Annotated in this window: 40 protein-coding genes (1 of these 40 running past the window's edge); 26 read left to right on the top strand and 14 right to left on the bottom strand. The window is 55.5% G+C overall.

Annotated elements, in window-relative coordinates:
- Nucleotides 1-635 precede the first annotated feature (635 nt).
- Nucleotides 636-1,934, top strand: a complete 1,299-nt coding sequence (locus tag ROR01S_RS03995) for an MFS transporter (RefSeq protein ID WP_004866498.1) — start codon at nucleotides 636-638, stop codon at nucleotides 1,932-1,934.
- 2 nt (nucleotides 1,935-1,936) lie between these two features.
- Here the strand turns inward: ROR01S_RS03995 and ROR01S_RS03990 are convergent, their stop codons facing one another.
- From ROR01S_RS03990 to trxC, 5 genes are all read right to left on the bottom strand, one after another.
- Nucleotides 1,937-2,260, bottom strand: coding sequence for a YfiM family lipoprotein (locus tag ROR01S_RS03990; protein WP_004866495.1), 324 nt, complete (start codon nucleotides 2,258-2,260; stop codon nucleotides 1,937-1,939).
- Nucleotides 2,261-2,301: 41 nt separating this feature from the next.
- Entirely contained in the window at nucleotides 2,302-3,657 is a 1,356-nt protein-coding gene (gene pssA / locus ROR01S_RS03985) for a CDP-diacylglycerol--serine O-phosphatidyltransferase (RefSeq protein ID WP_064359123.1), read from the bottom strand.
- A gap of 114 nt (nucleotides 3,658-3,771) precedes the next feature.
- Nucleotides 3,772-6,429, bottom strand: coding sequence for a bifunctional acetate--CoA ligase family protein/GNAT family N-acetyltransferase (locus ROR01S_RS03980; protein ID WP_015583688.1), 2,658 nt, complete (start codon nucleotides 6,427-6,429; stop codon nucleotides 3,772-3,774).
- Between the two features lie 35 nt (nucleotides 6,430-6,464).
- Complete coding sequence (gene tapT / locus ROR01S_RS03975; RefSeq protein ID WP_004866485.1) at nucleotides 6,465-7,163, bottom strand: tRNA-uridine aminocarboxypropyltransferase; 699 nt, start codon at nucleotides 7,161-7,163, stop codon at nucleotides 6,465-6,467.
- A gap of 70 nt (nucleotides 7,164-7,233) precedes the next feature.
- A complete protein-coding gene (gene trxC, locus ROR01S_RS03970; RefSeq protein WP_004866483.1) occupies nucleotides 7,234-7,659 on the bottom strand; it encodes a thioredoxin TrxC in 426 nt (141 codons plus the stop codon).
- A gap of 203 nt (nucleotides 7,660-7,862) precedes the next feature.
- Between trxC and ROR01S_RS03965 the strand changes: the two genes are divergently transcribed.
- Nucleotides 7,863-8,933, top strand: coding sequence for a tRNA/rRNA methyltransferase (locus ROR01S_RS03965; protein ID WP_004866478.1), 1,071 nt, complete (start codon nucleotides 7,863-7,865; stop codon nucleotides 8,931-8,933).
- 66 nt (nucleotides 8,934-8,999) lie between these two features.
- Here ROR01S_RS03965 and ung read toward each other — a convergent pair whose 3' ends face one another.
- A complete protein-coding gene (ung, locus tag ROR01S_RS03960) occupies nucleotides 9,000-9,689 on the bottom strand; it encodes a uracil-DNA glycosylase (RefSeq protein ID WP_004866475.1) in 690 nt (229 codons plus the stop codon).
- Between the two features lie 316 nt (nucleotides 9,690-10,005).
- On the opposite strand from ung, the gene grcA reads away from it, so the two are divergent.
- Nucleotides 10,006-10,389, top strand: a complete 384-nt coding sequence (grcA, locus tag ROR01S_RS03955; protein ID WP_004866471.1) for an autonomous glycyl radical cofactor GrcA — start codon at nucleotides 10,006-10,008, stop codon at nucleotides 10,387-10,389.
- Between the two features lie 47 nt (nucleotides 10,390-10,436).
- Here the strand turns inward: grcA and srmB are convergent, their stop codons facing one another.
- Complete coding sequence (gene srmB, locus ROR01S_RS03950) at nucleotides 10,437-11,762, bottom strand: ATP-dependent RNA helicase SrmB (RefSeq protein WP_004866469.1); 1,326 nt, start codon at nucleotides 11,760-11,762, stop codon at nucleotides 10,437-10,439.
- Between the two features lie 131 nt (nucleotides 11,763-11,893).
- On the opposite strand from srmB, the gene trmN reads away from it, so the two are divergent.
- Entirely contained in the window at nucleotides 11,894-12,631 is a 738-nt protein-coding gene (gene trmN / locus ROR01S_RS03945; RefSeq protein WP_004866466.1) for a tRNA(1)(Val) (adenine(37)-N(6))-methyltransferase TrmN, read from the top strand.
- Here trmN and nadB read toward each other — a convergent pair.
- Nucleotides 12,616-14,235, bottom strand: a complete 1,620-nt coding sequence (nadB, locus tag ROR01S_RS03940) for an L-aspartate oxidase (protein ID WP_004866464.1) — start codon at nucleotides 14,233-14,235, stop codon at nucleotides 12,616-12,618. The two genes, trmN and nadB, sit on opposite strands and share 16 nt — an antisense overlap.
- 421 nt (nucleotides 14,236-14,656) lie before the next feature.
- On the opposite strand from nadB, the gene rpoE reads away from it, so the two are divergent.
- The 11 genes from rpoE (at nucleotide 14,657) to acpS (ending at nucleotide 24,197) form a co-directional block, all read left to right on the top strand.
- Nucleotides 14,657-15,232 carry an RNA polymerase sigma factor RpoE gene (rpoE, locus tag ROR01S_RS03935; RefSeq protein ID WP_004866461.1) on the top strand — a complete coding sequence of 192 codons (576 nt, stop codon included), beginning with the start codon at nucleotides 14,657-14,659 and terminating at the stop codon, nucleotides 15,230-15,232.
- Between the two features lie 31 nt (nucleotides 15,233-15,263).
- Complete coding sequence (rseA, locus tag ROR01S_RS03930; protein WP_004866460.1) at nucleotides 15,264-15,914, top strand: anti-sigma-E factor RseA; 651 nt, start codon at nucleotides 15,264-15,266, stop codon at nucleotides 15,912-15,914.
- The gene (gene rseB / locus ROR01S_RS03925; RefSeq protein ID WP_004866458.1) at nucleotides 15,914-16,870 is read left to right on the top strand and encodes a sigma-E factor regulatory protein RseB; all 957 of its coding nucleotides are present in this window, start codon (nucleotides 15,914-15,916) and stop codon (nucleotides 16,868-16,870) included. The genes rseA and rseB overlap by 1 nt, the downstream gene beginning before the upstream one ends.
- Entirely contained in the window at nucleotides 16,867-17,346 is a 480-nt protein-coding gene (gene rseC, locus ROR01S_RS03920) for a SoxR-reducing system protein RseC (protein ID WP_004866456.1), read from the top strand. The genes rseB and rseC overlap by 4 nt, the downstream gene beginning before the upstream one ends.
- Nucleotides 17,347-17,533: 187 nt before the next feature.
- The gene (gene lepA / locus ROR01S_RS03915) at nucleotides 17,534-19,333 is read left to right on the top strand and encodes a translation elongation factor 4 (RefSeq protein ID WP_004866454.1); all 1,800 of its coding nucleotides are present in this window, start codon (nucleotides 17,534-17,536) and stop codon (nucleotides 19,331-19,333) included.
- A 16-nt stretch (nucleotides 19,334-19,349) separates the two neighbouring features.
- Entirely contained in the window at nucleotides 19,350-20,324 is a 975-nt protein-coding gene (lepB, locus tag ROR01S_RS03910) for a signal peptidase I (protein ID WP_044351455.1), read from the top strand.
- A gap of 295 nt (nucleotides 20,325-20,619) precedes the next feature.
- The gene (gene rnc, locus ROR01S_RS03905) at nucleotides 20,620-21,300 is read left to right on the top strand and encodes a ribonuclease III (RefSeq protein WP_004866451.1); all 681 of its coding nucleotides are present in this window, start codon (nucleotides 20,620-20,622) and stop codon (nucleotides 21,298-21,300) included.
- Nucleotides 21,297-22,202: a GTPase Era gene (era, locus tag ROR01S_RS03900; protein WP_004866448.1), complete on the top strand. Its 906-nt coding sequence runs from the start codon at nucleotides 21,297-21,299 to the stop codon at nucleotides 22,200-22,202. The genes rnc and era overlap by 4 nt, the downstream gene beginning before the upstream one ends.
- A 131-nt stretch (nucleotides 22,203-22,333) precedes the next feature.
- Complete coding sequence (recO, locus tag ROR01S_RS03895) at nucleotides 22,334-23,077, top strand: DNA repair protein RecO (protein ID WP_032686559.1); 744 nt, start codon at nucleotides 22,334-22,336, stop codon at nucleotides 23,075-23,077.
- 8 nt (nucleotides 23,078-23,085) lie between these two features.
- On the top strand, nucleotides 23,086-23,817 hold the full coding sequence (pdxJ, locus tag ROR01S_RS03890; RefSeq protein WP_004866444.1) for a pyridoxine 5'-phosphate synthase: 732 nt from the start codon (nucleotides 23,086-23,088) through the stop codon (nucleotides 23,815-23,817).
- Nucleotides 23,817-24,197, top strand: coding sequence for a holo-ACP synthase (acpS, locus tag ROR01S_RS03885; protein WP_004866442.1), 381 nt, complete (start codon nucleotides 23,817-23,819; stop codon nucleotides 24,195-24,197). The genes pdxJ and acpS overlap by 1 nt, the downstream gene beginning before the upstream one ends.
- Before the next feature lie 18 nt (nucleotides 24,198-24,215).
- On the opposite strand, the gene ROR01S_RS03880 is transcribed toward acpS, so the two are convergent.
- Nucleotides 24,216-24,476: a YfhL family 4Fe-4S dicluster ferredoxin gene (locus ROR01S_RS03880; protein ID WP_004866440.1), complete on the bottom strand. Its 261-nt coding sequence runs from the start codon at nucleotides 24,474-24,476 to the stop codon at nucleotides 24,216-24,218.
- Between the two features lie 56 nt (nucleotides 24,477-24,532).
- A complete protein-coding gene (locus ROR01S_RS03875; protein WP_004866439.1) occupies nucleotides 24,533-25,381 on the bottom strand; it encodes a MurR/RpiR family transcriptional regulator in 849 nt (282 codons plus the stop codon).
- 218 nt (nucleotides 25,382-25,599) lie between these two features.
- On the opposite strand from ROR01S_RS03875, the gene yfhb reads away from it, so the two are divergent.
- Together yfhb and tadA are read left to right on the top strand one after the other, a co-directional pair.
- Nucleotides 25,600-26,235 (top strand): phosphatidylglycerophosphatase C, encoded by a 636-nt coding sequence (yfhb, locus tag ROR01S_RS03870; protein WP_015583692.1) that lies wholly within the window; start codon nucleotides 25,600-25,602, stop codon nucleotides 26,233-26,235.
- Between the two features lie 59 nt (nucleotides 26,236-26,294).
- Entirely contained in the window at nucleotides 26,295-26,801 is a 507-nt protein-coding gene (tadA, locus tag ROR01S_RS03865) for a tRNA adenosine(34) deaminase TadA (protein ID WP_004866434.1), read from the top strand.
- On the opposite strand, the gene mltF is transcribed toward tadA, so the two are convergent.
- On the bottom strand, nucleotides 26,798-28,366 hold the full coding sequence (gene mltF / locus ROR01S_RS03860; protein ID WP_072071431.1) for a membrane-bound lytic murein transglycosylase MltF: 1,569 nt from the start codon (nucleotides 28,364-28,366) through the stop codon (nucleotides 26,798-26,800). The two genes, tadA and mltF, sit on opposite strands and share 4 nt — an antisense overlap.
- A 220-nt stretch (nucleotides 28,367-28,586) precedes the next feature.
- Here mltF and purL point away from each other — a divergent pair, with 220 nt between their 5' ends.
- The 5 genes from purL (at nucleotide 28,587) to glnB (ending at nucleotide 37,220) form a co-directional block, all read left to right on the top strand.
- Entirely contained in the window at nucleotides 28,587-32,474 is a 3,888-nt protein-coding gene (gene purL / locus ROR01S_RS03855) for a phosphoribosylformylglycinamidine synthase (protein ID WP_048024202.1), read from the top strand.
- A gap of 711 nt (nucleotides 32,475-33,185) precedes the next feature.
- Entirely contained in the window at nucleotides 33,186-34,622 is a 1,437-nt protein-coding gene (locus ROR01S_RS03850; protein ID WP_015583696.1) for a sensor histidine kinase, read from the top strand.
- A gap of 17 nt (nucleotides 34,623-34,639) precedes the next feature.
- On the top strand, nucleotides 34,640-35,344 hold the full coding sequence (gene qseG, locus ROR01S_RS03845; protein ID WP_064359131.1) for a two-component system QseEF-associated lipoprotein QseG: 705 nt from the start codon (nucleotides 34,640-34,642) through the stop codon (nucleotides 35,342-35,344).
- Nucleotides 35,331-36,668: a two-component system response regulator GlrR gene (gene glrR / locus ROR01S_RS03840; protein ID WP_004866424.1), complete on the top strand. Its 1,338-nt coding sequence runs from the start codon at nucleotides 35,331-35,333 to the stop codon at nucleotides 36,666-36,668. Before qseG ends, glrR begins: the two co-directional genes overlap by 14 nt.
- Before the next feature lie 213 nt (nucleotides 36,669-36,881).
- Nucleotides 36,882-37,220, top strand: coding sequence for a nitrogen regulatory protein P-II (gene glnB, locus ROR01S_RS03835; RefSeq protein WP_002914032.1), 339 nt, complete (start codon nucleotides 36,882-36,884; stop codon nucleotides 37,218-37,220).
- Between the two features lie 94 nt (nucleotides 37,221-37,314).
- Here glnB and hmpA read toward each other — a convergent pair whose 3' ends face one another.
- Nucleotides 37,315-38,505 (bottom strand): NO-inducible flavohemoprotein, encoded by a 1,191-nt coding sequence (hmpA, locus tag ROR01S_RS03830; protein WP_004866421.1) that lies wholly within the window; start codon nucleotides 38,503-38,505, stop codon nucleotides 37,315-37,317.
- A gap of 323 nt (nucleotides 38,506-38,828) precedes the next feature.
- On the opposite strand from hmpA, the gene glyA reads away from it, so the two are divergent.
- On the top strand, nucleotides 38,829-40,082 hold the full coding sequence (gene glyA, locus ROR01S_RS03825; RefSeq protein ID WP_004866418.1) for a serine hydroxymethyltransferase: 1,254 nt from the start codon (nucleotides 38,829-38,831) through the stop codon (nucleotides 40,080-40,082).
- A 68-nt stretch (nucleotides 40,083-40,150) separates the two neighbouring features.
- Here the strand turns inward: glyA and ROR01S_RS03820 are convergent, their stop codons facing one another.
- Both ROR01S_RS03820 and ROR01S_RS03815 read right to left on the bottom strand, forming a co-directional pair.
- Entirely contained in the window at nucleotides 40,151-40,573 is a 423-nt protein-coding gene (locus ROR01S_RS03820; RefSeq protein WP_004866416.1) for a DoxX family protein, read from the bottom strand.
- Between the two features lie 73 nt (nucleotides 40,574-40,646).
- Nucleotides 40,647-41,840, bottom strand: a complete 1,194-nt coding sequence (locus tag ROR01S_RS03815) for an ROK family transcriptional regulator (RefSeq protein ID WP_004866415.1) — start codon at nucleotides 41,838-41,840, stop codon at nucleotides 40,647-40,649.
- A gap of 115 nt (nucleotides 41,841-41,955) precedes the next feature.
- Between ROR01S_RS03815 and ROR01S_RS03810 the strand changes: the two genes are divergently transcribed.
- The 3 genes from ROR01S_RS03810 to ROR01S_RS03800 all read left to right on the top strand — a co-directional run.
- Complete coding sequence (locus tag ROR01S_RS03810) at nucleotides 41,956-45,234, top strand: DUF5107 domain-containing protein (protein ID WP_064359122.1); 3,279 nt, start codon at nucleotides 41,956-41,958, stop codon at nucleotides 45,232-45,234.
- 140 nt (nucleotides 45,235-45,374) lie between these two features.
- Nucleotides 45,375-46,358: a substrate-binding domain-containing protein gene (locus ROR01S_RS03805; protein ID WP_015583700.1), complete on the top strand. Its 984-nt coding sequence runs from the start codon at nucleotides 45,375-45,377 to the stop codon at nucleotides 46,356-46,358.
- Nucleotides 46,359-46,390: 32 nt separating this feature from the next.
- Nucleotides 46,391-47,077 carry the 5' end (the start) of a sugar ABC transporter ATP-binding protein gene (locus tag ROR01S_RS03800; protein ID WP_015583701.1) on the top strand. The gene runs 828 nt beyond the window's last position, so the window shows 687 of its 1,515 coding nt (coding positions 1-687); the start codon lies at nucleotides 46,391-46,393; the stop codon falls past the right edge of the window.

The following is a 47,077-nucleotide window of genomic DNA, read 5'->3' as shown; positions in this document are numbered from 1 at the left end:
TAAAACAAAAGGCTCAGTCGAAAGACTGGGCCTTTTGTTTTATCTGTTGTTTGTCGGAGAGTGACTCTTTGAGCAGGACAAATCCGCCGGGAGCGGATTTGAACGTTGCAAAGCAACGGCCCGAAGGGTGGCGGGCAGGAAAGCCCGCCATAAACGGCCAGGCATCAAACACGCGAAGAAACCTCATGCGAAAGCATGGGGTTTTTTTGTTTTTCTGCTGTTTGCCGGGAAACGCTCACCGGGGCAGGACAAAATTGTCGGGAACAATGTTGCACAGCACGGCGTGCTGCCGGGCATACAACGGCCAGGCATCAAATCAGTCAGAAGCCCGTCCTCACGGACGGGCTTTTTGCGTTTTTGTCCCGATACAAAGCGTTCGGACTGCTAAGCAGCAATCTATCTGTTTGTTCAGACAACATAAAAGCCTGCCGTAGCCCCCTCATCACCATATTTCACTTTATCCCCGTTCAGGCTTTAGCGTTAATCCCGAAAACCACGCGACGAAAAAAAAATGTGAGTTTAATCACATATAAATAAATAACAATTATATAACATTTGGTTTACTAATTGATTTGTCTCAGTGACGTGGCACGCCCGATAAGACAGATTGCAGTCTTTGCTGGAGCAGGATGACAATGGCAGAAAGCAGTATTAATGAACGGGGAACGCTGGAGCAAAGCGATACCCGCCGCCGCATATGGGCGATTGTAGGCGCATCTTCGGGGAATCTGGTTGAATGGTTTGATTTTTATGTCTATTCATTCTGCTCTCTCTATTTTGCACATATCTTTTTCCCTTCCGGAAACACCACCACTCAGTTACTACAAACTGCCGGGGTTTTTGCCGCCGGGTTCCTGATGCGCCCGATTGGCGGCTGGCTGTTTGGTCGTATTGCCGATCGCCGCGGACGTAAAGCCTCTATGCTCATTTCCGTATGCATGATGTGCATGGGCTCGCTGGTGATTGCCTGTCTGCCCGGCTATGCAACGATTGGCACATGGGCGCCGGCATTATTACTTCTGGCGCGCCTGTTTCAGGGGATATCCGTCGGGGGGGAGTACGGTACCAGTGCAACCTATATGAGTGAGGTTGCCGTAGAAGGCAAGAAAGGCTTCTACGCATCATTCCAGTACGTGACGCTCATCGGTGGTCAGCTTCTGGCGGTGCTTGTGGTGGTGGCCCTACAGCAAATTCTTAGCGATGAGCAGCTGCACGCCTGGGGATGGCGGATACCGTTTGCGCTTGGGGCGGTACTTGCTGTAGTGGCCCTGTGGCTACGTCGCCAGCTGGATGAAACATCTAAGCAGGAGACGCGGGCATTAAAAGAGGCCGGCTCGTTCAAGGGGTTATGGCGCAATCGTAAAGCATTTCTGATGGTCCTGGGATTCACCGCCGCCGGGTCGTTAAGCTTTTATACCTTCACGACCTATATGCAGAAATACCTGGTCAATACGGCGGGCATGAGCGCCGGTACAGCCAGTGTGATTATGACCGCGGCACTGTTTGTCTATATGCTGGCCCAACCGTTATTTGGCGCGCTATCGGACAAAATAGGTCGCCGGACATCAATGCTCTGTTTTGGCTCATTAGCGACGCTCTTTACCGTGCCGATCCTGAGTGCGCTGCAGGGCGTAACCTCACCCTACGCCGCATTTGGATTGGTTATCTGCGCGTTGATGATCGTGAGTTTCTATACCTCGATCAGCGGTATTCTGAAGGCGGAGATGTTCCCGGCTCAGGTACGCGCCCTGGGCGTTGGCCTGTCGTATGCGGTGGCAAATGCTCTGTTTGGCGGCTCGGCTGAATATGTCGCCCTGTCGCTAAAATCGGTCGGCGTTGAGCATGTCTTTTACTGGTACGTTACCGTGATGAGCGCGATTGCGTTTCTGGTCTCTCTGATGCTGCATCGTAAGGGCAAGGGATTACGACTTTAGGTCTACTGGTGCGCCAGCTGCCACACGGCATAACCCGTCGTGGCGCCGGCCACATCCCACGCGAAATCCTTCCAGCTCCAGCCGCTTCCTGCCGGACGGCTGTCCCAGAGTTCTTTCGAAGCCCCCAGACTGACGGAAAACATCAGGCCAATGGCCGCGCTTCGATCGCGACTGTAGCCCTGATGCTGGGCATATTCGTTACCGGCCGCCGAGAGCATTGCCGAGGCCAGAAAATGCTGGGCCTTATCCTGACCGCTCCATGAATCATGTGCCATATGGCTACAGCCGGTGAGCAGCAACGGGGTCATAATGATAAAAGTGCGCATACACATTCCAGAAAAAAGCCCCGGCGATACGGGGCAGATATTCAGAGAATACGGCTGATCAAGCGGTCGATACGGATGCGCCTCAGGCGGCGAATCAGTTTGCGTACCTTGACCGGGTAATCCGCAATGCTTTGCAGATCGCGATAGTGTTTAACGACCGTCGTGTGCTGACGAATCAGATGCAGCTCTTTTTCACGCATCGTGCCGAGCTGATGCTGCGGATCGTGAATCAGAATCGCATTTTCCAGATCCAGGCGCCAGGCGCGCGGATTGAGGTTATTACCGGTGAGCAGCATCCACTCATCATCAACCCACATTCCCTTAAGGTGATAGCTGTTGTCGTCATCTTTCCACAGACGAACAATCAACTGGTCAGTATTAACATAATACTGCAGTCGGCTGAGGAAGCGGCGGAGGTTGATTTCATACAGATAGGGGAGTGCGCCGATAATCTTAAACGGCTGATCTTCAGGAATATAGAAGTCATTCGCTGTTTTATCGCCAACGATAATCTCTACCTGCTTCCCGCTACGCAGTAGCTGAATGATGTTACGCACCAGAAGAGCCGGAAGGTTGAAATAGGGCGTACAAATCGTCAGCTTACGCTCAGCGCAGGGCATCAGGTGGAAGATGGTTTTATTCAGCAGGCTCGATTTGCCCAGGCCGACCAGCGGCGTGACCGACAGCCGATCGTCATCCGCATTGCCAGAGAAATGATAGCCGCTGTCACGCAGTTCCTGGCGGTACTGGCGGATATCGTTTTTGATTTCCGGGCTTTTCGGGCGATCGGCGCTGTCGAGACGGTTTACGCCGCGGCCTTCAACCAGATTGTGTTCGACCCAATCGAACATCACATCGGCCATTTTGCCATTGCGAATACACTGATAGCGGTCGTAACGATACTTATCATGCTGATGCAGATAGACATCGTTCAGGCTTGCGCCGCTGTACAGGACGCAATCATCGATAATAAAACCTTTGAAGTGCAGCACGCCGAGGGCTTCCCGGGTATTGACCGGCACGCCATAAACCGGGACATCGACGCCGGGGTTTTCCTGCGCCATGCGGCAGTACCAGTCGGCATTCGTGTTCGCTGCCGCTGCGCCAATACGTCCACGCTGGGCGCGATGCCAGTCAACCAGAACGCGAACATCTAGCTCCGGACGCTGACGCTTGGCATCGTAAAGTGCCTGCAGAATTCCTTTGCCGCCATCATCCTGCTCCAGATAGAGCGCAACAATACAAATACGCTGGGTGGCGTGGGCTATCTTTGCCAGTAACGCTTGCCGAAAATCCGCAGGAGCGTAAAAGAACTCGATATCATCAACTGACTGAGAAAGCTTAGGGAGTTGGGCAAGGTGTTGTTGATGTTTATTACGCTTAAATTTTGACAACATCACAGTGCGTTTCTTCTCTGTTTATTGAAGGGTCTTCTGTACCATGCAGACGACGTAAGCGGGCAATAATAACATTACTGTTCGCGAATGTGGTCAACAATTGCGGTCGCCAGTTTATGATTGTTGTGGTGCCAGTTGCAGGGACAAACTCACAATCCCGTCCTCCAGCTGAATATCAACCGCGAACCCCAGCTTCCTGGCAAGGCCGATCATGCCTCTGTTATTGGGCATGGTGATGCCATTTAGTCGCTGCAGACCGTGGCTTTGGGTGTAGGCAATCAGCTTTTCCAGCAGCCGCCGGCCTAAACCTAACCCTTTCAGATCGGAACGAACCAGTACGGCAAATTCCGCATCAATGTTATCAGGATCGGAGATGGCTCGCGTTACGCCCAGGATCTCATTGCCCTCGGCGCTGGTGCGTACGGCAACAAACGCCATTTCTCGATCGTAGTCGATCTGCGTCATATTGGCTAAGTCATCGTGAGTAAATTCATTGATTTCGCTGAAATAACGATAGTACAGATCTTCTTTCGTTACCTGACCGATAAAGGCCAGAAGCAGCGGCTCATCTTCCGGCAGGATCGGGCGAAACAGACAGCGCTCGCCATTTTTCATCACCACCCACTCTTCCTGCTGCTGCGGATAAGGGCGGATGGCCAGCCGGCTTTCGCTGTCGCCGCTAAACGGCGCAAGGGCCAGCGTGACGTCAAGCGCGGTGAACTCGTTACCCGAAGCGAGCAGCGGGTGAATATCCAGCCGCTGGATCTCCGGACAATCGACGATGAGATTCGATACCTGGACCAGAAGTTGGCTCAGGCCAGACACATCCAGCGGGCGCAGCGCGCTGCGGCCACGGATCTTCTTACTTTTGATCGCCTGGATCACCAGGTATCGGGCCAGATTCATATTTAACGGCGGGAGGGCGACGGCGGCCTGATCTTCCGCACGCCATTCGACGCCACCTTCGCCCAGCATAATCAGCGGGCCGAACACCGGATCGTGCTCAACGACGACCCGCAGCTCCTGCGCGCCGGCGCGGTTGGCCATACTTTGTACCAGCAGACCGTGAATACGTGCCTGGGGCCAGGCCATTTTCACGCGGTCGAAAATAGCATCCGCCGCCTGCTGCACTTCCGTGGCGGTACGCAAATAGAGCATCACGCCCTGAACTTCCGATTTGTGCGGAATATCCGGCGAGCGCAGTTTCAGCGCCACCGGGTAGCCAATTTGTTCGGCGATGTGCACCGCTTCGGCGCTGTCGGCGGCAATCCATGTCGGTAAGGTGTGGATCCCGTAAGCGTGCAATACCGGGCTCACTTCATGGGTGTCTAACGAACGGGCGCCTTCGCGAATCGCTTGCTGCAACAACATATGGGCTTCTGCGCTATTGGCGGTCACCGTATCCGACAGAACCGGCGTCTCCCGGAGCTGTTTTTGGTTACGTCGGTACTCCACCATATGCATAAAAGCGGTAATGGTTCCTTCCGGCGTGCGGTAGGTTGGCAAGCCAGCATCGCTGAACAGGCGGCGGGCTTCCTGAGAAGAGTATTCACCACACCAGTTCGTTAGTACCGTGACATATTTACCGCGCGGATGTTGTTTCAGCGCGTCGATCAGGGCGAGGGCGCTTTCGGTTCCCGGGGCGGCGGCGCTGGGGGAATGAATCACCAACAGGGCGTCGTAATCCTGGCTATCCAGCAGAACGTTCAGCGCCTTGAGATAGTGTTCGCTGCTGGCATCGTCACGGAGATCCAGCGGGTTAGCGATGCCGATACCGCCCGGCAGCGCCTGGCGTAGTTTTTCACAGGTCTCTTCGCCGAGAGTGGCAAGCTTGCCGTTTCGTAGCCACAGTTCATCCAGCGCCAGCGCCGCAGGAGCGGCACCGTTGCTGATGATCATCAGTTTCTCACCGCGCAGCGGGCGCATATGGCTGAGGGTTTCAACCGCCGAGAAGAGCTCATGAGTATCCTGCACGCGCAGTAAGCCCGCTCGCTGAATCGCGGCGTCCCAGGCCGGATCCATACCCGAATTGACGTGGAGCAGCTTTTGCGCGGCTGGACTGCGGCCGCTTTTGATCACCAGGATCGGTTTATTACGCGATGCACTGCGCGCCGCGGACACGAAGCGTCGGGCGTCACTCAGGTGTTCAAGGTAGAGCAGAATGGCGCTGGTTTTACTGTCGCGGGCAAGGAAGTCGAGGAGGTCGTCGACATCGATATCCAGGCTATCCCCAAGCGCAATAAAGTAAGAGAAGCCCATTTCGCGCTGCTGCGCCCAGTCAAGAATGGTATTGGAAACCGCTGCGGACTGGGAGATAAACGCCAGCTTGCCGCGATGAATCGGTACCGGCGAAAAGCTGGCATTCAGCCCCTGCCAGGGCGCAAGCAGGCCCAGACTGTTGGGGCCAAGCAGACGCATTTGATAGCGTGCGGCGCATTCGAGCAGCACGGGATATTGTTCCGGCGGAGAGGAGAGAATAATGCAGGTCTTGCACCCCTTTTGCCCCAGCGCGTCCAGCAGCTCGGGGTTTCGCCGGGCGTTGGTACAAAGCACGGCCAGGTCCGGGGTGAATGGCAGGCTGTCGATGGTTGGCCAGGCCAGTACGCCCAGAACGGCCTTCCAGGCCGGGGTGACGGGCAGGACCGGGCCGTTGAATCCCCCGGCCAGCAGGTTACGCATCATCAGATAACCGGCGCGCTGTGGTTTCATTGATGCGCCAATAACGGCGATCGACTTCGGCCGCAGCAGTGCTTCCAGGCCTCGTTGGCTCATACCGGTCTCCTTTGATCCCCAGTGACCGAATGATTTTAAACGCTTTCTGCCATTTGTGCTGTGATGCTGCCCTTATGCTGCGTTTTTCCCGCCAGATAGCGGGTACGGAACAGACTAAAATGATCGCCAAGTGCGCGGGCGGCTTTCCGATCGTCGGCAAGATCCAGCAGCGCAATGGCCACTTCCGCGGTGCAATACTGCCCCTCGGCATGCGCTTCTCTCAGGTGATAGGCCGAAATACGTGACAGATCGACAGAGATGACCGGCAGCGCGTCAAGATACGGGCTTTTACGAAACATTTTGCGCGCTTCCGTCCAGGTTCCGTCAAGCATGATAAACAGCGGCGGTTTCCCCGCCGGCGGGGCGCTCAGCACCTGGCGTTCCGCCCCGGCGTAAGAGGCCGGGAAGACCACCATTGGCTGGTAATCCGGGTTGGCGACCAGATCGAGTAACGCCTGCGGCGGCTCGGTTCGTGACCATTGAAAGGCTTCCGTATCCGGCAGAATGTCGGCAATAAGACGCCCGGTATTGCTTGGCTTCATCGGCTCGGTATCGAACATCACCAGGCAGAAACGACTGGCGGCCGTTGTTGGCGCCAGGGTTGCGCACAGGCACTGCTTCAGCGGTAACAGACAGCGTTGGCAGCGATGGACCCGGTTACCGCGCGCGAGAAAAGGCCGGGTCGCGCGAGCGAGACGTTCGGCGCGAAGGCGAAGGACGGCGTTATCAATCATAAAGTGTCGCTAAGAAAAAACGCCATTGTCGCAGAGGTGAAAAAGGGGCACAAGCTGTGCCCCGGTAGGTTTACTGCGCGTTGGCTTCATTAAGCCAGCTGTCGAACGGCGCTTTTGGTACCGCGCCGTTAAGCATGTCGATGACTTCGCCCTTTTTAAAGATCATAATGGTCGGAATACTGCGGATGCGGAAACGCGCGCTCAGCTCGCGTTCAGCTTCGGTGTTCACTTTTACGAAGCGCATCTGGCCGCTGCGTTCTTCCGCGACGTCTTCAAAGATCGGCGCAAAATTACGGCAAGGACCGCACCATGGCGCCCAGAAATCGACAACAACGGGCAGATCGTCCTTCAGTAGTTTATCCAGCGTTGCCCCGGTCGCGTTGATGACGTCGCCGTCAAAAAGATCGTGGCCGCAGCGTCCGCATTTAGCGCCATCGGCACTACGATCGTCGGGGATGCGGTTCAGAGCCTGACAACTGGCACAAACGGTATTCATAACTAACCTCTGGTTATGGGTTGCAACGTGGCACGTGGCCGATTTGTTTCTTTAATGTTACATATTATCGATTAGCAGCGATTAAACAACAATGCGTTTTGTTCGATGAATACGATAGACCCTATCTTTTAAACGAAATCATGGCGCAGCGGTGACACATCGGGTAATCTTCGCGCTTCGCGCAGCGCAGGTGGAGAAAATTGATGAGCGACGAACTGAAAAATAAAAGCGGCAAGGTCAAAGTGATGTATGTCCGCAGTGATGATGATTCTGACAGACGCACCCATAACCCGCGTACCGGGAAAGGGGGAGGACGCCCAGGAAAATCTCGTGTTGACGGCCGTAGCCGCCCTGCCCGCGATGAACGTAACAGCCGCGGCGATGACCGCAAACGTGACGATCGTAAACGCGATGATTTCGATCGTGACAGCTCTTCTCCGTGGCGTACCGTCTCGCGAGCACCAAACGATGATGCGGCGGTGAAGCCGGATCACGGCGGGATCAGCGGTAAAAGCTTTATCGATCCGGAAGTATTACGTCGCCAGCGCGCGGAAGAGACCCGCGTTTACGGTGAGAATGCTTGTCAGGCGCTGTTCCAGAGCCGTCCGGAAGCGATTGTTCGCGCCTGGTTTGTGCAGAGCGTTACCCCGCGTTTCAAAGAGGCGCTGCGCTGGATGGCGGCGAACCGCAAAGCTTATCACGTGGTTGATGAAGCTGAACTGGCAAAAGCGTCCGGTACCGAGCATCACGGCGGCGTTTGCTTCCTGATTAAGAAACGTAACGGTACCTCCGTGGCTCAGTGGGTCGCCAAAGCCGATGCCGAAGATTGCGTTCTGGCGCTGGAAGATGTCGGTAACCCGCACAACCTCGGTGCGATCATGCGTAGCTGTGCGCATTTTGGTGTCAAGGGTGTGGTGGTGCAGGATGCCGGCATGCTGGAATCTGGCGCGGCAATCCGTACCGCAGAAGGTGGTGCAGAACACGTCGAACCGATCACCGGCGACAGCTTTATCGACACTCTGGAGCAGTTCCGCAAAGCGGGCTACGCTATTGTTTCGACCTCCAGCCATAACGGTACGCCGTTACATAAGGCTGAGCTGCCGAAGAAAATGGTGCTGGCATTAGGCCAGGAGCGCGATGGCCTGTCTGATGCGGCGATCTCCAGTGCCGATCTTAACGTTGCCATTGAAGGTACCGGCAATGTTGAAAGCCTGAACGTTTCCGTAGCGACCGGCGTATTGCTGGCCGAGTGGTGGCGTCAGAATAAGGTCTGATGGCCGAGTTCAGCTGAAAAAATGCCAGCGTTACGCTGGCATTTTTGTTTCTGCGAAAGGCGGAGGTCAGGCATCTCCGGCCGGTAATACCGGCATCCAGTCAATGGGAGACTCGCCGCGCTCGGCCAACCACTGGTTAGTCTGGACGAAGTGATTACTGCCAAAGAAGCCGCGATGGGCGGAAAGCGGCGAAGGATGCGGCGCTTTCAGCACGCAATGGCGTTGCCTGTCGATAATCGCCCCTTTTTTCTGCGCATGGGCGCCCCACAGTAAAAATACAACCCCTTCCCGATGTTCGTTGATCAATGAAATGACCTTATCGGTAAAGGTTTCCCAGCCAAGACTGGCATGCGAATGGGCCTGACCTGCCCGCACCGTCAGGACCGTATTAAGCAGCAGTACCCCTTGTCGTGCCCAGCTCTCCAGATAACCATGCGTCGGACGGCTGAATCCCGGAATCGTCCCTTCCAGTTCTTTATACATATTGAGCAGCGACGGCGGCGTCTGAATCCCCGGAAGCACGGAAAAGGCCAGGCCGTGAGCCTGTCCGGGCCCGTGATACGGATCTTGCCCAAGAATAACCACTTTGACATCGCCAAGTTCGGTATAACGAAAGGCATTGAAGACATCTTTTTGCGGCGGATAAATCGTCATACCCGACTGGCGCTCTTCGGCGACAGTTTTGAGGGTATTCACAAAATAGGGCTGCTGCTTCTCTTCCGCCAGCACGTCGTGCCAGGTCAACGGGGTGGTCATCTTGCTCTCCTGCAAAGTGTCATTGCTATAGCTTAACTGCTTCTTTCTGCATAACAAAATCCCCGGTGTCTGACTGACGGTTTGTATGCAAAAAAAATTGAAAATTTACAAAAATATTTTGCATTGGCTCTGGCGTAACTTGATGTAAAACAATAATATCCTCCTATACCCATTTTTATTGAGTGGTTTTTGTTGATTTAAGTCAATGAATGCCGGTTGTTTGGCTGATATACATACACTCAGACAACAATGGTTTTACCAATTGGCCGGGAACGGGCCAGGAAAACGAATAAATATTGCCTAAGGGAGGCATCAAATGATTACTGGTATCCAAATTACTAAAGCTGCAAACGACGACCTGCTGAACTCTTTCTGGCTGCTGGACAGCGAAAAAGGCGAAGCCCGCTGCCTGTGCGCTAAAGGGGGTTTTGCTGAAGATGACGTGGTTGCGGTTAATAAACTGGGTGAAATCGAATACCGCGAAATTCCGCTCGATGTGAAACCGGAAGTCCGTGTAGAAGGTGGCCAGCACCTGAACGTTAACGTGCTGCGTCGTGAAACGCTGCTGGATGCGGTTGAACATCCGGAAAAATACCCGCAGCTGACGATTCGTGTCTCTGGCTACGCGGTACGCTTTAACTCCCTGACACCAGAACAGCAGCGCGACGTTATCGCTCGTACCTTTACTGAAAGCCTGTAAGTCGACGCTTAAACCTAAAAACGCCGGGATATCCCGGCGTTTTTTTGTTACTGCTGATTTTCACCAGCGCTGCCGCTTGGTTTACGGCGCTTGCCAATATTTTTGGCATCGCGGTGACGTTTTTTCACTCGCGGTTTCTCTTTATCTTTCTCTTTTTTCTGCTCGGCGCGTTTAGCCAGTACCTTTTTGGACGGCTTACCGGTCAGCTTCTCACTCGGTGCGCGGGTCGTCGGGCGCAGTTCATCAATAACGCGCGCTTTGAGCGGCTCGTCGATATAGCGACCAATTTTACCCAACAGCAGATGGTCATGAGCTTCAACCAGAGAAATGGCGACGCCTTTTTTCCCCGCGCGGCCGGTGCGTCCGATTCGATGCAGATAGGTATCCGCCGTGCGCGGCATGTCGAAGTTGAAAACGTGGCTAACGTCCGGAATATCTATCCCGCGGGCAGCAACATCGGTGGCAATCAGCACATTCATACGACCGTCGGTCATACGTTTGATTGCTTCGTTACGCTTGGCCTGCACCATTTCGCCTTCCAGCCAGCAGGTATTGATCCCCGCTTCGCGCAGCCAGGAGGCCAGTTCATGAACGCGCTCGCGCTTACGCACAAAGACGATAGAGCGGGTCGCATCCGGCTGTTTCAGCAGGTTAACCAGTAACGCGGTTTTATGCTTAATGTCATCGGCGCGATAGTACCACTGATGAATTTTCTTACGTTCGCGCGTGGAAGGACTGGCGGAAACTTCAACGGGCTCTTCCAGCAGGCGCTCGGCAAAGTCTTTAATCGCATCGCCTTCGAGAGTCGCGGAAAACAGCATGGTCTGCTTACGCCAGCGGGTTTCACCGGCAATGTGCTCGATATCCTGCGCGAAGCCCATATCCAGCATACGGTCCGCCTCATCGAGGATCAGCGTTTCGACCGCCCGGCAGTCGAAGTTTTCTTCTTTAATGTATTGCAGCAGTCGGCCGGTGGTCGCGACCACAATATCCTGGTTCTCGCTGAATACTTCCGCGTGGTTCATGTATGCGACACCGCCGGTGATGGTGGCAATGTCCAGGTGCGTGTGTGCGGCCAGCTCACGGGCATGGTCGGCAACCTGCATTGCCAGCTCACGGGTCGGCGTCAGGATAAGAATACGCGGTGGTCCCGACTTCTTACGCGGGAAATCAAGCAGGTGCTGCAACGCTGGCAGCAGATACGCCGCTGTTTTACCGGTACCTGTCGGGGCTGAACCGAGAATATCACGGCCATCAAGCGCAGGCGGAATAGCGGCGGCCTGAATGGCTGTCGGGCGTGTGAAACCTTTTTCCTGGAGGGCTTCCAGAAGGTTTTCGTCGAGTTCAAGTTCGGAAAAAGTCGTTACAGTCATGATCTACCTCTGAGTGGACCGACGATTATAGACGTTACGGGCGTAATGTTCATCTGTTTGTAAGGCTATCTGTTCTCCGGTATTGTGCATAGCTTCAGTCTCAGGAGTTTTTGTTCGCAAGGTTATTCAGGATGTCTCAGTCGAAGTTTGCGCTGCCGCGCAATGGTTTTACGTTTAAACAGTTCTTTGTTGCTCACGACCGTTGTGCGATGAAAGTGGGCACCGACGGCATTCTGCTAGGCGCGTGGGCGCCGATCGCCCAGGTAAAACACGTGCTGGATATCGGGACCGGTAGCGGTTTACTGGCTTTAATGCTGGCTCAGCGAACCGACGATCGGGTCATGCTGGATGCGGTAGAACTCGATGAAGAGGCGACGGCGCAGGCGCGCGAAAACGTGGCGACCTCCCCGTGGGGGGCGCGTATCCAGGTGCATCAGGGGGATATTCAACAGTGGCAGCCCGCGCAAACCCGACGCTATGAACTGATTGTCAGCAACCCGCCTTTTTTCGCCGAAGGTGTGCCCTGTGCAACATCGCAGCGCGAACAGGCGCGATATACGACGACGCTCGATCACGTCACGCTCTTAACCTGCGCCGCAGAGTCGATTACCGAAGAGGGCTTTTTCTGCGTGGTGTTACCGGTGGATATTGGCAATGCGTTTGTTCAACGCGCCCAAACCATGGGCTGGCATCTGCGTTTGCGCACCGATGTCGCGGAGACGGAAATGCGCCCGCCGCACCGCGTACTGCTGGCTTTCTCGCCGACCGCGGGGGAGTGTTTCAGCGATCGGCTGATTGTCCGTGGGCCTGAACAGCAATACTCCGAAGGGTTTACTGCCCTGACCCAGGACTTTTACCTCTTTATGTGAGCCAGAGGCGACAGAATTGACGGGCCGCTATCCGCAAGTTGTTCCGGGTAATCCAGGGTATAGTGCAGCCCGCGACTCTCTTTACGTTGCATTGCGCAGCGAACGATCAGTTCGGCCACCTGCACCAGATTGCGTAACTCCAGCAAATTATTCGACACGCGGAAGCGGGCATAATATTCGTCGAGTTCCTGCTGTAACATGGTGATTCGTCGTAGCGCACGCTCCAGCCGACGGGTGGTGCGGACAATCCCCACGTAGTCCCACATCAACAGTCTCAGCTCGTGCCAGTTATGTTGAATCACCACCAGTTCATCGGGGATCTCAACCTGACTTTCATCCCAGGAAGGGAGGGCGTTAACCGCTTGAGCCAGCGGCATGCGCTGGAGAATATCCTCGGCCGCGGACCAGCCGTAAACCAGGCATTCGAGCAGCGAATTTGACGCCATGCGGTTAGCCCCGTGCAGTCCGGTGTAGCTCACTTCACCAATCGCATACAGCCCGTCAACATCGGTACGTCCGTTGTCATCAACCATCACGCCGCCGCAGGTATAGTGGGCGGCGGGGACAATCGGTACGGGCTCTTTGGTCAGATCGATACCCAGGCCGAGCAGCTTTTCGTAGATCATCGGGAAATGCTGACGAATAAAAGCTTCAGGCTTATGGCTGATGTCGAGATACATACAATCGACGCCGAGGCGTTTCATCTCATGGTCAATCGCGCGGGCGACGATATCGCGTGGGGCCAGCTCGCCGCGTTCGTCAAAATCGGGCATGAACCGGGTACCGTCCGGACGTTTCAGGTATGCGCCTTCGCCGCGTAATGCTTCGGTTAACAGGAAATTGCGCGCCTGCGGATGGTACAACGCGGTGGGGTGAAACTGGTTGAATTCGAGGTTGGCCACGCGACAGCCGGCGCGCCAGGCCATAGCAATACCATCGCCGGAGGAGACATCCGGGTTGGTGGTGTACTGATAGACTTTCGCCGCCCCGCCGGTGGCCAGCACCACGGATTTCGCGCTGCAGGTCTCGACCTTTTCTTTATTCCGGTTCCAGATCCAGGCGCCAACCACCCGACGTGTCCCCGGCAGGCCGATTTTATCGGAAATGATCAAATCGACGGCGTTACTTCGCTCCAGAATACGAATATTCGGATGCGCGAGCGCCTTGCCAACCAGCGTCGTTTCGACCGCTTTACCGGTGGCATCGGCAGCGTGGAGGATACGGCGATGGCTATGGCCACCTTCACGGGTCAGGTGATAGCTCTGTTCGCCGTTGGCCTGGGTCTGAGTATCAAACAGCACGCCCTGGTCGATAAGCCATTGCACGCAAGGCCTGGCGTTGCTGGCGACGAAAGAGACTGCATGGCGATCGCACAGGCCGGCTCCGGCGATGAGCGTATCTTCAACGTGAGATTCCACGCTGTCGGTTTCATCAAAAACGGCGGCAATGCCGCCTTGCGCGTAGAGCGTTGAACCTTCGCTGACAGGGCCTTTGCTCAGTACGGCGACGGAGCTGTGCTCCGCCAGACGTAGCGCAAGGGATAAACCGGCAGCGCCGCTGCCGATAATCAGCACATCACAGGAGAAGTCAGGAGTCGTATTCATTGTCTTTGTTTAATTTACTAAACACATTTTTGCCACAATAGCACCAGGTCGTGATGAATCGTACATTTTTTTTACTGAACGTTGTGGAAACTAAACATAAGCGGGCGGGGCGGGGCTGTGTAAACGAAAGAAAATATTTGCGAAGCAGATCGTTAGCTTCAGATTTTATAGTGAAATAAAAGCGATGTTACGTTACCCTTCTGGCGGACCTTACGCTTTTTCTTCATCATCTTACCTGGCGTTGAGTTGCGGGACATATAATGAGAGATAACAAATCGTCCGCCGTTGCCAGACAAAAATCAAAGGCGTAACGGAACTTTATTGTTTTCAGACACTCCAATCGTCTGCTTGCTCATATTGCAGTGATTGGGTAGTGCTTTGAAGACGCATGGGAATTGGGTTTGGGGAGACATTACCTCGGATGAGCGAGCAGTTAACGGATCAGGTCCTCGTCGAACGGGTCCAGAAAGGAGATCAGAAAGCGTTTAACTTGCTGGTGGTGCGCTATCAGCATAAGGTCGCGAGCCTGGTCTCCCGCTATGTGCCACCGGGCGATATCCCTGACGTTGTTCAGGAGTCGTTCGTAAAAGCATGGCGCGCGCTGGAGTCCTTCCGGGGGGATAGTGCTTTTTATACCTGGTTATATCGCATCGCCGTAAATACGGCGAAGAATTATCTGGTAGCTCAGGGACGCCGCCCACCGTCCAGCGATGTTGACGCCAATGAGGCAGAAAACTTCGAAAGTGGTGGGGCGCTGAAAGAAATTTCGAACCCTGAGAACTTAATGTTGTCAGAAGAACTGAGACAAATAGTTTTTCGTACCATTGAATCACTCCCGGAAGATTTACGCATGGCAATTACGTTGCGGGAGCTGGATGGCCTGAGCTATGAAGAGATAGCCGCTATCATGGATTGCCCGGTAGGAACGGTACGTTCGCGCATTTTCCGGGCACGAGAAGCTATTGATAATAAAGTTCAACCGCTTATCAGGCGTTGACGATAGCGGAATACTGAAAAGGGTATCAGGCATGCAGAAAGAAAAACTTTCGGCCTTAATGGATGGTGAAACGCTGGATAACGAGCTGCTCAATGAGCTGAGCCGTTCTTCTGAAATGCAAAAGACCTGGGAGAGCTACCATCTCATCCGCGATTCGCTGCGAGGCGATACCGCTGAGATGCTCCATTTTGATATCTCAGCCCGCGTTATGGCCGCCATTGAGAACGAGCCCGTTCGTCAGGCGGTGCCGCTTATTCCTGAATCTCAGCCAGCACCACATCAGTGGCGTCAGATGCCTTTCTGGCAGAAAGTCCGCCCGTGGGCCAGTTCTCTGACTCAGATGGGGGTTGCGGCATGCGTTTCGCTTGCTGTTATCGTCGGCGTCCAGCAGTATAATGGGCATAGCGAATCTGCTCAGCAGCCCGAAGCGCCTGTTTTCAACACCATGCCGATGATGGGTAAAGCCAGCCCGGTAAGCCTCGGCGTTCCGGCTGATGCTTCCGCAGGGAGCGGCCAGCAGGCTCAGGTGCAAGAACAGCGCCGCCGTATTAATGCTATGCTGCAGGACTATGAATTGCAGCGTCGCCTGCACGCAGAACAGCTTCAGTTTGGTCAGGCCCAGACTCAGCAAGCCGCTGTTCAGGTGCCAGGCTATCAAACTTTAGGAACGCAATCGCAGTAATGAAGCAACTTTGGTGTGCCATGTCGCTCATGGCAGGCAGCCTGTTCTTCTCTGTCAACGCCTCGGCTGATACATCGTCCGGGGCGTTGTTGCAGCAAATGAACCTGGCCAGCCAGTCCCTTAACTATGAGCTGTCTTTCGTCAGCATCAACAAACAGGGCGTTGAGTCGCTGCGTTATCGTCACGCGCGGCTGAACAATCAACCTCTTGCCCAGCTTTTACAACTCGATGGCCCACGCCGGGAAGTTGTACTGCGCGGCAATGAAATCAGCTATTTTGAGCCGGGGCTCGATCCGTTCACGCTGAACGGCGACTATATCGTCGATTCGTTACCCTCGCTGGCCTACACCGATTTTAAGCGACTGGCTGCCTACTACGACTTTATCTCCGTTGGGCGAACCCGTATTGCCGACAGGCTTTGCGAAGTGATTCGCGTCGTCGCGCGGGACGGTACGCGCTATAGCTATATCGTCTGGCTGGATGCGGAAACCAAACTGCCCATGCGCGTCGATTTGCTTGACCGCGACGGGGAAACGCTGGAGCAGTTCCGGGTCGTATCCTTTAACGTTGGCGACAAGGTCAGCAGCAGCATGGAAACCTTAGCGAAAGCAAGCCTGCCGCCTCAGCTGTCGGTGCCGGAAGGGGGCGATAAAGCCAACTTTAACTGGGCGCCGACCTGGCTACCGCAGGGCGTTTCCGAAGTCTCCAGCAGCCAGCGCCGTCTGCCGACCTTTGATGGTCCGGTTGAGTCCCGCCTTTACTCTGATGGGCTGTTTAGCTTCTCGATTAACGTGAATCGCGCATCGGCAAACAGCAGCGATCAGCTGTTGCGTACCGGGCGTCGTACCGTGAGCACGACGGTACGTGATAACGCCGAGATAACCGTGGTTGGCGAGCTGCCGCCGCAGACGGCTAAACGCATCTCCGACAGCATCAAATTCAGGGCTGTGCAATGATTAAAGAGTGGGCCACGGTCGTCTCCTGGCATAATGGAATGGCGCAAGTACACTGTGATGTTAAAGCCTCGTGCAGCAGCTGCGCCTCGCGCGCCGGCTGCGGTAGCCGGGTGCTGAACAAGCTGGGGCCGCAAACCAGCCACACGATCAGCGTTCCCAGCGAACAGCCGCTGTCCGCCGGGCAAAAAGTCGAGCTGGGGATTGCCGAAAGCAGCCTGCTGGGCTCGGCGGTTTTAGTCTATATGGCGCCGCTGGTTGGGCTGTTTGCAATGGCGTCTGTTTTTCAGGTCTTGTTTGCAAATGATTTCGCTTCGCTGTGTGGTGCGCTACTCGGCGGCGTCGGTGGATTTCTGGTGGCGCGCGGGCTTTCGCCCGGATTAGCCGCTCGCCAGTCGTGGCAGCCCGTTATTATTAGCGTTGGCCTGCCGCCAGATTTGGTGCGTGTAGAGACTCCCTCTTCAGAACCAGGCCAGTGAATCCACTGGCCTTTATTTTTGATTTATTACCCCCGCCAGAACACATCATTTGCTACGGTTATGCTGCTGGTAAGAGCATTTCCTGGTTTCGCGGATGTAGTGTAGAATGCGGCGTTTTCGGATTAAAAAACGTCAGGCACAGAACAGCGGCCTCATGATACGCGTAAGGCATAATTAACTCTAAAATATGAAGAATATACGTAACTTTTCAATCATCGCTCATATCGACCACGGTAAATCGACGTTGTCTGACCGTATCATCCAGATTTGCGGTGGCCTTTCCGATCGTGAAATGGAAGCCCAGGTACTGGACTCCATGGATCTTGAACGTGAGCGTGGCATCACCATTAAGGCGCAAAGCGTCACCCTGGATTACAAGGCGACCAACGGCGAAACCTACCAGCTGAACTTCATCGATACCCCGGGGCACGTCGACTTCTCTTATGAGGTGTCACGTTCGCTCGCCGCATGTGAAGGTGCGCTGCTGGTGGTCGATGCGGGTCAGGGAGTGGAAGCTCAGACGCTGGCCAACTGCTATACCGCCATGGAAATGGATCTGGAAGTGGTGCCGGTTCTCAACAAAATCGACCTGCCTGCTGCCGATCCGGAGCGCGTAGCCGATGAAATCGAAGACATCGTCGGTATCGATGCGGCCGATGCGGTGCGCTGCTCGGCGAAAACCGGCGTCGGCGTTCCCGATGTTCTGGAACGTCTGGTGCGTGATATCCCACCGCCGGAAGGCGATGCGGATGCCCCGCTGCAGGCGCTGATCATCGACTCCTGGTTTGATAACTATCTTGGCGTTGTGTCGCTGGTGCGTATCAAGAACGGCACGATGCGCAAAGGCGACAAAATCAAAGTCATGAGCACCGGTCAGGTCTATAACGCCGATCGCCTGGGTATCTTCACGCCAAAACAGGTTGACCGTACCGAGCTGAAATGCGGCGAGGTAGGCTGGCTGGTGTGTGCCATTAAAGATATCCTCGGCGCGCCGGTTGGCGATACCCTGACGACGTCACGTAACCCGGCGGACAAGGCTCTGCCAGGCTTTAAGAAAGTGAAACCGCAGGTGTACGCCGGTCTGTTCCCGGTGAGCTCCGATGATTATGAAGCCTTCCGTGATGCGCTTGGCAAACTGAGCCTGAACGATGCCTCTCTGTTCTATGAGCCGGAAAGTTCAACGGCGCTGGGCTTCGGCTTCCGCTGTGGCTTCCTCGGCCTGCTGCACATGGAGATCATCCAGGAGCGTCTGGAACGCGAATACGACCTGGATCTGATTACCACCGCGCCGACGGTTGTCTACGAAGTGGAAACCACGTCGAAAGAGGTCATCTATGTCGATAGCCCGTCCAAGCTGCCGCCGCTGAATAACATTCAGGAGCTGCGTGAGCCGATCGCGGAATGTCATATGCTGCTGCCGCAAGAGTTCCTCGGCAACGTCATCACGCTGTGTATTGAGAAGCGTGGCGTGCAGACCAACATGGTTTATCACGGTAAACAAGTTGCGCTGACCTATGAAATTCCGATGGCGGAAGTGGTTCTCGATTTCTTTGACCGTCTGAAGTCCACCTCCCGTGGCTACGCGTCGCTGGATTACAACTTCAAACGCTTCCAGGCATCCAACATGGTGCGCGTGGACGTGCTGATCAACGGCGAGCGTGTTGATGCGCTGGCGCTGATCACCCACAACGATAACGCGCCGTACCGCGGTCGTGAGCTGGTGGAGAAGATGAAAGAGCTGATCCCACGCCAGCAGTTCGATATCGCGATTCAGGCGGCTATCGGCAACCACATTATTGCCCGTTCGACCGTCAAACAGCTGCGTAAAAACGTACTGGCGAAATGCTACGGCGGCGACGTCAGCCGTAAGAAAAAGCTGCTGCAGAAGCAGAAAGACGGTAAGAAACGTATGAAGCAAGTGGGTAACGTTGAGCTGCCGCAGGAAGCGTTCCTCGCCATTCTGCACGTCGGTAAAGACGGAAAATAACCATTAAGGAGTTGGCATGGCGAACATGTTTGCCCTGATCCTGGTGATTGCAACCGTGATCACGGGGCTTTTGTGGTGCCTGGATAAATTCATCTTTGCACCAAAACGTCGTGAACGTCAGGCCGCTGCTCAGGCAGCGACCGGTGATAGCCTCGACAAGCAAACGTTGAAGAAAGTCGGCCCGAAACCGGGCTGGCTGGAAACGGGAGCCTCGGTATTTCCGGTGCTGGCGATCGTCCTGGTGGTGCGCTCATTTATTTATGAGCCGTTTCAAATCCCGTCAGGTTCGATGATGCCAACGCTGCTGATCGGCGATTTTATTCTGGTCGAGAAGTTTGCCTACGGCATCAAAGATCCGATCTACCAGAAAACGCTGATCGAAACCGGTCATCCGAAACGTGGCGATATCGTGGTGTTCAAATACCCGGAAGATCCGCGTCTGGACTACATTAAGCGGGCTGTTGGCTTACCGGGCGATAAGATCACCTACGATCCGGTGGCAAAACAGGTCACTATCCAGCCGGGCTGCAGCTCCGGTCAGGCATGTGGTAATGCACTGCCGGTGACTTACTCCAACGTTGAGCCCAGCGATTTCGTCCAGACGTTCTCGCGTCAGAACGGTGGGGAAGCGACCAGCGGTTTCTGGCAGTTGCCGAAAGGCGAAAGCAAGGCTGACGGTATTCGTCTGACCGAGCGCAAAGAGACGCTGGGTGAGGTGACTCACCGCATTCTGACCGTGCCGATTGCTCAGGATCAGGTTGGAATGTACTACCGCCAGTCCGGCCTGCCGTTGGCCACCTGGATTGTGCCGCCGGGTCATTACTTCATGATGGGTGACAACCGCGATAACAGCGCTGACAGCCGTTACTGGGGCTTTGTGCCAGAGGCCAATCTGGTGGGTAAAGCCACGGCGATCTGGATGAGCTTCGAAAAACAGGAAGGTGAATGGCCGACCGGCGTGCGTTTATCGCGTATCGGTAGCATTCATTAATTTCCCTGCCTTATTCACGCTGCCGCTGCAATATTGGCAGCGTGAATTATTTAATATTTAAATCTATTCAAACTAACGACATCCCTTGTCGTTGCGTATAGAATATCCCCCCGAAGTTTTGGTTGTCTCTCGTAAGAGTGACACTGCACACGAAACCGCGTTGGTTGATTTTACTCTGAATAATTTGGGTTGCAGAAAGGCGGCAGGCAAGCGCACAGGCAATCTGAATGGGGACAGGGCTGCCCAGGTCGGTTTCGTGTGCTGCATTTTTGACGCATTCATTTATTGGTAACGCATGAACCCCATCGTAATTAATCGGCTTCAACGGAAGCTGGGCTACACTTTTCATCATCAGGAGCTGTTGCAACAGGCATTAACTCACCGCAGTGCCAGCAGCAAACACAATGAGCGCCTGGAATTTTTAGGTGACTCAATTTTGAGTTTTGTGATCGCGAATGCGCTCTATCATCGTTTCCCTCGGGTGGACGAAGGCGATATGAGCCGCATGCGCGCAACGCTGGTACGAGGCAACACGCTGGCGGAGATCGCCCGCGAGTTTGAACTGGGTGAGTGTCTGCGCCTTGGCCCGGGTGAGTTGAAAAGCGGCGGCTTCCGTCGCGAGTCTATTCTGGCAGATACCGTTGAAGCGTTGATTGGCGGGGTATTCCTCGACAGCGATATCCAGAACGTTGAGCGCCTGATTCTCACCTGGTACCAAACTCGTCTGGACGAAATCAGTCCTGGCGATAAGCAAAAAGATCCAAAGACCCGTTTGCAGGAGTACCTGCAAGGTCGCCACCTGCCGCTGCCTTCCTATCTGGTAGTGCAGGTGCGCGGTGAAGCACACGATCAGGAATTTACTATCCACTGCCAGGTCAGTGGCCTGAGTGAACCGGTGGTAGGCACAGGTTCCAGCCGTCGCAAGGCGGAGCAGGCTGCCGCCGAACAGGCGCTGAAAAAGCTGGAGCTGGAATGAGCATCGATAAAAGTTATTGTGGGTTTGTCGCCATCGTTGGCCGCCCGAACGTGGGTAAATCCACGCTGTTGAACAAACTGCTTGGGCAGAAGATTTCGATCACTTCCCGTAAAGCGCAGACCACCCGTCACCGCATTGTCGGCATCCATACCGAAGGACCGTATCAGGCAATTTATGTTGATACCCCGGGCCTGCATATGGAAGAGAAACGGGCGATCAACCGCCTGATGAACAAAGCGGCGAGCAGTTCCATTGGCGACGTTGAACTGGTGATTTTCGTTGTCGAAGGCACGCGCTGGACGGCCGATGACGAAATGGTGCTGGGCAAATTACGTGATGCCAGAGCGCCGGTGATTCTGGCGGTCAATAAAGTAGATAACGTGCAGGAGAAGGCCGATCTGCTGCCGCACCTGCAGTTCCTGGCGAGCCAGATGAACTTCCTCGATATCGTGCCAATTTCTGCGGAAACAGGGATGAATGTCGATACCATCGCCGGGATCGTACGCAAACATCTGCCGGAAGCGATTCATCACTTCCCGGAAGATTATATTACCGACCGCTCACAGCGTTTTATGGCCTCTGAAATCATCCGTGAAAAGCTGATGCGTTTTCTTGGTGCCGAGCTGCCGTATTCGGTGACGGTTGAGATCGAGCGTTTCCAGACCAACGAACGCGGCGGTTATGATATTAACGGCCTGATTCTGGTTGAGCGTGAAGGTCAGAAGAAGATGGTCATTGGCAACAAAGGCGCCAAAATCAAAACCATCGGTATTGAAGCGCGTAAAGACATGCAGGATATGTTCGAAGCGCCGGTTCACCTCGAACTGTGGGTGAAGGTCAAATCCGGCTGGGCCGACGACGAGCGCGCGCTGCGCAGCCTCGGCTACGTTGACGATCTCTGAGTTTGATACACCATGGCTTTCGTGGTGCAGGCAGGCGGCAAGACCGTGAGTCCCCGGGAGCTTACTTTAGTCAGTGATTCGGCTGAAAGGGTGCGGCCAACGCACCTGCAACCTGAAAGACGACGAGTATGATGGAAGGCTGGCAGCGCGCTTTCGTTCTGCATAGTCGTCCCTGGAGCGAAACCAGCCTGATGCTGGACGTCTTCACGGAAGAGTCGGGTCGCGTGCGCCTGGTAGCAAAAGGCGCACGTTCCAGACGCTCCAACCTCAAAGGCGCCCTCCAGCCTTTTACCCCCTTACTCCTGCGCTTTGGCGGGCGTGGCGAAGTGAAAACGCTTCGCAGCGCCGAAGCCGTTTCATTGGCGCTTCCGCTCAGCGGCATCACGCTTTACAGCGGTCTGTATGTCAATGAGCTGCTTTCCCGCGTGCTCGAACATGAAACGCGCTTCTCCGAACTCTTTTTCGATTATCTGCACTGTCTGCAGGCGTTGGCTGGCGCAAGCGGTACACCAGAGCCGGCGTTGCGCCGCTTTGAACTGGCGCTGCTGGGACACCTGGGCTATGGCGTTGACTTTCTCCACTGTGCCGGCAGCGGCGAAGCGGTGGATGACACCATGACCTATCGCTACCGTGAAGAAAAAGGTTTTATTGCCAGCGTGGTTATTGATAACAACACCTTTACCGGGCACCATTTGAAGGCGCTGGCTAACCGTGAGTTCCCGGATAGCGACGCGCTACGTGCCGCAAAGCGCTTTACCCGTATCGCCCTGAAACCGTATCTTGGCGGTAAACCGCTAAAGAGCCGGGAGCTGTTTCGCCAGTTTATGCCCGCCCGCGCGGCGCGAGCAGCAGATAAAACGAATAACGATCAATGAGGATTGTCATGGCTGAATTACTGTTAGGGGTCAATATTGACCATATTGCGACACTGCGTAACGCTCGCGGCACGGCCTATCCGGATCCGGTGCAGGCGGCCTTTATCGCCGAGCAGGCTGGCGCCGACGGCATTACCGTGCACCTGCGCGAAGACCGCCGTCACATTACCGACCGCGATGTGCGTATCCTGCGCCAGACGCTGGATACCCGAATGAACCTGGAGATGGCGGTCACCGAAGAGATGCTGACCATCGCCTGTGAGACCAAACCGCACTTCTGCTGTCTGGTTCCGGAAAAACGTCAGGAAGTGACGACGGAAGGCGGTCTGGATGTGGCGGGTCAGCGCGACAAAATGCGCGATGCCTGCACGCGCCTTGCCGATGCCGGTATTCTGGTCTCGCTGTTCATCGATGCCGATGTTGAGCAAATTAAGGCTGCGGCGGACGTCGGCGCGCCGTATATCGAAATCCATACCGGTTGCTATGCGGATGCCGAAACCGACGCCCGGCAGGCCGCAGAGCTTGAGCGTATCGCCACGGCGGCCGCCTATGCCGCGAGCCTGGGCCTCAAGGTTAATGCCGGTCACGGCCTGACCTACCATAACGTGCAGGCGATCGCCCGTATTCCGGAGATGCATGAGCTGAACATTGGTCATGCGATCATCGGTCGTGCGGTGATGAGCGGCCTGAAAGAAGCGGTTGCCGAGATGAAACGCCTGATGCAGGAAGCTCGCGCGTAATGGCTATTCTGGGGCTGGGTACCGATATTGTTGAAATTGCCCGTATTGAAGCGGTGATCGCCCGCAGCGGCGATCGTCTCGCCCGGCGCGTGCTCAGCGACAACGAGTGGGCGATATGGGCACAGCACCAGCAGCCGGTTCGTTTTCTGGCAAAGCGTTTTGCGGTGAAAGAGGCGGCGGCGAAAGCCCTGGGGACCGGTATCCGTAACGGTCTGGCTTTTAATCAGTTTGAGGTTTACAACGACGAACTGGGCAAGCCTAAGCTACGGCTGTGGGGCGAAGCGAAGAATCTGGCGGAGCGTCTGGGCGTCAGAAGCATTCACGTGACGCTGGCCGATGAGCGCCATTACGCTTGTGCAACGGTTATCGTGGAGAGTTAGCGCCCGCTGTCCGCGGTATCAGATTTTGTCCGCGTGATGCATTAGCACGAACTTGTCCCACAGCTGCTCTTCATTTTCAACGTGTGCCGGGTCTTTCAGAATCGTATTCGGGATCGGGCACACTTTCTGGCAGGTGGGCGTTTCATAGTGGCCCACGCATTCCGTGCAGCGGTCGCTGTTAATTTCATAAATGCTGTCACCCATCGAAATGGCCTCGTTAGGGCATTCCGGTTCGCACATATCGCAGTTGATGCATTTTTTGGTGATTAACAGCGCCATCGGGAAATTCTCAGAAACAACACAAACAGGGCGGGCATTATACGCCCATTTTCTGTTCACACCAGTTTTTTCACCAGCGCTTCGCTGTGCCGGATACGGTCCGGCGCATGTTCAAGATCCTGTTGAACCAGCGCCATAAACAGCAGATCGGTGAGCATCATCTGCGCGCTGGTGGAGGAGATCGCCGCGCTGCGGGTCGCCTGCTCTTCGGCGATAGTATACAGGCACTGCGTGGCCTGCTGTTGCAGGGCGTTGGGGGTGAAGCCAGTGATCGCCAGGATCCGACAGCCCACGCGCAGCGCTTCTCCGGCGGCCATATTGATTTCACGACGTTCGCCAGAGTAGGAGATAGCTAACAGCAGGTCGTCTGACGACATGGCCTGTACGGTGGCGAGCAGGGCATGCATATCCTGTTCGGAAACCGCATTAATGCCGATCTTCATTAGCTTCCAGCTAAAATTGCGCGCCACCAGGCCGGATGCGCCAATACCGGTAATAATCACCCGGCGCGCATTCCGCAGCAGCGCCACGGCTTCCAGCAGCTTCTCTTCGCTGTTCACATCCAGCGAGGCGTGCATGGCGGCCACGTTATCCTTAATCAGTTTCTCGCCGACCAGACGCAGCGGATCGTCGCCGCGGATCTGATTATGGACCGGCACCGACTGAGGATCGGGTGCACTGGCCAGCGCTTCGCTGAGCGCCAGCTTTAGCGCCGGGAAACCCTTAAACCCCATCTTCTGCGCGAATTTCACGACGCTGGACTGGCTGACGCCTGCCTCACCTGCCAGCTGTTGCGAACTGAGGTGGCGGGTCTGGTCCGGCTGAGCCAGAATAAAGTCTGCCAGCTTCTTATCGCTTGCTGCCAGCGACGGGTAGCGCTGGCGGATGCGGATTAAACAGTTCATCGGTTTTCCTCAGGACAACTTTCGCCCTCTGCTGAAAGAATTTTGTATTCGATTATAAGAGGATTGCGGCGAATTAAAAATTCTACCGCTGAGATTTATTCACGGCGGAGGAACTGCCTCAACGCAGGCTTAACGTCAGCGGATGTTTTCTCTGTTTATGGCACAAGACTGTTAAGCTAGCGGTATCAGAGACAAAATTCGATAAAAAGAGGTCAGGTTTGAAGAGCAGCACGCAGCGAGTGGTTTTTTTTGATCTCGATGGAACGTTGCATCAACAGGATATGTTCGGCAGCTTCTTACGGTACGTCTTGCGTCACCAGCCCCTGAACCTGCTGCTGGTTGTACCGCTGTTGCCGGTGATCCTGGCAGGACTGGCGGTAAATGGCCGGGCGGCGCGCTGGCCGATGAGCCTGCTGCTGTGGGCATCGACGTTCGGACGCAGTGAGCGCGCGCTAAAGCGGCTTGAGGCCGACTTTGTCCGCTGGTTTCGCCAGCGCGTGACGGCTTTTCCGGTGGTGCAGGCCCGGCTGTCGGACTACCTGACCCGGCACGATGCTGACGTCTGGCTGATTACCGGATCGCCGCAATCGCTGGTGGAACAGGTCTACGGGGATACTGCCTGGCTGCCCAGGGTGAACATCATCGCCAGTCGGATGGAACGTCGCTGCGGAGGCTGGGGACTGTCGCTACGCTGTCTGGGCCATGAAAAGGTGGTGCAACTGGAGCAGAAGATCGGTGCGCCGCTGCAGCTGTACAGCGGCTATAGCGATAGCGAACAGGATAATCCGCTGCTTCATTTTTGCCAGCATCGCTGGCGGGTCACCCCGCAGGGCGATCTCCACCAGTTAGAATAGTGTGCAATGTCTGTCGGCCATGTATAATGCGGCCCGCTTTTTCCGCAGGAGTGCCCGTTTTGTCTGACCATGAACTGAACGATGAATACTGGATGCGTCACGCCCTGACGCTGGCTAAACGCGCCTGGGAAGAGGGCGAAGTGCCGGTCGGCGCCGTGCTGGTGTACAACAATCAGGTTATCGGCGAAGGGTGGAACCGGCCTATCGGGCGTCACGATCCTACGGCGCATGCCGAAATTATGGCGCTGCGTCAGGGGGGACTGGTCCTGCAAAACTATCGCCTGATTGACGCGACGCTGTATGTCACGCTTGAACCCTGTGTGATGTGCGCGGGTGCGATGGTGCATAGCCGGATTTCACGGCTGGTATTTGGTGCCCGGGATGCAAAAACCGGCGCGGCCGGCTCGCTAATTGATGTTCTGCACCATCCGGGTATGAATCATCGGGTGGAGATCAGCGAGGGGATTCTGGCAGAGTCGTGCTCAGGTATGCTCAGCGACTTTTTCCGCTGGCGGCGGGAAGAGAAAAAAGCCTTAAAAAAGGCGCGTCGGGTCGAAGACGCTTAGTGTCCCAATCCGGGAATCTTCAGCCTGGCGTTGTCGACTAACGATTCCGCGCGAAACTGGAAAAAGGGGAGCGCCCGCTGTTCTTTATCCAGTTCATCCGGCATCACCGCCGGATAGTCCCCGGCCAGCGCCAGCCGCTGTTCATCCTTTCTCTCTTTCTCCGACAGGTAGCCCACCAGGCTGATGTGGTATTTGCGGATGTTCTCGACGTAGGCGTATGCCTCGTGACCGCGCGCGTAGCCATATTTCAGCCGGCTGTAATAAGGTTTCTGACTGAGCAGCGGCAGGCGCTGCTTGACGTCCGCCCAGCTGTCGGGATTGCCTTTCTGTTTTTTGGTCAGTGAGATAGCGTCCAGAATATGGGCGTATCCCATATTGTAAGCCGCCAGCGCAAACCAGATTCGTTCATCTTTGGGGACCGAGTCCGGGATTTTATTCATCATATCCTGCAAGTAGCGCATACCGCCGCTGAGGCTCTGCTCCGCATCGGTACGATCGGTTAATCCCAGGCTCTGCGCGGTATTGCGGGTCAGCATCATCATGCCGCGCACCCCGGTGGGCGAAGTAGCCTGCGGATCCCAGTGCGACTCCTGCCATGAAATGGCCGCCAGCAGGCGCCAGTCGATCTGGCGCGCGTATTTCTCAAACATCGGCTGTAGGTCCGGCAGAATATTATCGACGGCGCGCAGGAACGTCCGGGTGTCGACATAATCGAAATCGTTGCCGTGTCCAAGGTATTTTTCTTCCAGCCGCGCCAGGGTGCCGTCTTCATTCATATTGTTGAAGAAATCCAGCATCGCCGCCGAAAGCGAGTTGTCCTCGCTCCTGGCGCTAAACCAGGTCACCGGCTGTTCATCGCTGATATCCAGAGCGACCGCCAGTTCCGGATGCACGCGCTGGAACAGACTAATGGCCACCGAATCCGCAATGGTGTAAGCCACTTCGCCATCGATAACCGCCTGCATCAGCGCTGTCGTCCCGCGCTTTTCATCCACGCGCCAGCCGAGATCCGGGTATTTATTTCCTTTTAGTGTCTGCAGGTCGTTAATGGCGACGTGGCCCGGGGCAATCACCAGCTGTTCCGCCGTGAGGTTGGCGAGGCTGCGTGGGCGCGTGTTGCCCACCCGGTAGACCAGCTGTTGCGACACCGAATAGTAGCCCGGCCCGGCCTGATAGTTTTTGACCCGTTCTGAGTTGTAGACCAGTCCGGCAGCTAACATATCGGCATTACCGTTATCAAGGTCATCAAACAGCTGACTGATATTCTGGCGGACGGTCACTTTCAGCTTGACGCCGAGGTAATCGGCAAACTGTTCCGCCAGCTCGTAATCCAGTCCGTAGGTTTTGTTATTGATGGTCGCGAAGGTGAGCGGCGAATTGATGGTACTGATGCGCAGCTCGCCGCGCGCCATAATTCCGGCGACACGGTTCTCCGGCTTTCCTGACCACGGGATCGACGGCCACAGGGCGGCCGCCAGCAATAAGGTCACAATGCCGATGAGCAGATAATTAATCTTTAATTTTTTCAGAGAGTTAATCTTCTGCAGCTCTGTGTTCCTCAGCAGGCTATTAGCGAATAAAGTTAAAAGAGAGTCCTCGAATGAGCGGCATTTTGCTTAAGAATGCGTCAGTTGGCAACTTATTCGCGAGGAAGGTCACATTAATTGATAAACCAGGGGAATGATTTTATTTCCACGCAAACGGTTTCGTCGAGGCTCAGGATTCACTATAATGGCGCCCGTTTCCCCCCTGGCTCATATTGAAAGCTGCGAAGACGAGAGACTTATGATGGAAATTTTGCGTGGTTCACCTGCACTGTCGGCATTTCGTGTTAATAAACTGCTGGCACGTTTCCAGGCGGCCAACCTGCCGGTTAGCACAATATATGCAGAGTATGTTCATTTTGCCGAACTGAACGCGCCGTTAAGCGGTGATGAGCGTGAGAGGCTGGCACGACTGCTCAAGTATGGCCCAAACTTAAACAGCCATACCCCAACCGGTAAATTACTGCTCGTCACCCCCCGCCCTGGCACCATCTCCCCCTGGTCTTCTAAAGCTACCGATATTGCCCATAACTGCGGCCTGTCGCAGGTTGTGCGTCTTGAACGCGGCGTGGCGTACTATGTGGAAGCCACTACGCTGAGCGAAGAACAATGGGCCGCTGTCGCGAGTGAACTCCACGACCGGATGATGGAAAGCGTCTTTGACGCGCTGGAAGAGGGCGAAAAGCTGTTCGCTCAGCATCAACCGACGCCGGTGACCAGCGTCGATCTGTTGGGTCAGGGACGTCAGGCGCTGATTGACGCCAACCTCCGTCTGGGGCTGGCGCTGGCGGAAGACGAAATCGATTATCTGCAGGATGCGTTTACCAGGCTTGGCCGCAACCCGAACGACATCGAACTGTATATGTTTGCCCAGGCGAACTCCGAGCACTGCCGCCACAAGATTTTTAACGCCGACTGGGTCATCGACGGCGAACAGCAGCCGAAGTCGCTGTTTAAGATGATCAAAAATACCTTTGAGAAGACCCCGGACTACGTTCTCTCCGCCTATAAAGACAACGCCGCGGTCATGGAAGGTTCTCAGGTAGGGCGCTTCTTCGCCGATCGCGAAAAAGGCCGCTATGACTACCATCAGGAAGACGCCCATATCCTGATGAAAGTGGAAACGCACAACCACCCGACGGCCATCTCTCCGTGGCCGGGGGCGGCGACCGGATCCGGCGGTGAAATCCGCGATGAAGGGGCAACCGGTCGCGGAGCAAAACCGAAAGCCGGTCTGGTCGGTTTCTCAGTCTCTAACCTGCGGATTCCCGGCTTTGAACAGCCGTGGGAAGAAGATTTCGGCAAGCCGGATCGTATTGTGACCGCGCTGGATATCATGACCGACGGCCCGCTGGGCGGCGCCGCGTTTAACAACGAATTCGGTCGCCCGGCGTTGAACGGCTATTTCCGTACCTATGAAGAAAAAGTGACCAGCCACAACGGCGAAGAGCTGCGCGGGTACCACAAACCGATCATGCTGGCGGGCGGTATTGGTAACATTCGCGGCGAGCACGTGCAGAAAGGCGAAATTACCGTTGGGGCGAAACTGATTGTCCTTGGCGGCCCGGCGATGAATATCGGCCTGGGCGGCGGGGCAGCCTCTTCGATGGCATCCGGTCAGTCCGACGCGGATCTTGATTTTGCCTCGGTGCAGCGCGATAACCCGGAAATGGAACGCCGCTGCCAGGAAGTGATCGACCGCTGCTGGCAGCTGGGCGATGCAAACCCGATTCTGTTTATCCACGACGTCGGCGCGGGCGGTTTGTCTAATGCCATGCCGGAACTGGTCAGCGACGGCGGTCGCGGCGGTAAATTCCAGCTGCGCGATATCCTGAGCGATGAGCCGGGGATGAGCCCGCTGGAAATCTGGTGTAACGAATCCCAGGAACGCTATGTGCTGGCGGTCGCGCCGGAACAGCTGCCGCTGTTTGACGAGCTGTGCCGCCGTGAGCGCGCACCGTATGCGGTGATCGGTGAAGCCACCGAAGAACTGCATCTCAATATGAGCGATGCTCACTTCAACGACCAGCCGATCGACCTGCCGCTGGATGTGCTGCTGGGCAAAACGCCGAAAATGACCCGCGATGTGCAGACCCTGAAAGTGAAAGGCGACGCGCTGGATCGTCGGGATATCACTCTCGCCGATGCGGTGAATCGCGTGCTGCACCTGCCGGCGGTTGCAGAGAAAACGTTCCTTGTCACCATCGGCGACCGCACCGTAACCGGGATGGTGGCGCGCGATCAGATGGTCGGCCCCTGGCAGATTCCGGTAGCAAACTGCGCGGTAACCACCGCCAGCCTCGATAGCTACTACGGCGAAGCGATGGCGATTGGCGAACGTGCGCCGGTTGCGCTGCTGGACTTTGCCGCCTCTGCTCGCCTGGCCGTCGGTGAGGCGCTGACCAACGTCGCGGCAACGCAAATTGGCGCGTTAAATCGCGTGAAACTTTCCGCAAACTGGATGGCCGCAGCGGGTCATCCGGGTGAAGATGCCGGTCTGTATGAAGCGGTAAAAGCGGTTGGCGAAGAGCTGTGTCCGGCTCTGGGACTGACCATTCCGGTGGGTAAAGATTCGATGTCGATGAAAACCCGCTGGCAGGAAGGCAGCGAGCAGCGCGAGATGACTTCGCCGCTATCGCTGGTGATTTCCGCCTTTGCCCGCGTGGAAGATGTGCGCCATACCGTGACGCCGCAGCTCTCCACGGAAGATAACGCCCTGCTGCTGATTGATTTAGGCAAAGGCCGTAACGCGCTCGGCGCCACCGCGCTGGCGCAGGTTTACCGTCAGCTGGGCGATGTTCCGGCCGACGTACGCGATGTCGCGCAGCTGAAAGGCTTCTGGGATGCGATGCAGGCGCTGGTGGCCGATCGTAAGCTGCTGGCTTACCACGACCGCTCTGACGGCGGCCTGCTGGTAACCCTGGCTGAGATGGCCTTTACCGGCCACTGCGGCCTGACGGCAGATATTGCCGCGCTAGGTGACGATCGTCTGGCGGCGCTGTTTAACGAAGAGCTGGGGGCGGTTATCCAGGTCCGTGCCGCGGATCGCGAAGCGGTTGAAGCGCTGCTGGCTTCTCATGGCCTGGCAGACTGCGTCCACTACCTGGGCCAGGCGACGGAAGGTGACCGCTTTGTCATCACCGCTGAAGGGCATCCGGTGTTCAGCGAAAGCCGCACCACGCTGCGTATCTGGTGGGCAGAAACCACCTGGCAGATGCAGCGCCTGCGCGACAACCCGGAGTGCGCCGATAGCGAGCACGAAGCGAAACGTCGCGAGGACGATCCGGGCCTTAACGTGAAGCTCACCTTCGATATCAACGAAGACATTGCCGCACCGTACATCGCCACCGGCGCACGTCCGAAGGTAGCGGTACTGCGTGAGCAAGGCGTTAACTCCCACGTGGAGATGGCGGCAGCCTTCCACCGCGCGGGCTTTGATGCGATCGACGTGCACATGAGCGACCTGCTGGCGGGCCGTACCGGGCTGGCTGATTTCCAGGCGCTGGTTGCCTGCGGCGGCTTCTCCTATGGCGACGTGCTGGGGGCGGGCGAAGGCTGGGCGAAATCCATTCTGTTTAACGAGCGGGTGCGCGATGAGTTTGCCACCTTCTTCCACCGTCCGCAGACTCTGGCGCTGGGCGTGTGTAACGGTTGTCAGATGATGTCCAACCTGCGTGAGCTGATCCCGGGAAGCGACCTGTGGCCGCGCTTTGTGCGTAACTATTCCGACCGTTTTGAAGCGCGCTTCAGCCTGGTCGAAGTCACGCAAAGCCCGTCTCTGCTGCTGCAGGGCATGGCCGGTTCGATGATGCCGATTGCCGTTTCTCACGGTGAAGGGCAGGTGGAAGTGCGTGACAGCGCGCATCTGGCCCAGCTGGAGAGCAAAGGTCTGGTGGCGCTGCGCTTTGTCGATAACTTCGGTAAGGTGACGGAGAGCTATCCGGCTAACCCGAACGGCTCACCGAACGGGATCACCGCCGTGACCAGCGAAAGCGGTCGTGCGACGATCATGATGCCGCATCCTGAGCGCGTATTCCGCACGGTGGCTAACTCCTGGCACCCGGAAAACTGGGGCGAGGATAGTCCGTGGATGCGCATCTTCCGCAACGCACGTAAACAGCTGGGCTAATATCCGGCGAGCTGTACAGGATCCGCCGTGTTCGCAAAGCCTTCCCGGCTGAAGCGTAATGTATCAGGCCCCCGACGTTGAGCGGGGGCTTTTCGTTTGTGACGGCGGTCGCCTGCCGGTGTCGGGAATTGCCGACAAACGCCGGTGAGGGGTGTCGCCAATTAGAGACATTTAACTTATTGATTTATATAGAGGTGTAAAAACGCCTCACGATGTGTTGCTAAACGGCGACACTCTGGTTAAAAAGTCACCGCAACCGAAGTGCGGGTTAAATGTTATAAATTCATTATATTTCATTGTGTTAACAATTTGTTTTGCTATGTGGCATAGTTAATGCATAATAATACGCAGTGGCTCATTCACCTTCTTATGTCAGCCCCTTCGGGACGCGCTACATAAACTTCGAATGACGCACAACAAGGTGCCTGCCGTCCAACTTCTGATAACAGCTTTGCTTTATCAACCATCGGGCGAAACGTCGAGTTAGGCACCGCCTTATTCCATAACAAAGCCAGGCCTGTGCCTGGCTTTGTTATACTCGTCGTCTTTTGTGCTACAGGTGCGTTGGCCGCATCTGTTCACCCCGGTCACTTACTTGAGTAAGCTCCCGGGGATTCTCAGCTTTGCCGCCTTCCTGTAACTCAAAATCCATAGAGTATATTGGGTATATTCAGGTAGCATCATAGTGAGCAAATGATTGAGACCCTATCCTTGAAGCGAATCTCTCTTTTCCCCCGTTCGTTGCGTCAGCTGGTCACGCTCTCGTTTGTGTTGATTTTGCTGCCGCTGCTGGTTCTGGCCTGGCAGGCGTGGCAGAGCCTGAATGCGCTGAGCGCGCAGGCCGCGCATATTAACCGCACGACGCTTGTCGATGCCCGGCGCAGTGAGGCAATGATGAACGCGTCGCTGGAAATGGAACGTAGCTACCGGCAGTACTGCGTACTGGACGATCCGACACTGGCGAAGGTCTATCAAAATCAGCGTAAACGCTATAGCGAGATGCTTGACGCTCATGCCGGGGTGCTACCGGACGAAAAAATCTGGCAGGCGCTGAGCCAGCAGCTGAACGACCTGGCGCAGCTCAGGTGTAAAAACAGCAGTCCGGATGCGCCATCGGGAGCCAGCCTTGAAGCCTTTGCCGCCGCCAACAGCGAGATGGTTCAGGCCACCCGAACGGTGGTTTACTCGCGCGGACAACAGCTTCAGCAGGAGATTGCCGAACGCGGGCAGTTTTTTGGCTGGCAGGCGCTGGTTCTTTTTCTGCTGAGCCTGGCGCTGGTTCTGCTGTTTACCCGGATGATTATCGGCCCGGTAAAAGGGATCGAGAAAATGATTAACCGCCTGGGAGAGGGGAAATCGCTGGATAACGCGGCGCTGTTTACCGGTCCGCGCGAACTGCGTTCCGTCGGCGAGCGTATCATCTGGCTGAGCGAACGTCTGGCCTGGCTGGAGTCGCAGCGCCATCAGTTTTTACGCCACCTTTCACACGAGCTGAAAACGCCCCTCGCCAGCATGCGGGAAGGCACGGAGCTGCTGGCCGACCGCGTGGCCGGGCCGTTGACCACGGAACAGCAGGAGATCGTCGAAATTCTCGATAACAGCAGCCGCAATCTGCAAAAACTGATTGAGCAACTGCTGGACTACAATCGTAAACAGGCCGATGGCCCGGTCCCGCGTGAAATCGTTGATATTGCAGAGCTGGTTGATAACGTTGTGGCCGCTCACAGTTTGCCCGCACGCGCAAAAATGATGCATACCGCGATTCAACTGGCGGAGCGTACCTGCCTGGCAGAACCGGCATTATTGATCAGCGTGATGGATAATCTCTATTCCAATGCGGTGCACTATGGGGCTGAATCCGGTAACATTCGTATTCATAGCTACCGGCACGGCGAGCAGGTTCGTATAGACGTGATAAACAGCGGCGAACCGATCCCGCAGGCGGAAAAAAATATGATTTTTGAGCCTTTTTATCAGGGAAGCCATCAGCGTAAAGGGGCGGTAAAAGGCAGCGGTCTGGGGCTGAGTATTGCCCGGGACTGCGTCCGACAAATGCAGGGTGAGCTGAGCCTGGAAGAGAGTGAGCCCGGGCTTATCTGTTTTCGCATAACGCTACCCGCCGCTGAGCCGGGAAAAACCAACACATGAATCAACAATGGGTGAATATGTCCCACTTTTTCGTAGTGGTTCGTGCTTTCAAAGGATGGCTGTTGCCCGGCCTTTCTTGCCTGGCGCTGGCGGGGTGTTCCGCCGCTTTTTCGCCGCACACGGCAAATGACAAAGCACAACCCGATCTGCCGCAGCATCAGGTTGCGGATTTTCTCTCAGTCGACTGCGCCGATATCTGGTCGCTGAAGAGCGAAGCCAGCGATAAAAACCCGCTGTACTGGCTGCGCGGGATTGATTGTGCCGATCGTCTGGCGCCGGTTCAGGCGCGGGCGGAAGCCAGGCGGCATGATGATGACAGCTGGCAGGATGCCTTTAAGCGCGGCATTTTACTGGCAGATGCGAAGATTACGCCGGATGAACGCCGTGAACTGGTATTCCGCCTGAATACCTTCAGTCCGCAAATTGCCGTGCAGGTGCGTCCGCTGTATCAGCTCTGGCGTGATGGTCAGAACAGGCAGCTTCAGCTGGTGGATGAGCGCGCCCGTTACGCGAAGTTACAGCAATCCAGCGATAGCGAGCTGGAGGCGCTGCGCCTGCAGGAACAGCAGCTGCGCAGCCAGCTGGAGCTAACTACCCGCAAGCTGGAAAATCTCACCGATATTGAACGCCAGCTTTCCAGCCGCAAGCCCGGAGGCAATTTTAATTCCGACGGCAGTCATAGCGGCGATAAGGTTCCGGAGGTCATACATGACGATCCGTAAACCTGCGCATTTGCTGCTGGTGGATGACGATCCGGGTCTGTTAAAACTGCTGGGAATGCGTTTGACCAGCGAGGGCTACAGCGTCGTGACCGCCGAAAGCGGCGCGGAGGCGCTGCGTATTCTGGCGCGCGATAAAGTCGAACTGGTGGTCAGCGATTTACGCATGGATGAGATGGACGGCCTGCAGTTGTTCAGCGAAATCCAGAAAGTTCATCCGGGGATGCCGGTGATTATCCTTACCGCTCACGGCTCGATTCCCGATGCGGTGGCGGCCACCCAGCAAGGCGTGTTTGGTTTCCTGACCAAACCGGTGGACAAAGATGCGCTGTATAAAGCCATCGATGATGCGCTGGAACACAGTGCGCCGGCGACGGATGAGCGCTGGCGTCAGGCTATCGTAACCCGCAGTCCGCTGATGCTGCGTCTGCTGGAACAGGCCGGAATGGTGGCGCAGTCGGACGTTAGCGTACTGATTAACGGTCAGAGCGGGACCGGGAAAGAGATTGTCGCGCAGGCGATTCATAATGCCAGCCCGCGCCACGCCAAACCTTTTATCGCCATTAACTGCGGCGCGCTGCCGGAACAACTGCTGGAATCCGAGCTATTTGGCCATGCGCGCGGCGCATTTACCGGCGCGGTGAGCAACCGGGAAGGGCTGTTCCAGGCCGCTGAGGGCGGGACGCTGTTTCTTGATGAGATTGGCGATATGCCGGTGGCGCTGCAGGTGAAGCTGCTGCGGGTACTGCAGGAGCGTAAAGTGCGCCCGCTGGGTAGCAACCGCGACATCGATATCGATGTACGTATCATCTCGGCCACTCACCGCGATCTGCCGAAGGCAATGGCGCGCGGCGAGTTTCGTGAAGATCTGTATTATCGCCTGAACGTGGTCAACCTGAAGATCCCGCCGCTGGCCGAGCGCGCGGAGGATATCCCGCTGCTGGCAAACCATCTGCTGCGCCAGTCTGCCGATCGGCATAAGCCGTTTGTACGGGCGTTTTCAACCGATGCGATGAAACGGCTGATGGCAGCCAAATGGCCCGGCAATGTCCGCCAGCTGGTGAACGTGATTGAGCAGTGTGTGGCGTTGACCACCTCGCCGGTGATCGGTGATGCGCTGGTGGAACAGGCGCTGGAAGGGGAAAATACCGCGCTGCCGACCTTCGTCGAAGCGCGCAATCAGTTTGAGCTCAACTATCTGCGCAAGCTGCTGCAAATCACCAAAGGCAACGTCACCCACGCAGCAAGAATGGCGGGGCGCAACCGTACTGAATTCTACAAGCTGCTGTCGCGCCACGAGCTCGACGCCAACGACTTTAAAGAGTAGCTCCGCAGCATGGCGCAAGTTATGATACGGTAAGCAACCGTTTACGCGACTAAGAGCCTATCCCAGTAGGCGTTATTGTCGCAGGCAGTTTGAACACGGACAGCGCGGAAAAAGCGGAGCGTACACGTAGTACGTGAGGATTTTGAGCGCTGCCCAGGTTCAAAATGGCAAGTAAAATAGCCTTAATGGGATAGGCTCCAAGACAGGAAAACCATGAAAAAGATTGATGCGATTATTAAACCTTTCAAACTGGATGACGTGCGCGAAGCGCTGGCCGAAGTCGGCATCACCGGGATGACGGTGACGGAAGTGAAGGGCTTTGGCCGTCAGAAAGGCCACACCGAACTGTACCGCGGGGCGGAGTACATGGTGGATTTTCTGCCGAAAGTGAAAATCGAAATTGTGGTCACTGACGATATCGTTGATACCTGCGTGGATACCATTATCCGCACGGCGCAGACCGGTAAAATCGGTGACGGTAAAATCTTCGTCTTTGACGTCGCCCGCGTGATTCGTATTCGTACCGGGGAAGAGGACGACGCGGCAATTTAAGCCGGGCCGTATTCTGACGCATTCCCCGGTCAGCTTTGCGCGACCGGGGAATATTCCCGAATGGCGGCATCTCCGCCGCCTCCGGGTTATTTCATTACAGCACCTTATGCGGGCCAAAACATTCGTAGTGAATGTTGTCGTTATTGACGCCCAGCGCCACCAGCTGTTTCGCTGCATGTTGCATAAAGGCCACCGGGCCGCACAGATAGAACTGCATTTGCGGGTCACGCAGCGTGTCCGCCAGATCCGATAACATCATCAGACCTTCGCTGTTAAAGCGTGCCGCCTGGCGGTCGGCTTCCGTCGGCGTGCGATACCAGATATGGGAGGTGAATTTCGGCAGGCTGGCGCCGAGCGTTGCCACCTCGTCGGCAAACGCATGGACATCGCCATTTTCTGCCGCGTGGAACCAGTTCACCTGGGCCGCATGCTGCGTTTTTGCCAGCGTGTCGAGCATGGCCAGCATCGGTGTTTGTCCGACGCCGCCGGAAATCAGCGTAACCGGCGTTTCCGGCTCAACGGCGAGGAAGAAGTCACCTGCCGGCGCAGCCAGATGCACAATATCTCCTTCCTGTGAGGCGTTATGCAGCCAGTTTGATACCTGACCGCCGTTTTCGCGTTTAACCGCAATTCGGTAGCCTTTGCCGTCTGGCTTGCGGGTCAGCGAATACTGACGAATTTCCTGATATTCAAACTCCTGCGGCTTCAGCCAAATCGCCAGATACTGGCCCGGCTGATAATCCGCCACCGGCTGGCCGTCTACCGGCTCGAGATCGAAGCTGGTAATCAGGGCGCTACGCGGGGTTTTCTTCACGATACGAAACGCGCGCGTGCCTTCCCAGCCCCCGTTTTTGCTGGCGTTATCCCGGTAGATTTCAGATTCACGATGAATAAAGACATTGGCCAACACGCCGTAGGCTTTGCCCCATGCGTCAAGCACTTCCTGGCCCGGGCTGAACATTTCGTCGAGCGTCGCCAGCAGATGGCCGCCGACAATATTGTACTGTTCTGGTTTGATCTGGAAGCTGGTGTGTTTCTGGGCGATTTTCTCGACGGCAGGCAGTAGGGCAGGCAGGTTGTCGATATTGCTGGCGTAAGCGGCAATGGCATTAAACAACGCTTCACGCTGGTCGCCGTTACGCTGGTTGCTCATGTTGAAGATCTCTTTGAGCTCCGGGTTATGGGCAAACATGCGATCGTAAAAATGGGCGGTCAGCTTAGGACCTGTTTCGACGAGCAGGGGAATAGTGGCTTTAACCGTTGCGATGGTTTGGGCGTCGAGCATAGCAGCTTCCTTCGGTGTTATTTAAATGATGTATTTTATATGCATCTTATAAAAATAACCCTGCACTGTAAATGGTTCCTTAACACTTTTCCCCGTAGCGGTAACAACATGAAGAATTTGCATCACAAACCTGAAAAGAAATCCGTTGATAATCGTTGAGTCGTTATTGCTCAAAGCCTTGTGTAATGGGGAGCCAATCGTTTGCGTAAAATCCTTTGTCAAGACCTGTTATCACAGAACGATTCGGTTATACTGTGGGCCGTCGCCCAAAAAGGCCCCCCTTTTAGAGCTGTAATCTATTGTTAGCTGAGCAGGAGATGCGGATGTTAAAGCGTGAAATGAACATTGCCGATTATGATGCCGAACTGTGGCAGGCTATGGAGCAGGAAAAAGTACGTCAGGAAGAGCACATCGAACTGATCGCCTCCGAGAACTACACCAGTCCGCGTGTTATGCAGGCACAGGGTTCTCAGCTGACCAATAAATATGCCGAAGGTTATCCGGGCAAGCGCTACTACGGCGGTTGCGAATATGTTGATATCGTTGAACAACTGGCGATTGACCGTGCAAAAGAGCTGTTCGGCGCTGATTACGCTAACGTACAGCCGCACTCCGGCTCCCAGGCTAACTTCGCGGTCTATACCGCTCTGCTGCAACCGGGCGATACCGTTCTGGGTATGAACCTGGCGCAAGGCGGTCACCTGACTCACGGCTCTCCGGTTAACTTCTCAGGCAAACTGTACAACATCATTCCTTACGGCATCGATGAGTCCGGTAAAATCGACTATGCAGACATGGCGAAGCAGGCTCAGGAACATAAACCGAAAATGATCATCGGTGGTTTCTCTGCTTACTCCGGTATCGTTGACTGGGCAAAAATGCGTGAAATCGCTGACAGCATCGGCGCATACCTGTTCGTCGATATGGCCCACGTTGCTGGCCTGATTGCCGCGGGCGTTTACCCAAACCCGGTTCCGCATGCTCACGTTGTGACGACCACTACCCATAAAACCCTGGCGGGTCCGCGCGGCGGCCTGATCCTGGCGAAGGGCGGTAGCGAAGAGCTGTATAAAAAACTGAACTCTGCCGTATTCCCTAGCGCACAGGGCGGCCCGCTGATGCACGTTATCGCGGGTAAAGCGGTTGCGCTGAAAGAAGCGATGGAGCCAGAGTTCAAAGTCTATCAGCAGCAGGTTGCGAAAAACGCCAAAGCGATGGTTGAAGTATTCCTGAATCGCGGCTACAAAGTGGTTTCCGGCGGTACTGAAAACCACCTGTTCCTGCTGGATCTGGTCGATAAAAACCTGACCGGTAAAGAAGCTGACGCTGCGCTGGGCCGTGCTAACATCACCGTCAATAAAAACAGCGTACCAAACGATCCGAAGAGCCCGTTTGTGACCTCCGGTATCCGTATCGGTTCTCCGGCGGTAACCCGTCGCGGCTTTAAAGAAGCGGAAGTGAAAGAGCTGGCCGGCTGGATGTGCGACGTGCTGGACAACATCAATGACGAAGCGGTCATTGAGCGCGTGAAGGGTAAAGTGCTGGATATCTGTGCACGCTTCCCGGTTTATGCGTAACGTTTAACGACGTAAGCGTAAAGAAAAAGGCCGCCAGTGCGGCCTTTTTTACGTCCGGCGTTCAGAGGTTAACGACGGTCGAGGGAGATAGCGCCCGGGCCAGTGATGGCCAGAAGCAGGAAGGCTCCAGCTATACTGATGTTTTTGTAGAAGTTAATCATATTGGGAAGTACGGCATCACCGCTCATATCCCAGTAATGATGGCCAATGACGGCGGTACCGAGGGTGTAAAAAATAAAGATCACCGCCAGCGGACGGGTGAAGAAACCCAGGATAATCAGGATTGCCGCCGGCACCTCCATCACAATCGCGATAATCGCCGCTAACGTCGGAAGCGGAGCGCCGGAGGAGGCCATATATTGTACCGTACCGCTAAAGCCCATCAGTTTGGGATAGCCAAATATAATAAACAGCAGTACGACGGCAATACGGGCGATCAGCAGCAGAACGGAACGGGAAGAGCCAAAGTCGAAATAGCGTAGTGTGTTCATAATCAATCCGTTGTGAAGGTGCGTGATTTAAACGTAATACACAATTTTGTGATCTGCCACATACCTTGTGCGATCAACGTAATGTCTGCAGTTGCTCTTCCACGTACAGATAGCCAATGCCGAGCAGTTGCTGTTGACGACTCAGCTGTCCGAAGCCGATTTGCGTTGCTCTGGTGCGCGGCGCGTCACGATGATCGAAAGGGTTAAAGCCTGTCTGCCTGATGATGGTATTCAACCACTCTTCGCCAAATCCGCAGCTGCGGCCGTACAATAAGATATTGTTTATATTTAAGATGTTAAGAAAGTTGTAGAGGCTGAGCCCGATGGCATTTGCGGAGTCTTCCACCCATGTATGAAGGCGAGAATCACCCTGCTGCCATTTTTCGATCAGGGCATCGATGGTCAGCGCCTCTGGATTATTGGCGAGATCGGGCTGTGTTTTAAGCCATATCCGCGCCTGTTTTTTCAATGCGCTCAGTGATGCCACCGTTTCCAGGCAGCCATAGCGCCCGCAGTCGCAGGCAACGCCATCAGGATTGATAATGGTGTGTCCAATCTGGCCGCTGCCATAAAGGCTACCGCGCCAGACCTGGTCGTTGATGACAAATGACGAACCAATGCCGTAATCGACGTTGATGACGCAGAAGTCGCGATACTGTCCCTCATTTTGCCATTTTTCCGCCAGCGCCAGCATGACGCAGTCGTTGTCGACCATTACGCGGACATTGAGTTTTTCTTCCAGCAGATATTTCATCTCCACGGGTTGCTTCCAGGGAGCCTGCGGCATGGTCTGTGATACTCCCGTTCCCGCATCAACCTGCCCATGAACCGCCAGCGCCAGATTGATTTTCTGCCTGGGCCAGTTCTTACGGTACTGATGCCAGCATTTCTCAATCGCTGCCAGCAGTGCCTGAGGCGTTGGGGCGTCAATGGCGTGGTATTCGACGTCGCCTTTCGCACTCAGACAGGCATTTCCAAGCTGGCATTCGATACTGGTGGGCGTGATGTTCATACACAGGGTCCAGTCGCCATCGGGCGCAATAAGCCAGGCGCCGCTGCTATGACCGCGGGCCAGATGCTCATCCTGTACATTGACCACGCGTCCTTCCTCTTCCAGCTCCTGGAGGATATTGCTGACCGCGGGAATTGAGATTTGCGCCAGCCGCGCGAGCGACGATTTACTGGCTCGTTTTTTGCGGTACAGATACTCCAGCAGCACACCCTTGTTGTAATGGCGGATTTGCTGATTGTTAATGCAGGCTTTCATAAACTAAACCTTGTTAACTAAATTGCGTGATTATTGTGCGTAAATGCGCTGATTCTGTCTATTAAACTGCTCTCATTATTTCACTTCAGTATGTCTTGTTAACTTTGAGGGCATTATGAGTTCAGTAAATGTTTGGCAGGAAACGGTACATATTCCAACCTATGAAACGGGGGCGCAGGATATTCACCCCATGTTCCTGGAAAATCGGGTTTATCAGGGGTCTTCCGGGGCGGTGTATCCCTATGGTGTGACGGATACGCTGAGTGAGGAAAAAACGCTAAAGGCCTGGCAGGCGGTGTGGCTGGAAAATGATTACATCAAAATTATGATCCTGCCCGAGCTGGGAGGCCGCGTGCATCGCGCGTGGGATAAGGTCAGACAGCGTGATTTCGTTTATCACAATGATGTCATCAAGCCCGCGCTGGTTGGCCTGCTTGGCCCGTGGATCTCCGGGGGGATTGAGTTTAACTGGCCGCAGCACCACCGTCCCACCACCTATATGCCGGTTGATTTTACGATTAGCGAAAATGACGATGGCTCAAAAACCGTTTGGGTTGGCGAGACGGAGCCGATGCATGGGCTGCAGGTGATGACCGGGTTTACTCTGCGTCCGCAGCGCGCGGCATTAGAGATTGGTAGCCGGGTTTACAACGGTAACGCCACCCCGCGCCATTTCTTGTGGTGGGCGAACCCTGCGGTTAAGGGGGGCGATGGACATCAAAGCGTATTCCCGCCGGATGTGACGGCGGTATTTGATCACGGCAAGCGCGCGGTTTCCGCGTTTCCGATTGCTACCGGCACCTATTACAAGGTGGACTATTCGGCCGGCGTCGACATCTCGCGCTATAAAAATGTCCCGGTACCGACCTCCTATATGGCGGAAAAGTCAGAGTACGATTTCGTCGGCGCCTGGTGCCACGATGAAGATGGTGGGCTGCTGCATGTCGCGGATCATCACATTGCGCCAGGGAAAAAACAGTGGAGCTGGGGTTACAGCGAGTTTGGTCAGGCGTGGGACAAAAATCTGACGGATGAGAATGGGCCTTACATCGAGCTGATGACCGGCATTTTTGCCGATAACCAACCGGATTTTACCTGGCTCGATCCGTTTGAAGAAAAGCGCTTTGAACAATACTTCCTGCCTTACCATTCGCTGGGCATGGTACAGAACGCTTCGCGCGATGCGGTGATCAAACTGCAACGCGAAGAGGGCAACATTATATGGGGCGTATATGCTATTTCGCCTCTGGTCGCCCACCGGCTTACGGTTCGCGAAGAGGGCAACCCGCAGCCGCTGCTTGATGAAATGATTGAGCTGACGCCATGCGCTGCCGTTCAGGGAACGTTAGCCGGTATTGACCCATCTCGTCTGACGATGGAGCTGCTGGACAGTCACGGCAGGTGCGTTTTGCGCTATCAGGAGCATCAGACGCAGGAGTTGCCGCTGCCGGAAGTGGCGGTTACGCCCTTACACGCCGGAGCCATAAGCAGCGTGGATGAGGCGTGGTTTATCGGCCAGCATCTGGAGCAGTATCACCACGCCAGTCGCTCACCGTTTGATTATTACCTGCGGGGAATTGAGCTGGACCCGCAGGACTACCGCTGCAATCTGGCGCTGGCGATGCTGGAATACAACCGCGCGGATTACTCGCAAACCATCGAGTATGCGAGCCGGGCATTGTCGCGCGCGCATCGGTTAAACAAAAATCCGCAGTGTGGGCAGGCAAGTTTGATTCGTGCCAGTGCGAGAGAGCGTCTACAGCAGTGGCATGATGCGCAGGAGGATTTTTGGCGCGCGGTGTGGAGCGGCAATAGCAAGGCCGGGGGATATTACGGACTTGCCCGACTGGCGACGCGCAGCGAGCGCTACGATGATGCGCTGGCATTTTGCCGGCAGAGCCTGCTGGCGTGTCCCACCAACCAGGATGTCCTGTCGCTGGAAACCCTGTTGCTGGATCTCACCGGCCGTCGCAGTCAGGCCTTACAGCAGATTGAAAAGCTGCTGGGCGACTATCCGCTGAATCCCACTCTGTGGTGGCTCAACGCAACAATATCAGAGGCTGAAGCGGATACGGCGCGCTGGTTCGCCGTATGCCAGTCGCGGGATATTAACGCACTGCTGACGGCCGGGCTGTTGTTGAGCTGGGGAATGGCGGCGCGGGCGAAAGCCGTACTGACGGCGCTGAACTGTCAAAAAACGCTGCCGCTCTATTTACAGGCCAGTCTGGCTGAAGGTAACGAGCGTATCGCGCTGATCAACCGCGCTCGCGAAGTGTTCGCTGACTTCGTGCGTTTCCCCAATCTGCTGGTGGAAGTGGCTGCGCTGGAGAAGATACCCGAGTGCTATTTTGCTCAGCATCTGCTCGCCTGTTTCCACTATAGCCGGCGTCATTATGAGAAAGCGACGCAGCTATGGCATCGCTGCGTTGAAATGGCTCCTGATTTTGCCGATGCCTGGCGAGGGCTGGCGATTCATGCATGGAATAAACAGAGTGATGCCCACCTGGCGGCAGCGTATCTGGAGAAAGCCTGCGCCCGGCAGCCGCAGGATGCGCGTCTGCTTTTTGAACGCGACCTGCTGGATAAGCTGACCGCCGTTGAGCCGGAAAAACGCCTTGCCCGCCTGGAGGCCAATCTCGCAACCGCCTTGAAACGCGATGATTTAACGGCGGAGCTGCTCCATCTGTGGCACCTGGCGGGCAACGTTGAGCAGGCGGCAAATGTGCTTGCTTCGCGTAAATTCCACCCCTGGGAAGGCGGCGAAGGCAAGGTGACCAGCCAGTTTGTTATCAACCAGTTATTGCGTGCCTGGCCGTATCTCCAGCCGCAGCCGCAGCAGGCGGAAACGCTGCTGCTATCGGCGCTGCGCTATCCGGAAAACCTCAGCGAAGGACGTCTCCCGGGACAGACGGATAACGATATCTGGTTCTGGCTGGGGATTTGCGCCAGGCAGCAGGGCATGGAGGAACGCGCGCTTGAGTGTTTCCGCAAGGCGGCGTCAGGCGATCGGACGATCAATATTCATAGCTACTACAACGATCAGCCGGTGGACTATCTCTTCTGGCAAGGCGTGGCTTTGCGGATGCTCGGCGATCGTCTGAGCAGCGAGCGTCTTTTCACTGAAATGTTGCAGTGGGCTGAGCATATGGAAACGGCACAGATAGAGGCCGACTTCTTCGCGGTGTCGCAGCCTGACCTGCTGGCGCTATATGCCGATATCCAAAAACAGCATCAGGAGAAGTGTTTGCTGGTGCGAGTTCTGGCGAGCGCGGGATTAGGCGGCGGTTCGAGGCATGAACAGGCGCTGTCGGCGCTGGAAGCGCTTAACCCGGCCTGGGCGAAGGCGGCATTATTCCGTAAAACGCTGCCGTTTGTACTGCACCTCATTAACTAAAGAGCGTTTACTGTAATTTTTGAGCGGTCTGACCCGCCGCGCCTCTCGAGATGTTTAGAATATGTGAAATCGTTCTGCGGCAGGCCCGAATGCCGCAGAATCCAAACAACAATAAATGCCTGACCCTACAGGAGGCACGTATGTCTAAAAGTAAGGCAGTCTCATGTTTTTTATGTTTACTGTTAACGTCGTTGAGTATTTCACTCCCCGTCTATAGCGCGACAAAGGATATCACCGTTGGTGCTATCTACCTTGATACCCAGGGCTATTACGCCGGGGTACGGCAAGGGGTTCAGGATGCAGCCAAAAGCACCGATGCGAAAATTCAGCTGATTGAAACCAACGCGCAAGGCGATATTTCTAAAGAGAGTTCATTTATCGATACGCTGGTCGCGCGTAACGTGGATGCCATCATTCTTTCCGCCGTTTCAGAAAATGGCAGTAGCCGCGCGGTGCGTCGGGCTAATGAAGCCGGTATTCCGGTGATTTGCTACAACACCTGTATTAATGAGAAAGGTGTCGACAAATATGTCTCTGCCTACCTGGTTGGCGACCCACTTGAGTTCGGTAAAAAGCTTGGCGAGGCGGCGGCAGATTATTTTATTGCCAACAATATTAGCGCACCGAAAATTGCGGTCATCAACTGTGAAGCATTTGAAGTATGCGTACAGCGGCGCAAAGGTTTTGAAGCCGCGCTGAAGGCGCGAGTTCCGGATATGCAGATTGTTGCGAATCAGGAGGGAACCGTTCTGGATAAGGCTATTTCAGTTGGTGAGAAACTGATTATCTCCTCGCCTGATCTGGACGCCATTATGGGAGAGTCTGGAGGGGCAACGCTGGGGGCGGTAAAAGCGGTCCGCAACCAAAATAAGGTCGGGAAAATCGCCGTATTTGGCTCTGATATGACCACGGAAATAGCCCAGGAGTTAAACAGCTATCAGGTACTAAAAGCGGTGGTGGATATTTCCGGCAAGAAAATGGGTAACGCCGTTTTCGCGCAAACCCTGAATGTGATTAATAAAACTCCGCCAGCCAATAAAATTATCCCTGTTGCTATCGATACCTATACCAAATCTGAAGACGGTAAGCAGTGGCTGGCTACGCATGTCGATGGCTTGCCTTAATTCCCCTGTCGAATAACTGAGGTAAAGACTCGATGACGGCAACAGAAAAAACGGCGGTGCCGGTGGCGCAGATCCTGAGGGGAAATAAGCGCTATCCCGGCGTCGTCGCCCTGGATAACGTTGATTTTACCCTGTCAAAAGGCGAAGTTCGGGCGCTACTGGGGAAAAATGGCGCGGGTAAGTCCACCTTAATTCGCATGCTGACCGGAAGCGAAAGTCCCGATAGCGGCGAGGTTTGGCTGGCCGGGACCCGTCTTGAAGGGAACGATGCAACGCTAACCCGCCGGGCTGCGGAGCTGGGCGTCAGAGCCGTATACCAGGAGTTAAGCCTGGTCGAGGGGCTAACGGTGGCGGAGAACCTCTGTCTTGGTCAGTGGCCGCGTCGCAATGGCACGATCGACAAAAACGCCATGGCCCGCCAGGCCACAGAGGCTCTTGCCTCTCTTGGGGTTGATGTCCCGCCAGATGCGCTGGTCGACACGCTTAGTCCGGCACAAAAGCAGCTGGTAGAAATCGCCCGTGTGATGAAAGGTCAACCTCAGGTGGTGATTCTTGATGAGCCGACCAGTTCACTGGCGAATGCGGAGGTCGAACTGGTGATTAACGCGGTAAAGAAAATGTCAGCTCTGGGCGTTGCCGTGATTTATGTCAGTCATCGAATGGAGGAGATACGCCGTATCGCCTCTTGCGCCACCATTATGCGCGATGGCCAGGTGGCA

It is taken from the genome of Klebsiella ornithinolytica NBRC 105727 = ATCC 31898, from assembly GCF_001598295.1.
GTDB lineage: Bacteria > Pseudomonadota > Gammaproteobacteria > Enterobacterales > Enterobacteriaceae > Klebsiella > Klebsiella ornithinolytica.
Note: the sequence above shows the minus strand (reverse complement) of the source record. Positions and strands in the feature narration are given on the sequence as shown.

Excerpts from the sequence above, each read along its gene's own strand:
- lepA (WP_004866454.1), top strand. The coding sequence starts at position 17,534 with ATGAAGAATATACGTAACTTTTCAATCATCGCTCATATCGACCACGGT.
- ROR01S_RS03965 (WP_004866478.1), top strand. The coding sequence starts at position 7,863 with ATGAGCGACGAACTGAAAAATAAAAGCGGCAAGGTCAAAGTGATGTAT.
- ROR01S_RS03820 (WP_004866416.1), bottom strand. The coding sequence starts at position 40,573 with ATGAACACACTACGCTATTTCGACTTTGGCTCTTCCCGTTCCGTTCTG.
- recO (WP_032686559.1), top strand. The coding sequence starts at position 22,334 with ATGGAAGGCTGGCAGCGCGCTTTCGTTCTGCATAGTCGTCCCTGGAGC.
- rseC (WP_004866456.1), top strand. The coding sequence starts at position 16,867 with ATGATTAAAGAGTGGGCCACGGTCGTCTCCTGGCATAATGGAATGGCG.
- rnc (WP_004866451.1), top strand. The coding sequence starts at position 20,620 with ATGAACCCCATCGTAATTAATCGGCTTCAACGGAAGCTGGGCTACACT.
- ROR01S_RS03815 (WP_004866415.1), bottom strand. The coding sequence starts at position 41,840 with ATGAAAGCCTGCATTAACAATCAGCAAATCCGCCATTACAACAAGGGT.
- ROR01S_RS03880 (WP_004866440.1), bottom strand. The coding sequence starts at position 24,476 with ATGGCGCTGTTAATCACCAAAAAATGCATCAACTGCGATATGTGCGAA.
- ROR01S_RS03875 (WP_004866439.1), bottom strand. The coding sequence starts at position 25,381 with ATGAACTGTTTAATCCGCATCCGCCAGCGCTACCCGTCGCTGGCAGCA.
- rseA (WP_004866460.1), top strand. The coding sequence starts at position 15,264 with ATGCAGAAAGAAAAACTTTCGGCCTTAATGGATGGTGAAACGCTGGAT.
- glrR (WP_004866424.1), top strand. The coding sequence starts at position 35,331 with ATGACGATCCGTAAACCTGCGCATTTGCTGCTGGTGGATGACGATCCG.
- ROR01S_RS03995 (WP_004866498.1), top strand. The coding sequence starts at position 636 with ATGGCAGAAAGCAGTATTAATGAACGGGGAACGCTGGAGCAAAGCGAT.
- purL (WP_048024202.1), top strand. The coding sequence starts at position 28,587 with ATGATGGAAATTTTGCGTGGTTCACCTGCACTGTCGGCATTTCGTGTT.
- tapT (WP_004866485.1), bottom strand. The coding sequence starts at position 7,163 with ATGATTGATAACGCCGTCCTTCGCCTTCGCGCCGAACGTCTCGCTCGC.
- lepB (WP_044351455.1), top strand. The coding sequence starts at position 19,350 with ATGGCGAACATGTTTGCCCTGATCCTGGTGATTGCAACCGTGATCACG.
- glnB (WP_002914032.1), top strand. The coding sequence starts at position 36,882 with ATGAAAAAGATTGATGCGATTATTAAACCTTTCAAACTGGATGACGTG.
- qseG (WP_064359131.1), top strand. The coding sequence starts at position 34,640 with ATGTCCCACTTTTTCGTAGTGGTTCGTGCTTTCAAAGGATGGCTGTTG.
- grcA (WP_004866471.1), top strand. The coding sequence starts at position 10,006 with ATGATTACTGGTATCCAAATTACTAAAGCTGCAAACGACGACCTGCTG.
- pssA (WP_064359123.1), bottom strand. The coding sequence starts at position 3,657 with ATGTTGTCAAAATTTAAGCGTAATAAACATCAACAACACCTTGCCCAA.
- srmB (WP_004866469.1), bottom strand. The coding sequence starts at position 11,762 with ATGACTGTAACGACTTTTTCCGAACTTGAACTCGACGAAAACCTTCTG.
- rpoE (WP_004866461.1), top strand. The coding sequence starts at position 14,657 with ATGAGCGAGCAGTTAACGGATCAGGTCCTCGTCGAACGGGTCCAGAAA.
- rseB (WP_004866458.1), top strand. The coding sequence starts at position 15,914 with ATGAAGCAACTTTGGTGTGCCATGTCGCTCATGGCAGGCAGCCTGTTC.
- ROR01S_RS03810 (WP_064359122.1), top strand. The coding sequence starts at position 41,956 with ATGAGTTCAGTAAATGTTTGGCAGGAAACGGTACATATTCCAACCTAT.
- trxC (WP_004866483.1), bottom strand. The coding sequence starts at position 7,659 with ATGAATACCGTTTGTGCCAGTTGTCAGGCTCTGAACCGCATCCCCGAC.
- ROR01S_RS03990 (WP_004866495.1), bottom strand. The coding sequence starts at position 2,260 with ATGCGCACTTTTATCATTATGACCCCGTTGCTGCTCACCGGCTGTAGC.
- pdxJ (WP_004866444.1), top strand. The coding sequence starts at position 23,086 with ATGGCTGAATTACTGTTAGGGGTCAATATTGACCATATTGCGACACTG.
- era (WP_004866448.1), top strand. The coding sequence starts at position 21,297 with ATGAGCATCGATAAAAGTTATTGTGGGTTTGTCGCCATCGTTGGCCGC.
- trmN (WP_004866466.1), top strand. The coding sequence starts at position 11,894 with ATGTCTCAGTCGAAGTTTGCGCTGCCGCGCAATGGTTTTACGTTTAAA.
- ROR01S_RS03980 (WP_015583688.1), bottom strand. The coding sequence starts at position 6,429 with ATGAGCCAACGAGGCCTGGAAGCACTGCTGCGGCCGAAGTCGATCGCC.
- ung (WP_004866475.1), bottom strand. The coding sequence starts at position 9,689 with ATGACCACCCCGTTGACCTGGCACGACGTGCTGGCGGAAGAGAAGCAG.
- glyA (WP_004866418.1), top strand. The coding sequence starts at position 38,829 with ATGTTAAAGCGTGAAATGAACATTGCCGATTATGATGCCGAACTGTGG.
- ROR01S_RS03805 (WP_015583700.1), top strand. The coding sequence starts at position 45,375 with ATGTCTAAAAGTAAGGCAGTCTCATGTTTTTTATGTTTACTGTTAACG.
- nadB (WP_004866464.1), bottom strand. The coding sequence starts at position 14,235 with ATGAATACGACTCCTGACTTCTCCTGTGATGTGCTGATTATCGGCAGC.
- acpS (WP_004866442.1), top strand. The coding sequence starts at position 23,817 with ATGGCTATTCTGGGGCTGGGTACCGATATTGTTGAAATTGCCCGTATT.
- hmpA (WP_004866421.1), bottom strand. The coding sequence starts at position 38,505 with ATGCTCGACGCCCAAACCATCGCAACGGTTAAAGCCACTATTCCCCTG.